The organism is Streptomyces hydrogenans (genome assembly GCF_014656075.1).
Classification (GTDB): domain Bacteria; phylum Actinomycetota; class Actinomycetes; order Streptomycetales; family Streptomycetaceae; genus Streptomyces; species Streptomyces hydrogenans.
In genome coordinates this window covers 1-43,604 of record NZ_BNBS01000069.1, presented here as the reverse complement: position 1 = coordinate 43,604, position 43,604 = coordinate 1, and the positions used below count along the sequence as shown (strand labels likewise).

The following is a 43,604-nucleotide window of genomic DNA, read 5'->3' as shown; positions in this document are numbered from 1 at the left end:
GCGCCGCCGCCGGCCCGGGCCTTGGCGGCGACCCCGTTGTAGACCTTCTCGAAGATGCGGGGGACGGCCGCCATGTAGGTCGGCTGGACCACCGGCAGGTTCTCGATGATCTTGTCGACCCGGCCGTCGACGGCGGTGACGTGGCCGACCTCGATCTGGCCGGAGGTGAGGACCTTGCCGAAGACGTGGGCGAGCGGCAGCCAGAGGTACTGCACGTCCTCCTGGGTGACGAGGCCGGTGGCGGCGATCGCCTTGGCCATGTACGACCAGTTGTCGTGCGGCAGGCGGACGCCCTTGGGGCGGCCGGTGGTGCCGGAGGTGTAGATGAGGGTGGCGAGCTGCTCGGCGGTGATCGCGGAGACCCGCTCCTTGACCGCCTCGGGGTGCTTCTCCAGGTACGCGGCTCCGCGCGCCTCCAGCTCGGCGAGGGTGAGGACCCACTCGTCGGAGGTGTCGGCGCCCTCGGGGTCGACGACCACGACGTGGTGGAGGTGGGGCAGCTCGGCGCGGCGCTCGACGGCCTTGGCCAGCTGGGCGGCGTCCTCGGCGATGAGCACCCGCGACTCGGAGTCCGAGAGGATGAAGGAGGACTCGTCGGCGTTGGTCTGCGGGTAGACCGTGGTGGTGGCGGCGCCGGCGCACATCACGCCGAGGTCGGCGAGGATCCACTCGACCCGGGTGGAGGAGGCGAGGGCGACCCGCTCCTCCGACTGCACCCCGAGGTCGATCAGACCGGCGGCGATGGCGTAGACCCGCTGCGCGGCCTGGCCCCAGCTGAGCGACTTCCAGTCGTCGGCCCCCGTGCCGGAGGCGGCGGGCACCGGGTAGCGGTACGCCTCCGCGTCGGGAGTCGCGTCGACCCGTTCGAGGAAGAGTGCCGCGACGGAGGGCGGCCGGTTGTCGATCTGGGTCTGGTTGTCGCTCACGTCGTCCTCCGGGCGGCGGCGGTGCCTGTTGGGGTGCAACTACGGGTGCGGAAAGGTGCGGAACTCACTCACGTGCGGATACGTAACTAACTCACGAGTAACCTACGGGGGGCTCTCAGATTAGAGCGCCGACGTCCGGTGCGTAAGGGCCTGTGGATAACGAACGGGTCCGCGCGCCGGAGGCACGCGGACCCGTTCGTTCACGACGAGCTGACTACTTCTTGGACTTGCCGCCGGATTCGTCGCTCGACAGGACGGCGATGAAGGCCTCCTGGGGGACCTCCACCGAGCCGACCATCTTCATGCGCTTCTTGCCTTCCTTCTGCTTCTCCAGCAGCTTCCGCTTGCGGGAGATGTCACCGCCGTAGCACTTGGCGAGGACGTCCTTCCGGATGGCGCGGATGGTCTCGCGGGCGATCACCCGGGAGCCGATGGCCGCCTGGATCGGCACCTCGAACGCCTGCCGCGGGATGAGCTCGCGCAGCTTGGCGACGAGCCGCACGCCGTACGCGTAGGCGGCGTCCTTGTGGGTGACGGCCGAGAAGGCGTCGACCTTGTCGCCGTGCAGCAGGATGTCGACCTTGACCAGGCTGGACGCCTGCTCGCCGGTGGGCTCGTAGTCGAGGGAGGCGTAGCCGCGCGTCTTGGACTTCAGCTGGTCGAAGAAGTCGAAGACGATCTCGGCGAGGGGCAGGGTGTAGCGGATCTCGACCCGGTCCTCGGAGAGGTAGTCCATGCCGATCAGGGTGCCGCGACGGGTCTGGCACAGCTCCATGATCGCGCCGATGAACTCGCTGGGGGCCAGGATCGTGGCGCGCACGACGGGCTCGTACACGTCGTCGATCTTGCCCTCGGGGAACTCGCTCGGGTTGGTGACGGTGTGCTCGCTGCCGTCCTCCATCACGACCCGGTAGACCACGTTCGGCGCGGTGGCGATCAGGTCGAGCCCGAACTCGCGCTCCAGCCGCTCGCGGATGACGTCGAGGTGCAGCAGACCCAGGAAGCCGACGCGGAAGCCGAAGCCCAGCGCGGCCGAGGTCTCCGGCTCGTAGACCAGCGCGGCGTCGTTGAGCTGGAGCTTGTCGAGGGCCTCGCGGAGGTCCGGGTACTCGGAGCCGTCCAGCGGGTAGAGGCCCGAGAAGACCATCGGCTTCGGGTCCTTGTAGCCGCCGAGGGCCTCGGTGGCACCGTGGTGCAGGGAGGTGATCGTGTCACCGACCTTGGACTGGCGGACGTCCTTCACACCGGTGATGAGGTAGCCCACCTCACCGACGCCGAGACCGTCGGACGGCGTCATCTCCGGGGAGGAGACGCCGATCTCCAGGAGCTCGTGGGTGGCGCCGGTCGACATCATCTTGATGCGCTCGCGCTTGTTGAGCTGCCCGTCGACGACACGCACGTACGTCACGACGCCCCGGTACGAGTCGTACACGGAGTCGAAGATCATCGCGCGGGCGGGGGCGTCGGCCACGCCGACCGGCGCCGGCACGTCCTTGATGACCCGGTCCAGCAGCGCCTCGACGCCCATGCCGGTCTTCGCGGAGACCTTCAGCACGTCCTCCGGCTGGCAGCCGATGAGGTTGGCCAGCTCCTCGGAGAACTTCTCCGGCTGCGCGGCCGGCAGGTCGATCTTGTTGAGCACGGGAACGATGGTGAGGTCGTTCTCCATCGCCAGGTAGAGGTTGGCGAGGGTCTGCGCCTCGATGCCCTGGGCCGCGTCGACCAGCAGGATCGTGCCCTCACAGGCGGCCAGCGACCGCGAGACCTCGTACGTGAAGTCGACGTGCCCGGGGGTGTCGATCATGTTGAGGATGTGCGTCCGCCCCTGCTCCGGCCCCTCCGTGGGGGCCCAGGGCAGCCGGACCGCCTGGGACTTGATCGTGATGCCGCGCTCACGCTCGATGTCCATCCGGTCGAGGTACTGGGCGCGCATCTGCCGCTGGTCGACCACACCGGTCAGCTGGAGCATCCGGTCGGCGAGCGTGGACTTGCCGTGGTCGATGTGCGCGATGATGCAGAAGTTGCGGATCAGAGCCGGGTCGGTACGGCTCGGCTCGGGCACGTTGGTAGGAGTCGCGGGCACGCAGGGTTCTCGTCTCGGGGCGGTGTTCGGCACGGATACGTAGCCCCCATCGTCCCATGCCCACGGCCGGGCGTCCGGTTCGGGCGTTCCGCGCCCCTTCCCGGCCCTCGTTTGGGCGGCCGGGAGGGCGCCTGATACCGTGGACAGCTGTGTCTCGTGTGCCCTCTCAGCTGCGTGGCACATCCTGAAGAAACATCGAACCTGTAAAGGCTCTTTCAGTGGCGAACATCAAGTCCCAGATCAAGCGGAACAAGACCAACGAGAAGGCGCGCCTGCGCAACAAGGCCGTCAAGTCGTCGCTCAAGACCGCGATCCGCAAGGCCCGTGAGGCTGTCGCCGCCGGCGACCTCGAGAAGGCCACCGTGGCCGCCCGTGCCGCCTCGCGTCAGCTCGACAAGGCTGTCTCGAAGGGTGTCATCCACAAGAACGCCGCCGCCAACAAGAAGTCGGCGCTGGCGGTCAAGGTCGCCTCCCTCCAGGGCTGAGACCGGATCTCCTGATCTCAAGCACCACCCGGCCGCAAGGGACCCAGCGGACCCTCTCTACCGCTCCCACCCCGGCCACCCGTCCCGTACGCGACACGCGTTCGCCACGCGTGTACGGGACCCCAGAGCAGTGACCCAGAGGCCCCATCCACTCCTTCCCCAGGAGTCGGGTGGGGCCTTTGGCGTGTGGGGGCGCAGCCCCGAGGGGGCCCGGGGCGCAGCCCCGAGGGGGCCCGGGGCGCAGCCCCGAGGGGGCCGCGCCCCCGGTGTGGTCGGTTCGGCTCCCGGCAGGGTTTCGGGGAGGGGCGCGGAGGGGGCTCCAGGCGGTGCCCCCAGGGGCCGCACCGGCGCGGAGCGCGGCGCCCCGGTACCGCCCCGCCGCACGGCGGACGCACGCCTCGCGCCGCCCCGCAGGGGGGCAGACGCGGCGGCTGCGTCAGGACAGGCGTCTGGAGCGTGCGGCGCGGGCCACCGCGACGACCGCCTTCTCCAGGGCGTACTCGGGGTCGTCGCCCCCGCCCTTCACCCCCGCGTCCGCCTCCGCGACGGCCCGCAGGGCCTGGGAGACTCCGTCGGGGGTCCAGCCCCGCATCTGCTGCCGCACCCGGTCGATCTTCCACGGCGGCATGCCGAGCTCGCGCGCGAGATCGGCGGGCCGCCCGCCGCGCGCGGAGGACAGCTTGCCGATCGCCCGCACGCCCTGCGCGAGCGCGCTCGTGATGAGCACGGGCGCGACCCCGGTCGACAGCGACCAGCGGAGCGCCTCCAGCGCCTCCGCCGCCCGTCCCTCCACGGCCCGGTCGGCCACGTTGAAGGACGACGCCTCGGCCCGCCCGGTGTAGTAGCGCCCGACGACCGCCTCGTCGATCGTCCCGTCGACGTCCGCCGTCAGCTGCGTCACCGCCGAGGCCAGCTCCCGCAGGTCGCTGCCGATGGAGTCGACGAGCGCCTGGCACGCCTCGGGCGTGGCGGACCGCCCGAGGGCCCGGAACTCCTGCCGCACGAAGGTCAGCCGCTCCGCGGGCTTCGTGGTCTTGGGGCAGGCCACCTCCCGCGCCCCCGCCTTGCGCGCCGCGTCGAGGAGCCCCTTGCCCTTGGCGCCGCCGGCGTGGAGCAGGACGAGCGTGATGTCCTCGACGGGCGCGTCGAGGTACCCCTTCACGTCCTTGACGCTGTCCGCCGAGAGGTCCTGCGCGTTGCGCACGATCAGCACCTTGCGCTCGGCGAAGAGCGAGGGGCTCGTGAGCTCGGCGAGGGAACCGGGCTGGAGCTGGTCGGAGGTGAGGTCCCGTACGTCCGTGTCGGCGTCGGCGGCCCGCGCGGCCGCCACCACCTCCCGGACGGCACGGTCGAGGAGCAGGTCCTCCTGGCCCACGGCGAGCGTGACGGGGCCGAGGAGATCGTCGCTGGAAGTCTTTCTGGTGGCCATCGCGATCCAGCATCCCACGGCCCACCGACAACGGGCCGCGCGCGAGAATGGCCGGGTGAGTGAACGACACGTACTGGTGCTCCCCGACCGCGACGCCGCCGAGGAACTGTCCGAAGAGCTGTCCGCCCGCTTCGGGGTGGCCGAGGAACCCCAGCTGGTCCGGGACGCGCTGGCCGGCGAGGACGACGCCGAGGACGCGCAGTGGCTGGTGGTGGTCGAGGACCCGGACGGCCGCCTCGACCCGGCGGCCCTGGACGACTTCGCCGCCGAGTACGAGGGCTGGCTGGAGGCCCCCTGACCCCACGCGGCCCGGACCGTCACGGCTCAGCCCACCCGCCCGGCCCGGCCCGGACCGACCCGGGCGCTCAGGCTCCGCCCGGCCCCGCGCCCTTCCGGACGATCTGGATGTCCAGGTCGATCGCGATGCTGGAGCCGACGGCCGCGATGCCCCGCGCGAGGAGCGTCTGCCAGGTGAGGGTGAAGTCCTCGCGGTGGAGCTCGGTGGTGGCCCGGCAGGCACCGCGGGTATCGCCCTCCAGACCGGTGCCGAGGCCGAGGTACTGGGTGTCCAGCGCGACGGTACGGCTCACGCCGTGGAGGCTGAGCGCGCCGGTGACGCTCCAGCGGGTCCCGCCGCGGTGCGTGAAGCGTTCGCTGAAGAACTCGATGGTCGGGTGGACGCCGACGTCGAGGAAGTCCGAGGAGCGCAGGTGGTCGTCCCGCATCTGCACCCCGGTGTCGATGGACGCCGCGTCGATGACGACGTGCATCGCGGAGTGCTCCATCCGCTCGGCGATCCGCACCGCCCCGGCGAAGCTGTTGAACCGCCCGTGGATCCGCGCCAGCCCGATGTGCCGGGCGGTGAAGCCGATCTGGGAGTGCGCGGGGTCGATCTCCCAGTCGCCGGGCTCGGGCAGCGGCGGCTGCGGGGCGACCTGGAGCAGGACGTCCCCGAGGTCCGCGTGGACGCCCTGGTCGACGACGGCGGTGGCATGGTGCGGCGTGTACCCGTCGGAGGTGACCGCGATCCGGTACTCGCCCGCCGGGACGGTCGCGAGCAGGGTGCCGTACGGGTCGGTCTCCCCGCCCAGCACCTTGCGTCCGGCCGTGTCGGTGAGCGCGAACTCGGCCTGCCGCAGCGGCTCGTGCACGGGGTCGAGGACCCGGCAGCTCAGCACACCCGCCGATGCCGGCAGGGCGAACCCGGCCAGGGCACCGCCCCGGCCGCCGCCACCGCTCCCCCGCTTACCGAAGAGACCACCGAACATTTCCACGCACCCCCGTGCGACTCGTTCACTATGCAACGAGTTCGCATTCGATCACCCCTGAGGCGTTCGAGGCAAACGCGGCCTTATTACCGACGAGTCCGAATTACGGATTCCGCTTGGTTTCCTCCCTCGTGGGCGCGGGCGGCGACACGGGCAGCTCGTCGAGCTCGATGCCGAACAGCTCCCGGTACGCCGCGCGCAGCTCCTCGTCCGTGCCGAGCTCCCGCTCGGTGCGCTCGCCCGCCACGGTCCGGTACAGCTTCCGGCCGCCGATGCTGACCCGGCCGTCCTCGGTGAGCAGCGAGCAGATCACCCCGCGGGTGAAGTGGGACTCGGGCGAGGTCCGGTGGTACCAGGCACCGGCCGCGAAGTCCGCGAGGACCCTCGGCCGCGGCTCGAACCGGTACTGCGGCTTGCCGTTCCGCACCACGTCGAGGTCCCCCGCACCCCCCGGGACCTCCCGGATCACGAAGGTCCCCGACGGATCGGCCTGTTCACCGCGCTCGTCGAGGGCGAGCGGGTGATGGCTGTGGTCGCCGAAGCCCACGTCGGCCAGCCACCGCCCGCCGTCCGCGTCCTCCACGAGCAGCGCCATGTGGTCATAAGGGATGCCCACCCGTCCGTCCGGGCCGAGGACCCGGGCCTGGAGCAGCTCGACCCGGTAGCCGAGCGCCCGGAGCAGCGCGGCGAACGCGGTGTTCAGCTCGTAACAGAACCCGCCCCGTCGGGCCTCGACCACCTTGTCGACCAGCGCCTTCTCGTCGAGGACGATGTCCTGCCCGAGGTGGATGGACAGGTTCTCGAAGGGCACCGTCAGCAGGTGCCGCAGGTGCAGTTCCCGCAGCGCCCCGGCGTCCGCCCGCTCCGGCCGTACGGCTCCGACGCGCTCCAGGTACCGCTCCACCGACGCGTCCGTCAGACCCTCGGACTTCTCATGATCATTCATGGCGGCAGTCTGCCGGTCCGGCCCGCCTCATGGGGCGACCCCGACCGATTCGCCCTCTCGGGTGGGCAGTTCGCGCATGCGCGGGAGGGGCGAGGGCAGCAGCCACAGGACCGCGAAGACGGCGCCCACGGTGGCGATCCACAGGGTGGGGCGGAGCCCGATCGCGGTGCCGAGCACACCGCCGGCGAGGGCGCCGAGGGGCCGGAAGCCGTGGTTGAGGGTACGGAAGGCGCCCATGACCCGGGCGCGCACGGCGTCGGGTATGAGGGCCATCTGGAAGGACCCGGCGGCCACGTCGACGATCATCACGCCGGCGCAGGACAGGAATTCGGCGGCGAACAGCACAGCCACGACGAGCGGCAGCGGTCCGTCCGCGGCGGGTATGAGGACCAGCGGCAGGGTGAAGCCGAGGAAGCCGGCGACGAGGGAGCCGCCGATGCCGATCCGGCGGACGACCGCCCCGCTGCACACCGCCCCGAGCAGTCCGCCGACGGCTCCGGTGCCCAGCACCAGGCCGAGCAGGCCCGCGCCGAGCCCGAGTTCCGTGGTCACGTAGAGCACGAACAGGGTGTGGAACATGTAGTTGAAGAACTGGACGGTGCCGGAGGCGGCGAAGAGGGCCCGCATCGACCGCTCCCGCAGCACCCACCGCATCCCCTCCGTGAAGTGGCCCTTGACCACGGGCGCCGGCGCGGGCTCGACCGGCCGTATCTTCGCGAGGTATCCCGCCGACGCCAGGTAGGTGAGGGCGTCCGCGAGCAGCGCCACGGGCGCGGTGAGCACCTGCACGAGGATGCCGCCGATGCTGGGTCCGGCCAGCCAGGCCATCGAACGACTGCCGTTCACCAGCGAGTTGGCCTGCACATAGCGCTCGGTCGGGACGAGGGCCACGAAGAGTGTGACGTTGCAGACCTCGAAGAGCACCGACAGCGCGCCCACCCCGAAGGCGACGACGTAGAGCTGGCCGAGCGTCAGCAGGTCGAGGGCGTAGGCGACGGGCAGGGTGAGCAGCAGGGCGGCCCGCCCCAGATCCGTGGCGATCATGATCCGGCGGCGGTTCGCCCGCCGGTCGGCCCAGGCACCGAAGGGCAGGTTGAGCAGCAGGGCCGGGAGGAGTTCGAGGGTCTTGAGCCAGCCCATCTGGGCCGCGTCGGCGCCGAGCACCAGCACGGCGGCGAGGGGAAGGGCCATGAGGGAGATCTGGTCTCCGACGAGCGAGACCGTCTGTCCCGACCAGTAGCGGCGGAAGGTCCGCTCGCGCAGCAGTTCCGGAACCCGTGCGGTGAGGGCCATCCCTGTCACTCCTCGTCCTCGTCGTGGTCCGGGTCCAGATAGGCGATCTTGAGGAAGCTGACGGGCCGCGCGTCCGGGGGGCGGGCCGCCGGATTCTCCTCGCGGTCGAGGTAGGCCCGGAGCATGTCGTCGATCCGCTCCCCGAGGGAGGCGAGCTCCCCGGGGGTGAGGTAGACCAGGGCGTCACCGAACAGCTCGGCCTCCCGCCACTCCTTCGAGACCCCCTCCCTGCTCTCCAGGACCTGGGCGAACCGCCCGAAGTAGCGCTCGGCGACGGCCACGTTGAGCTCGTCGGTCGCCTGGGCGACCGACGGGTCGTCGCTGTATCCCCACTCGGTGTACCGGGCGGTGGCCTGCCAGGGCTTCTCCCGGCCCCGTCCGCCCGGCGCCTCCTCCACCAGCCCGTACTTGGCGAGTATCCGCAGGTGGTACGAGCAGCTGGCCACCGATTCGCCGGTCAGTTCGGCGGCCCGGGTGGCCGTGAACGGCCCGTGCCGGCGCAGCAGGCCGACCAGGGTCATCCGCAGGGGGTGGGCGTAGGCCCGCAGGGCCCGGGGGTCGGTCAGCCTGACGCTGTGGGGCGTCGCGCCCTCGGGGTGCGGCGCACTGTTCTCCGGCATGATCTAAAGCTACCTATAGAAAGACTTCTTTACAAGCATTTCTTTAGAAGCGGGGTCCTCTCCGGCGAAGGCCGCCCCGCTCCGGTCACCACCCCCGCGCCACCGCCACCAGCCCCCTCCCCGCGCCCGCCACCGCCACGGCCCCGTCCCGGTCGGTCCGCAGCACCCGCGCACCGCCCGCCCGCAACGCCTCCAGCGTCCGGGGCGACGGATGCCCGTACTCGTTGTCCCGGCCGGCAGAGACCAGCGCCAGCCTCGGCCGCACGGTGGCGGTGAGCCCCGGGTCCTGGTGAGCCGACCCGTGATGGGCCACCTTCAGCACGTCCACCGCCCCCAGCTCCGGATGCTCCCGCCGCAGCGCCCGCTGCGCCGGCGGCTCCAGATCGCCGAGCAGCAGCACGCTCACCCCGCCCGGCCCCCGGACCAGCAGCGTGACGCTGGCGTCGTTCGGACCGCCGCCCGGCGGCCCCGGCCCCGCCGGCGGCCACAGCACCCGCCACTCCAGCGCCCCCACCCGCCGCCGCTCCCCCGGCTCCGCCCGCACCACCGGCACCCCCGCCGCACCCGCCACGCGCCGGACGAACTCCGCCTGCCCGGGCGGCTCGTCGAGCCCCGTGACCTGGATCGCCCCCACGGCCCGCCCCCTCAACACCCCCGGCAGACCGGCCACATGATCGGCATGGAAGTGGGTCAGCACCACCAACGGCACCCGCCGCACCCCCAGTTCACGCAGACACCGGTCCACCGCCACCGGGTCCGGCCCGACGTCCACCACCACCCCCGCACCCCCGCCCGCCGCCAACACCGTGGCGTCCCCCTGACCGACCTGGCACATCGCGAACACCCACCCCGGCGGCGGCCAGCCCGAGATCCAGCGCACCAACGGCACCGGCCGCGTCACCACGAGCACCAGCAGCACCACCATCCCGACCACCGGCCAGGTCCGATGCCGAAGCCGCCGCACACCGGCCACCACCACGACCGTGAGCAGCGCCAACGCCGCCCCGCCCCACCATCCTCCGGGCCACGCCAGCTCCGCCCCAGGCAGCTCCGCCCCCGCCCGGGCCACCCCGGCGATCCAGCCGGCCGGCCGGCCCGCCACCCACGCCAGGCCCTCCGCACCCGCCGCCCACACCGGCGCCACCGCGAGCGCGGCGAAGCCGAACACCGTCGCGGGCGCCACCGCCAGCTCCGCGAAGAGGTTCGCCGGGATCGCCACCAGACTCATCCGGGCCGCGAAGACCACCACGACCGGCGCGGTCACCGCCTGCGCCGCCAACGCGGCCGCCAACGCCTCCGCCGCCCGGCCCGGCACGCCCCACCGCCGCAGCGCCCCGCTCCACCCCGGCGCCACCAGCAGCAGCGCCCCGGTCGCCAGCACCGAGAGCAGGAACCCGTAACTCCGCGCCAGCCAGGGGTCGTACAGCACCAGGAGGAGGACCACCGCGGCCAGTGCCGGAAGCAGCGACCTCCTCCGGCCGGTGGCGATCGCCAGCAGCGCGACCAGCCCGCACGCCGCCGCCCGCAGCACGCTCGGCTCCGGCCGGCACACGACCACGAACGCGAGCGTCAGCCCCGCCCCCGCCAGCGCGGTGCCCCGCAGCGACAGCCCGATCCGGGGCGCGAGCCCGCCCCGCTCCACCCTCCGCGCTCGCCCCGGACGCCCGACGAGCAACAGCAGCACGATCGAGAGGTTGCTTCCGGAGACGGCCAGCAGGTGCGTGAGGTCAGTGGCCTCGAAGGCGTCCCGCAGGTCGGTGCCGATCCGCGAGGTGTCCCCGACGACCAGTCCGGGCAGCAGCGCCCGCGCGTCCGGGGCGAGCCCGTCGGTCGCCGCGCGCAGCCCGGCCCGCAGCCCGCCGGCCGTCCGCTGGAGCGCGCTCGGCGGCCCCACGATCCGCGGCGGCCCGGTCCCGGCCTTGAGCACGGCCGCATACGGATCCCCGGGTTCCCGGGGCGGCGCGAAGCGGGCACCGACCCGGAGCCGGGTGGACGGCAGCAGACTCAGCCAGGCGTCCCGCCCCTCCCCCGGCGGCACGAGCAACAGCACCGGCGCCCGGGTCCGCACGGCCGGTCCCCCCGCCCGCTCCACCCGGACCACCTCGGCGTCCATCACCACCGACTCCGGCACCATCGCCCGCCCGCTCACCCGGGGCCGGGTGAGCCGGGGGTCCGAGGTCACCGTCACCTCCGCCCAGGCCCGCCCGTACTCCCGCGCCAGCACGGGCACCGGCCCCCGCCGCAGGTCGGCGGCGTGCAGCCCCGCCGAGGCGGCGCCCGCCGCGGCACACAGCAGCACCCCGACCCACGCGGTGGCCCGCAGCCGCCACCCCGGCGACCCACCCCCGCCGCCTCCGCCGCCCCCCGAAGCGGGTTCCCGACCCCCGGCCGGCCGGCGCGAGCCCGCCCGGGTCAGCGACGCCGCCGCTCCGGCCAGACAGAGCCCCACACCCGCGACGACCCACCAGCCAGCCACCCCCAGCGCCACGGCGGCGGCCGCCCAGGCCGCCAGCGCGGGCGGAACGAGCCGCAGATCGACCGGCTCCTCCTTCCACGGCTCCTCCGCGACCGCAGCCTCCCCGGCCGCATCCCGGCCCACGGCCGCATCCCGGCCCACGGCCGCGTCCCGGCTCACGGCCGCACCAACGGCTGGAGGTCCGCGAAGCGACGTTCGCCGATCCCGTCGACCTCCCGCAGCTCCTCCACGGCGCGGAACCCACCGTGCTCCGTCCTGTGGTCCACGATCCGCCGCGCGAGCACCGGTCCCACGCCCGGCAGCCCGTCGAACTCCTCGGCCGTCGCCGTGTTGAGGCTCACCGGCGCACCGCTCCCGCCCGCGCCCCCGCCCAGCCCCGGCGCGGGCCCCCCACCGGCCGGGGCTCCGGGCACCCCGACGAGCACCTGTTCCCCGTCGAAGAGGACCCGGGCCCGGTTGAGCCCCGTCAGATCCGCCCCGGCCCGCACGCCTCCGGCGGCCCGCAGCGCGTCCGCGACCCGCGACCCGGCCGGCAGGGTCAGCACCCCCGGCCTGCGGACCTTCCCGCCCACGTCGACGACGACCTCCGGGGAAGCGCCCTCCCGAGGACCGGCACCGGACGCCGCCGCGGACGCGGGCGAAGCCGCCACCGGTGCGACCCGGACCAGCTCCGGCGCCCGCACCGGCTCCGGCCGCCCCGCCCAGAAGAAGCCGCCCGCCGCGCAGGCCGCCACGCCCAGCACCACGGCGAGCGCCGCCAGCGACCTCGGCTCCAGCCCGCACCGAGTCTGCACCCACACCGGCAGCCGCTCCCGCACCGCGGCCCGCCACCGCCCCTCGACGGCCGCCGGCGCGTCGACCACCCCACCACCGACCACCCCACCATCAGCCGCCCCACCACCGGTCGCCGCTCCCCTGATCACCGGATCCAAGACCACCGGCTCCGAGGCCACCTGCTCCGCAGCCACCCGCTCCGGGACCGACGGCGGAAACAGCGCGTCACCCCGCTCCCGTACGGCCCCCGTCTCTCCTCCGCCCGGGCCCGGCGGCGCCAGCACCCGCCGCACCCGGGCACGCCGCCGCGCCCTCCCGGGTGGCGCACCCCGACTGGGCCCCGCGGACCCGGGCCCGCCCCGGGCGCGGAACGAGGAACCAGAGGACACCGAAGCCCCCGAAGAAGCCGACACCGCCGAAGACGCCGAAGCCGAAGCCGTCGAGGAAGCCGAGAGAGCCGAATGAACCGAAGCAGGCGAGACAGCCGAAGAAACCGTACGAAGATCCATGTCTGCGACGGTAGGTCCGGCCGCAGCCCCGTGCCGTCGCCCTCCGACTTCCGTGGAGGGCGACGCACCTGTGGACAACTCGCTCACCCTCCAGGGTGAACGGACCGCTCTCAGCGCGGTGAGACGACCACCGCGAGCAGCCCCGGCCCGGTGTGCGCGCCGATGACCGCGCCGACCTCGCTGACGTGCAGCTCCGCGATGCCGGGCACCCGCTCCCGCAGACGTTCGGCCAGCGCCTCGGCCCGCTCCGGCGCGGAGAGGTGGTGGACGGCGATGTCGACCGGGCCCGAGCCGGCCTGCTCGACCGCCAGCTCCTCCAGCCGTGCGATCGCCTTCGACGCGGTCCGCACCTTCTCCCGCAGTTCGATGCGGCCGCCGTCGAGTTCGAGGAGCGGCTTCACCGCCAGCGCGGACCCGAGGAGCGCCTGCGCCGTACCGATCCGCCCGCCCCGGCGCAGGTAGTCCAGGGTGTCGACGTAGAAGTAGGCGGAGGTGTCCCCGACGCGCTTCTCCGCGGCGGCGACCGCGTCCTCCAGAGAGCCGCCGGCCTCCACGACCTCCGCCGCCGCGAGGGCGCAGAAGCCGAGGGCCATGCCGATCATGCGGGTGTCCACGACCCGTACGGGAACGGGCGCGTCCTTCGCCGCGAGCACGGCGGCGTCGTAGGTTCCGGAGACCTCGGCGGAGAGGTGGAGGGAGACGATCCCGCGCGCGCCCGCCTCCGCGGCCTCGCGGTAGGCGGCGGCGAAGACCTCGGGGCTGGGCCGGGAGGTGGTGACGGACCGCCGCTTCTGCAACGCCTCGGCGAGCGATCTGGCCGAGATCTCGGTGCCCTCCAGGAGGGCGCGGTCGCCGATGACGACGGTCAGCGGGACCGCGGTGATGGCGTGCCGCTCCATCGTCTGGGGTGGCAGGTAGGCCGTTGAATCGGTGACGATCGCGACATGCCGGGACATGAGCGGGAGGTTACCCGCAGCGACCGCCGCTCGGCAGCCCGACCCCGGTCGGAGCCCGACCCACCGTCCCTCAGGAGGCCCGCTCGACTCCCCCGCCGGCGCTCGGGAGGTCCGCTCGGCCCCTCGCCGGTCCTGGGCCGGCGGTCAGCCGGCGGACTCCGGACGGGCCGTCTTCTCCCACGGGTACGGGGTCGCCCGGGGGTCGGGCGCGGTGATGGCCTGCGGCGTCTCCCCGGCCCGCGGCTGCGCCTGCGGCGCGGGAGCCGACTCGTACCAGGCCGGCTGCGTGGCCTCCGGCCCGGCGGCCGCTTCCCGGCCGTCGGTGGTGGTCCAGTGGCGCAGCGCGCCCGTCTCGACGTCGATCTGGGCGCTCAGCGTCTCCAGGTCGTCCTCGGCGAAGCGCCGGGCCCGGTCGCGGGCGGCCTGCCGCAGCGCGTCGGCCGAGCCCGTGATCCGCTCGGTCCGCTCGGTGAGCGCAGGCAGCTGCCCGGCCACGTACGCCTTGTCGGGCTCCCGCTCCAGGCGCTTGAGGTCCTCGTCCAGCTCGCGTCCATGGGCGCTGAGCCGGGCGAAGAGGTCGAGGGACTCCCGCAGCGAGGCGTCCTCGACGGCCCCCGCCTGGAGGGCGTCCTGGGTGGCGCGCATCGAGCCGCGCAGCGAGAGCCGCAGCTTGGCCAGCTCGGCGGCGACGCCGGCCTGGCCGAAGCTCTTGGCCCGCAGCGTGGTGTCCTCGACGGTGCGGCGCGCCTGGTCGAGGGTGCGGTCGACGCCGCGCTTGGCCGCCTTGGCCACCTTCACCGTGGCGTAGACCCCGAGCGCCACGAACGAGAGGAAGAGCAGCGCCAGGATCGTGACAATCGTGGCTTCCATGTGCGTAGCTCCTCAGGCTGCGTCGGCTTCCCACGGCTGTGGTTCTTCCACGGTAAACGGAACGGGCAGGCTGGAGGTTCCATCGGAACCCCCAACCTGCCCGTAGGGGAAACCCCTAGGCCCGCCGTGGCACTCAGGCCACGATGTTCACCAGCTTCGGCGCGCGCACGATCACCTTGCGGATCTCGGCGCCGCCGAGGGCCGCGACGACGTGCGGGTCGGCCAGGGCCAGCGCCTCCAGGTCGGCGTCGGTGATCGACGGGGAGACCTCCAGACGGGCCTTGACCTTGCCCTTGATCTGCACGACGCAGGTCACGGACTCGTCGACGACGTACGCCGGGTCGGCGACCGGGAAGTCCTGGTGGACGACCGAGTCGGTGTGGCCCAGGCGGCGCCACAGCTCCTCCGCGATGTGCGGGGCGAGCGGGGCGACCAGCAGCACCAGCTGCTCGGCGACCGGGCGGGAGATCGCGCCGCCCGTCTTGGTCAGGTGGTTGTTCAGCTCGGTGATCTTGGCGATCGCCGTGTTGAAGCGCATCCCGGCCATGTCCTGGGCGACGCCGTCGATCGCCTTGTGCAGGGCGCGCAGCGTGTCGTCGTCGGGCGTGGTGTCGACGACGGTGGCCTCGCCGGTCGCCTCGTCGACGATGTTGCGCCACAGCCGCTGGAGCAGCCGGTACTGGCCGACGACGGCGCGGGTGTCCCAGGGACGGGAGACGTCCAGGGGGCCCATCGCCATCTCGTACAGGCGCAGGGTGTCGGCGCCGTACTCGACGCAGATCTCGTCCGGCGTGACGGCGTTCTTCAGGGACTTGCCCATCTTGCCGAGGACGCGGCTGACCTTCTCGCCCTCGTACCAGTAGGCGCCGTCGCGCTCCTCGACCTCGGCGGCCGGCACGGCGATGCCCCGGGCGTCGCGGTAGACGAAGGCCTGGATCATGCCCTGGTTGTAGAGCTTGTGGAAGGGCTCGGCCGAGGAGACGTGACCCAGGTCGAAGAGGATCTTGGACCAGAAGCGGGCGTACAGCAGGTGGAGCACGGCGTGCTCGGCGCCGCCGACGTACAGGTCGACGCCGCCGGTGGGCATGCCCTCGCGCGGGCCCATCCAGTACTGCTCGACGGCCGGGTCGACCAGCTTCTGGTCGTTGTGCGGGTCGAGGTAGCGCAGCTCGTACCAGCAGGAACCCGCCCAGTTGGGCATGGTGTTGGTCTCGCGGCGGTACTTCTTCGGCCCGTCGCCGAGGTCCAGGGTGACGTTGACCCAGTCCTCGTTGCGGGAGAGCGGGGTCTCCGGCCGGGTGTCGGCGTCCTCCGGGTCGAAGGTCCGCGGCGAGTAGTCCTCGACCTCGGGCAGCTCCAGCGGGAGCATCGACTCGGGCAGCGCGTGCGCGACGCCGTCCTCGTCGTAGACGATCGGGAAGGGCTCGCCCCAGTACCGCTGCCGGCTGAACAGCCAGTCGCGGAGGCGGAAGTTGACGGTGCCCTCGCCGATGCCGCGGTCGGCCAGCCAGGCGGTGATCTTCGCCTTGGCGTCGACGACGCCCAGGCCGTCCAGGGAGATCTCGTCGTTGGCGGAGTTGACCAGCTTCGCCTCGTACGAGGCGAAGGCGTCGTCCCAGGTCGCCGGGTCGGTGCCGCGGTCGTCGCTCGGCTCGACGACGCAGCGCATCGGCAGCTCGAAGGCGCGGGCGAAGGCGAAGTCACGGGAGTCGTGGGCGGGGACGGCCATGATGGCGCCGGTGCCGTAGCCCATGAGGACGTAGTCGGCGATGAAGACGGGGACCCGCTCGCCGCTGACCGGGTTGGTCGCGTACGCGCCGGTGAAGACGCCGGTCTTCTCCTTGGCGTCGGCCTGCCGCTCGACGTCGGACTTGGAGGCGGCCTGCTTGCGGTAGGCGTCGACGGCCTCGGCGGGCGTGGCGTGTCCACCGGTCCACACGTCGTGGGTGCCCTCGGGCCAGGCGGCCGGGACGATCTTCTCGATCAGGTCGTGCTCGGGGGCCAGCACCATGTAGGTGGCGCCGAAGAGGGTGTCCTGGCGGGTGGTGAAGACGGTGATGGCACCGGTGTCGCCGACCTGGAAGTCGACGCGGGCACCCTCGGAGCGGCCGATCCAGTTGCGCTGCTGCAGCTTGATGGCCTCGGGCCAGTCCAGGCCGTCGAGGTCGTCCAGCAGGCGGTCCGCGTAGGCGGTGATGCGCATGTTCCACTGGCGCAGCTTGGACTTGAAGACGGGGAAGTTGCCGCGCTCGGAGCGTCCGTCGGCGGTGACCTCCTCGTTGGCGAGGACGGTGCCCAGGCCGGGACACCAGTTGACCGGCGCCTCGGAGGCGTACGCCAGGCGGTACTCGCCCAGGACCTCGGTGCGCTCGGCGGCGGACAGCTCGGACCACGCGCGCGTGGTGCCGGGGATCTCACGGGTGCCGTTCTCGAACTGCTCGATCAGCTCGGCGATCGGGCGGGCCTTGGCGGCGTCGGTGTCGTACCAGGAGTTGTAGATCTGGACGAAGATCCACTGGGTCCACTTGTAGTACTCCGGGTCGATCGTGGCGAACGACCGGCGCTTGTCGTGGCCCAGACCCAGCCGGCGCAGCTGGACCTTCATGTTCTCCATGTTGGCCTCGGTGGACACGCGCGGGTGCGTGCCGGTCTGCACCGCGTACTGCTCGGCGGGCAGGCCGAAGGCGTCGAAGCCGAGGGTGTGGAGGACGTTGTGGCCGGTCATGCGCGCGTGGCGGGCGAAGACGTCCGTGGCGATGTAGCCGAGCGGGTGGCCGACGTGCAGGCCCGCACCGGAGGGGTACGGGAACATGTCCATGATGAACTTCTTGGGCCGGGCGGCGACCTCGGGGTCGCCCGCCAGGTCGCCGGAGGGGTTCGGCGCCTCGTAGGTGCCCTCGGCGTCCCAGACGTCCTGCCAGCGTGCCTCGATGTCGGCGGCCATGGCCGCCGTGTAGCGATGCGGGGCCGCCGTCTCGGCGGCCGTGTTGATCTCGGTCATGGTCCTAGAAGCTCCATCGATCGTCTCTGCCCACTGCCACGAACTGCCACGAAATGAAAAATCCCCTCGCACAGGAGGGGACGCCGCGCCGACTCCGACGGGGTTTCTTCCGCCCGTCGGGAATGGTCAGCGCGGCTCGATAAGCAGGAGGCGTACGGCACGCATGGCGCCAGGGTACCGCAGCGCTCACAGGGGCCGCAGCGGCGTCCACGGGGCGGCGGCCCGCCGTGGAGCCCGCGCACACGGTCCCGGTCGCGGCCCGGGCCGCGACCGGAGCGACGGCCGGACCGACATCGGCGCGCGGCCGGAGAACGAAGAAGCGGGCCATCCGATCCGGATGAACCGCTTCTCTTCTGTGGAGCTAAGGAGAATTGAACTCCTGACCTCCTGCATGCCATGCAGGCGCTCTACCAACTGAGCTATAGCCCCTCGTGATCGTCTCCGTCCGGCTCCCTCTCGGGCTTCCTCGCGGCGACGGACAGAACATTAACCGGCCGCCGGGCAGATCTCCAAATCCGTTTCTCCGGTGCTGTCGGAGGCTCCGGGTAGGGTCGCCCCCTGTGTCCCCCTCCGCACCTTCCCCCTCCCCGTCCCGCGCCCGGCCGTGGCCCCTGGTCGCCGCCGCGGTGGTCTGTCTGGTCTCGTTCGCGGCGTTCTGGGTGGCGCAGCGCGTCGCCCACGTGAACATGCTCGACGTGATGGTCTACCGGGCCGAGGCCGAGACCCTGCGGGCCGGCGACGACCTGTACGCGATGCGCGCCACCTCGGCGAACCTGGCGATGACCTATCCGCCGTTCGCCGCCGTGCTGTTCCTGCCGCTGACCCTGGTGGGCGTCCCGCTGATGCGGACGCTCTCCACCGCGGGGAACCTGCTGCTGGTGCTGGCCCTGGTGCGGCTCTCGCTCCAGCTGGTCAGACCGGCGCTCGCCTCGCCCGCGCGGCGCGCGGACCTGTGGCGTACGACCCTGTGGGTCGCGGCGGCCGTGGTCTGGTGCGAGCCGGTGTGGACGACCCTGCGGTACGGCCAGATCAACCTGCTGGTCGCGGTGGCGGTGCTGTGGGACTTCACGCGCCGCGAGGGCAGCCGCTGGGCCGGCCTCGGCATCGGTCTGGCGACCGCGGTGAAACTCACACCGGGCCTCTTCGTGGTGCTGCTCCTCGCCGCCGGTCTGCTGCTGTGGCGGCGGGACCGGGGGATGAACCAGTGGCTGCGCACCGCGCTGACGGCCACCGGGGTCTTCCTGGTCACGACGCTGGCCATGGTGGTGGCACTGCCCGCGGACTCGAAGACCTTCTGGACGCGGACGCTGTTCGAGACGGGCCGTGTCGGCCACGCCGAGGAGACCGCCAACCAGTCCCTGAGCGGCGTCCTCGCCCGCTTGATGCACACGGACGCGCCCGGCCTGTGGTGGCTGGCGGCGGCGGTGCTGCTGGGCGGCGCGGCGATGGCGCTCGCGATACGGGCGGCGGTGCGCGGCGACAGGGCGGTGGCCGTGGTCGTCACCGCGTTCACGGCGCTGATGGTCTCGCCGATCTCCTGGTCCCACCACTGGGTCTGGTGCGTGCCGCTGCTGATCCTGCTGTACGACCGCGCCACGCGCGCGTGGGCGGTGACGGGCGCGGTGGCGCTCGCCTTCGCGTCGTTCGCGCTGTGGTACGTGCCGCACGACCCGGGGCGCCCCGAACTCGACCAGAACGCGGGCCAGATGCTGCTGTCGGCGGTCTACCCGCTCACGGCGACGGCGGTCTTCGCCGGGTACGCGCTGGTAGTGCGGCGGACCCGCCGGACGGGGGCCGGGAATGCTCCGGAGGCTCCCCGGGAGGCCGTCGTCCGGGAGCCCCGGGCGGTCGCGCCTCAGGCCGTGGCGAAGGAGTAGAACCGCTTGAGGGTGCAGTGCTCGTCGAGGAGCCGGCCGTAGATCGGCTCCCCCTCGAGTTCGCGGTACGTCTCGATCGGGTCGCCTTTTATGATCAGCGCCCGCGCGCACTCCTCGCACCAGTACTGGTAGTCGGGGTTGACGGGGTCCATGTCCCGCACGATGGGCGTGCCGCTGCCGCACCAGTCGCACTTCCGCCTGTGCGCACCCAAAGGCCACCCTCCCGTACGGACCTGGTCCCCCTCCGGCCGTCCGATTCTGCCATGGCCGGGCGGCGGCCCAGAAGTGACAAAACGACAGATCCCGCCCCCCTGATGGGGGACGGGATCCGGTGACTGTGGAGCTAAGGAGAATTGAACTCCTGACCTCCTGCATGCCATGCAGGCGCTCTACCAACTGAGCTATAGCCCCTCGCGTTCTTCGCGCTCAGCGCTGTGAACAAGAAGAACTTTAGCCTGTGACCTGCCGGAAAGTGAAATCCGGGCCCTGGGGCCCGGTCCGGGGCGTCAGGTGTCGTCGCCGAGGACCGGCTCGGGCAGCGAGCCGGCGTTGTGCTCCAGGAGGCGCCAGCCGCGCGCGCCCTCGCCGAGGACGGACCAGGAGCAGTTGGAGAGACCGCCCAGCCCCTCCCAGTGGTGGGGCTCCAGGCCGAGGAGCCGCCCGATGGCGGTCCGGATGGTGCCGCCGTGGCTGACCACCACCAGGGTGCCGTCCTGCGGCAGCTTGTCGGCGTGCTCCAGGATCACCGGGGCGGCCCGGTCGGCCACCTCGGTCTCCAGCTCGCCGCCGCCCCGGCGCACCGGCTCGCCGCGCTTCCACGCGGCGTACTGCTCGCCGAACCGCGCGACGATCTCGTCGTGCGTGAGCCCCTGCCACTCCCCCGCGTACGTCTCGCGCAGCGCGGCGTCGTGGGCGACGGCCAGACCGGTGAGGGCGGCCAGCTCGGCGGCGGTGGCCGCCGTCCGCTTCAGGTCGGAGGCGACGATCGCGTCGGGACGCAGGGCGGCGAGCAGCCGGGCGGCCCGCCGGGCCTGGTGGACGCCTGCCTCCGTGAGCTCGATGTCGGTCGAGCCCTGGAAGCGGCGCTCCAGGTTCCAGGCGGTCTGGCCGTGGCGCCACAGGACGATCCGGCGGCCGGCGCCGGTCTTGGCGGCGCTCAGCTCAGCTCACCGTCCGCCCTGTCGAGGTCCGCGCCGGTCAGGGCGGCGTGCTCGGCGGCCTTGCCGCGGGTCTTGAGGGCGTCCTCGGGCAGGGGCAGCTCGGGGCAGTCCTTCCACAGCCGCTCCAGGGCGTAGAAGACCCGCTCCTCGCTGTGCTGCACGTGGACGACGATGTCGACGTAGTCGAGGAGGATCCAGCGGGCGTCGCGGTCGCCCTCTCGGCGCACCGGCTTGGCGCCGAGCTCCTTCTGGAGGCGCTCCTCGATCTCCTCGGCGATCGACTTGACCTGGCGGTCGTTGGGCGCGGAGGCGAGCAGGAAGGCGTCGGTGATCGACAGCACGTCGCTGACGTCGTACGCGATGATGTCGTGAGCGAGCCGGTCGGCCGCCGCCTGGGCGGCGGCGTTGACGAGCTCGATGGAGCGATCCGTGGCGGTCACAAGCAGGCTTTCGTCGGCGGTCCAGTACCCCTCCAGGGTCTCACGGACCGCCGACGACCCCGTCAACGATTACGAGGCGCCCGGAATCTCGTAGTCCCGGCCGAGGACGACGGTGACGGCGGCGGTGCCCGCGGGCTTGCCCTTGGTGACGGATCCGGCCGGCAGACCGAGGGTCTTGGCGACCTCGGCGGCGGTGGCCTTCTGGGCGTCGTCGCCGTAGACGACCTCGGACTTCGCCCTGCTCTCGGTCTTGCTGCCGCCGACGAAGGCGTAGCCGCCGTTGATCAGGACGACCTTGGCCGCCTCGACGGCGTCCTCGCCGGTTCCGTCCTTGATCGAGACGCGCGGCACGCCACTGGCGTCGAGGGCGGTGGCCTTGCCGCCGAGGATGTCCTTGACCACGCTGTCGCCGGCGCCCTCGGCGAGCGCGCCGTCCTGGCCGACCGGGAGCAGCGCCGTCTTGTAGGCGCCGGTCTTGGCGCGCTCGGCGAGCTTGGCGAGGGAGGCGCCGAGGTCCTTCTCGGGGAGGGAGGGGTCGGCGATCTGCTGGAGGTACTCGACGGCGCCGGTGGCGTTCGTGGCGTCGCTGGGCATCTTGCGGAGCACGCCGTTGACGACCTGGCCGAAGCGCTGGAGCTGCTTGGCCTCGGCCTCGCCGGAGGCCCGGAAGGTGGCGTAGGCGACGGCGGCGCGGCCGGTGAGGGTCTGCTGCTCGCCCTGGACGACGAGCGGGTCGGCGCCCTTCTTGCCCTGGGGGTCCGGGACGGTGGTGTCGGTGTCGACCTCGATGCCGCCGAGGTACTCGACGAGGTTCTCCAGGTACGGGGTGTCCAGGCGCCAGGTTCCGGCGATCTTGGCGCCGAGGAGGGTGTCGAGGGCCTCGCGGGTGCCGCTGGAGCCGTCCTCCTCGACGGACTTGCCGAGGGTGGTGGCGGCGCCCTCGCTGTCGGCGACGGCGAGCGCGTTGGGCAGCAGGACGGTGGTGCCCTGCTTGGTGGTGGAGTTGTCCACGAGGAGGGCGGTGGAGGTGCTGCCGCCCTGGGTGTCGTGGAGGTGGAGGACGATCGTGTCGCGCCGCTGCGGGCCGGCGCCGGCGGCCTGGCCCTGCTGCTCGGAGTCGCCGGTGCCGGGGAGCAGGCCGGCGGACCAGAGGTAGCCGACGCCGCCGACGACGGCGAGGACCAGGACGACGACGAGGGCGATCACCCGGTTGCGGCCGCGGCGGCGGGCCTCCTCGCGGCGCTCCGAGCGGCTCTCGGTGAACTTGAGCCAGTCGATGACGTCCTCGGAGTCCTCGTCGGGCTCCTCGATGAAGGAGAACTGCTCGGTGCGGTAGTCCCGGTCGTCGTCGGCCTCCGCCCGGCGGGGCGCGGCGGGCCGCGTGGGCGGCGGCGCGGGCGGCTCGGGGGCGGGCCGCTGGCCGGGTACGCCCGCCGGGGCGGCCGTGACGGGCGCCGCGGGCACGGCGGCGTGGCAGTGCTGCCCGCCGCCGTAGCTCTCGTACGGGTCGTAGGACGGCTGCGGGGCGTAGCCCTGGCCCTGTCGGTCGCCGTAGCCGTCGTACGACGGCTGCTGGGGCGCCTGGGGCTGCTGAGGGGCCTGGGGCTGGGCGTAGGGGTCGTAGCCGTACGCCGTCTGCTGCTGGCCCGCGTACGGGTCGTACGCGGGCTGCTGGGGGGCCTGGGCCGGCTGCTGCTGGTACACCGGCTGCCCGTACGCGTCGTAGCCGATGATCTGCGGCTGCGGATAGTACGGGTCGTACGGGTTCTGCTGGTCGTTCACCGGTGCCCCTCCCCGGGACTCACTCGCCGCGGTACAGCTGGCGCTTGTCGATGTAGCGGACCACGCCGTCCGGGACGAGATACCAGACGGGGTCGCCCTTCGCGACCCGTGCGCGGCAGTCGGTGGACGAGATGGCGAGGGCGGGGATCTCGACGAGGGAGACTCCGCCCTTGGGCAGTCCGTCGTCGGTGAGGTCGTGGCCCGGCCGGGTGACGCCGATGAAGTGGGCGAGGGAGAAGAACTCCTCCGCGTCGCGCCAGGTGAGGATCTGCGAGAGCGCGTCGGCGCCGGTGATGAAGAAGAGGTCGGCGTCGCTGTTGAGGGAGTGCAGTTCGCGCAGGGTGTCGATGGTGTACGTCGCACCGCCGCGGTCGATGTCGATGCGGCTGACCGAGAACTGCGGGTTGGAGGCCGTGGCGATGACCGTCATCAGATAACGGTCCTCGGCGGGCGACACGGCCTTGTGGCTCTTCTGCCACGGTTCGCCGGTCGGTACGAAGACCACCTCGTCCAGGTGGAACAGGGCGGCGACCTCGCTGGCCGCCACCAGGTGTCCGTGGTGGATCGGGTCGAACGTCCCGCCCATCACGCCGAGGCGGCGCTTGCCGCTGCCGCCAGTAGGCACTTCCTGCTCTCCCATGCGTGCAGAGCCTACTGGCACCGCGGTGGACGCCGGCTCAGCGGCCTCCCGGTCCGCGTCCGGTTCAGCGGTCGCGGTTGAAGCGGGTGGTGATCCAGAGCAGCAGCATCAGCGCGAGGAAGGCGCCACCGCCCGTGAGGTACGGGTTGAGGCTGTCGTGGTTGCCACCGTGCTCGGCGCCCTCGGAGGCAAGCGTGACGAGGTTGGCGGCGGTGCTGTGGAGGCTCATCTTCGGCAGGACCTATCCGATCGGGGGTGGGAGCGGAGACTTCGCGCACATCGTATGCGGGCGGTCCCGGCTGTCTCACGCCGACTCAGGCGTTGGCGTCCTCGGCGTCCCCGGACGCCCCTCGGGCGGGGGTGTCGGCGGGCTGGTCGTCGCTCTCGCCGCCGCGGTATCCGCGGAGCAGGAACCAGGCGAGGAGGGCGCCGCCGACCATGGAGACCAGCAGGACGATGCGGAGGGTGTCGCCCGGGCCCTCCTGCGCCGCTGCGGCGATCCCGGTGAGGGCGGCGGTGGCTGCGGCGGTGTCCGGCATGCGGGTCGTGCTCCCTCGTTGTCCACAGGGCCCGAGTTGTCCACAGGCTCTCCGCCCACGGTAGCGCCCTCGCCTAGGGTGGGTCGTGTCAGGGGGACGAGTACCGACTCGTACGGATGGGCAGGGGGCGTTCATGACCGAGAACCATGACGGGAAGCAGCAGGGGGGCGTGCCGGGCAGGCAGCGCAAGCGGTTCCCCGGCATCTCCTCGCGGGCCTACGAGCACCCGGCGGACCGTTCGGCGCTGGTGGCGCTGCGGAAGCTGACCGGTTTCGACACGGTGTTCAAGGCGCTGAGCGGGCTGCTGCCCGAGCGCAGTCTCAGACTCCTCTACCTCTCCGACTCCGTCCGGGTGAGCGACGCGCAGTTCTCCCACCTCAACGACATGCTGCGGGACGCCTGTTACATCCTGGACCTGGACCGCGTCCCGCCGATGTACGTGACGCAGAACCCGGTGCCGAACGCGATGTGCGTGGGCCTGGACGAGCCGGTGATCGTGCTGACGACCGGGCTGGTCGAGCTGCTCGACGAGGAGGAGATGCGGGCGGTGATCGGCCACGAGGTCGGTCACGCCCTGTCGGGCCACGCGGTCTACCGGACGGTGCTGCTCTTCCTGACGAACGTGGCGCTGAAGGTGGCCTGGATCCCGCTGGGGAACGTGGCGGTGATGGCGATCGTGACCGCCCTGCGCGAGTGGTTCCGCAAGTCGGAGCTGTCGGCCGACCGGGCGGGGCTGCTGGTGGGGCAGGACCTCCGGGCCTCGATGCGGGGGCTGATGAAGCTCGCCGGCGGCAATCACCTGCACGAGATGAACGTGGACGCCTTCCTCGCCCAGGCGGACGAGTACGAGAAGGCCGGTGACCTGCGGGATTCGGTGCTGAAGATCCTCAACGTGCTGCCGCGTTCGCATCCGTTCACCACCGTGCGGGCGGCCGAGCTGAAGAGGTGGTCGGAGAGCCGTGACCACCAGCGGCTGATGGACGGCCACTACCCGAAGCGTTCGGAGGACAAGGACGCCTCGGTCTCGGACTCCTTCCGGGAGTCGGCCGGGCACTACGCGCAGACGGTGCGGGACAGCAGGGATCCGCTGTTCAAGCTCGTCGGGGACATAGCCGGCGGCGCCGGTGACCTCGCGGGCGACCTCGGCGGACGGCTGCGGACCGTGTTCGGCGGCGGCGCTCCGAAGGAGCCCGGCAAGGACACGGGCGGGAACACGGGGAGCGGCTCGGAGAAGGACGCGGACGGGAAGCCGGGCGGGGGTTCCGAGGCGTAGCCGGCGGGCGGCGTCAGGGCCTGGGCTGGGCCGCCGGGGCGAGGGCTCCGCAGAGGGCGGGGCCCCCGGAGCGGTCGGTGGCGTAGGGGTCGGTGAGGGCCGGGCCGGTCTTCGCCGGGGCCTCGGCGCCGGCCAGGAGCGGCCTGAGCCCGCCGTCGGTGTCGGTGCCGCACGCCTGCGGTCCGGCCTCGACGGTACTGGTCAGCAGCTCGGCCCGGTGCATGCGCAGGTCCTCGCGGTCGAAGCGGAAGTGCAGGGTGCGGTGGACCGTGAAGAGGGAGGCCGCGGGGGGCTCGCCGGAGCCCTGGGCGGCCGGGCGCAGCGCGTAGGTGAAGGTGTGGTCGGCGGTGACGTCCAGCGTGTCGGGGGTGACCTCGGCGAAGCGGAGGGTGCCCTGGACGCGGGGCCCGGGCTCGGCGACGGAGACCTGGCGGGGGTCGAAGCGGACGACCCAGGCGGCGAGCGCGTGCCGGCCGTCGTCGGCGGGTGACTCGACGCTGCGGTCGAACTGGGCGAGCTGATCGGGGTCGAGCAGCAGGCGGGCCGGACGGACGGTCTGGCCGGCGAGGACGTCGGGCTCCAGGGAGGAGGCGACGAGATAGTCCTTGGCGATGCTGAGGGCGGTGACGACCTGGCCCTCGGAGAAGTGGGTGGTGCGGGCGGCGACCGGGAGGTTGATGCCGGCGGCGCCGGTGCGGTACTCGGCGGCCGGGCTGCGGGCGAGGAGCCGGGCCGGGTCCCCGCCGGGGACGGGGCCCTGCGGGGCGAGCGGGACGACGGTGGTCCGCAGCGGCTCGGCCCGCTGGTCGAGCGGCGGCTGGTAGGGGTTGCGCAGGCCGAGGTACACGGCCGTGCCGAAGGCGAGGAGGATCAGCAGGACCAGGAGGAGGGCCTGGCCCGAGCCGGCGCGGCGGCCCCCCGGGCCGGGGCGGTTGCGGACGGCGAGGGCGTGCTCGCCCATCCGCTCCTGTGCCGAGAACTCCTGGAGGTGGGCAGCGCGGACGAACGCCTCGTCGAAGACGACGGCTCGGTACTCGTCCTCACCGCCGGGGAGTCCCTCGGGAGTCCCCTCAGGCGGGTCGCCACGCCCTGCCATACCTTCAGGGTAGGTCGGCGGGGGCTTCGGTAAACGCCCAGGTACACGACAAGTTCGGAAGTTTTCCGCCGTCGGGGTGACGGTCCCCGCGGGCGGCGCGGCCGTCCGGGTGGTGTCAGGGGGTGCGGGGCGCGAAGGAGGCCGGCGGGGGCGTCCGGTCGCCGGTCGACGGGCGTCCGTCGGCCGACGGCACGGCGGCGGTGGCCGGGGTGCCGGTGAGGACGGGCACCGGGGGGCCCGCGACGGGTGAGGCGACGGGCGGGCCCGGGTTGGGCTGGTCGACGCCGGTGGAGGCCGGGGGGACCTGGTCCTGACGGTTGGCGGCGGCGCCGCGGTAGACGGCGGTGAAGGCCAGGGCCACCATGCCGATGCCCATGAGGAGGGCGAGGAGCCAGGCGATGGGCCGGTGCCAGCGGGCGCTGCCCCGGTAGGGGCGCAGGGCGCCGCCGTGGCGGCCGTAGGGGCTGGCGTCGTCCCCGATGTCGTCGGGCTCGTAGGTGAGCCCGACGGGGTCCCGGCCGTCGTCGTAGAGGTCGTCGTCCCCGACGCCCCGCAGTGCGCGGGCACGGGCGGATTCGGCTTCGGCGCGGGCCTGGGCGGCGGCGAGGAGTCGCTCGACGGCCGTCGGCTCGTGGATGGCGGCGGCTTTGACGAACTCCTCGTCGAAGACCACGTCCCAGCGGCCCTCGTCGGCGCCTCCGCGCTCGTCGTCGGGCTCCCAGCCGTTCGGGGACGGCCTGCCCCCCACGTCGTCCGGCACGGATTCAGAGTAGACCGGGCGCGTGGATTTGGGCAGGGAGAGTGCGAAGTCTCCCCGCCCGTACCGAAAGGAGGTGTGCGGGGTGGTGTTACCGGATGTGACCGTCGCCGGTCACGATGTACTTGGTGGAGGTGAGCTCCGGAAGGCCCATGGGGCCCCGGGCGTGGAGCTTCTGGGTGGAGATGCCGATCTCCGCGCCGAAGCCGAACTGTCCGCCGTCCGTGAAGCGGGTGGAGGCGTTCACGGCGACCGTGGTGGAGTCGACCAGCTGGGTGAAGCGGCGGGCGGCGGCCTGCGAGGTGGTGACGATGGCCTCGGTGTGGCCGGAGGTCCACATGCGGATGTGCTCGACGGCCTTGTCCAGGGAGTCGACCACGGCGGCGGCGATGTCGTAGGAGAGGTACTCGGTCTCCCAGTCCTCGGCGGTGGCCGGGACGACGGTGGCCTTGGTGCCCTCGGCCCGGGCCAGGACCCGCTCGTCGGCGTGGACGGTGACGCCGGCCTCGGCCAGCGCGTCGAGGGCGCGGGGCAGGAAGGCGTCGGCGATCGCCCGGTGGACCAGGAGGGTCTCGGCGCTGTTGCAGACGCTGACCCGCTGGGCCTTGGAGTTGATCAGGATGTCGACGGCCATGTCGAGGTCGGCGTCGGCGTCGACGTAGACGTGGCAGTTGCCGGTGCCGGTCTCGATGACCGGGACGGTGGACTCCTCGACGACGGTGCGGATGAGGGAGGCGCCGCCGCGCGGGATGAGGACGTCGACCAGGCCGCGGGCGCGCATCAGCTCGCGGACGGAGTCGCGGGACTCGCCGGGGACGAGCTGGATCGCGTCGGCGGGCAGGCCCGCGCCGCCGATGGCGTCGCGGAGGACCGTGACGAGGGCGGCGTTGGAGGCGTAGGCGGAGGACGAGCCGCGGAGCAGGACGGCGTTGCCGGCCTTGAGGCAGAGGGCGGCGGCGTCGACGGTGACGTTGGGGCGGGCCTCGTAGATGATGCCGACGACGCCGAGCGGGACGCGGACCTGGCGGAGGTCGAGTCCGTTGGGCAGCGTGGAGCCGCGGACGACCTCGCCGACCGGGTCGGGCAGGGCGGCGACGTGACGGACGTCGGCGGCGATGGCGCGGACCCGCTCGGGGGTGAGGGTGAGCCGGTCGATGATCGACTCGCTGGTGCCGGCCTCGCGGGCCTTGGCGATGTCCTCGGCGTTGGCCTCGACGATCTCGGCAGTGCGGACTTCGAGCGCGTCCGCGATGGCGAGGAGGGCGTCGTCCTTGGCCGAGCGCGGCAGTGGCGCGATCTGTGCGGCGGCGCCACGGGCCTGGTAGGCGGCCCGGGTGACCGGGGTCAGGTTGTCGAGGGGCGTGAGCGAGGTCATGCCCGCAGGGTACTGGCACGGGCGGGGCGGCCCCGCACGTACGACGGGCGCGTCCCGCAGTGCGAGACGCGCCCGTGCCACCGTACGGACCGCGGGGGCCCGGCCCGTCAGGACCCGGGCCCCCGGCCGGTCAGTAGGGGTGGACTCCGACCGGGGCGGCCGGCGGCGGGCCGTAGCCCTCCGCGATCCGCTGGTGGTAGGTCTCCCGGTCGATGACCTCAAGGCCGACGATCTCCCAGGGCGGGAGCTTCGCGGTCTGCCGGTGCTCGCCCCAGAGCCGGAGGGCGACGGCGGCCGCGTCGTGCAGGTCGCGGGCCTCCTCCCAGTACCGGATCTCGGCGTGGTCGTTGGCGTAGCGGCTGGTCAGCAGGAAGGGGTGGTCGTGGGCGAGCTGTTCGAGCCCGCGCCGTACCTCCTTCAGCGGTGACTCGACGCCGGACACGCTGAGGGTGACGTGCCACAGCTTGGACAGGGGGCGCTCCCCCGCGCCGCCGTCCCCGGTTCCGGTCTCGGCTGCTGTGCTCCTGCCTTCCGTGGCCCTGTCCCGTGCGGCGTCGAAGTCGGCTCCGGCCTCGACACTCGTCAGGGCGCGTTCGGCCGTCCCGCGGGGCAGTGCCCCTGGGCGCGCTCGTCTCACCGGCGGCCTCCTGTGTGATGCGTGTGGTGCTGTACCCCGCGTTGGCTCGTTACCCCCGAGACAAAGTTGACCAGCCCGAGCCGCCGCATGGGGCGGTTTTGGTAAAGGTCCCTTCCGGATGGCAGGAGTTTCAGCCGTTTCGGCGGCGGTTTCGCAAGGGCTTCCGTACGGGTTTCCGCCGTGGTTTCCGTTCGGCGACCGCCCCTGACCCCAGGGATTCAGCCGAGGACGACGAGGTCGTCGCGGTGGACGACCTCGCGCTCGTACTCGGGGCCGAGCTCCCTGGCGAGTTCGGGGGTGGAGCGGCCCAGCATCCGGGGGAGTTCCTTGGCGTCGAAGTTGACGAGGCCGCGGGCGACGGGGCGGCCGGCGGAGTCGCGGAGCTCGACGGGGTCGCCGGCGACGAAGTCGCCCTCGACGGCGGCGATGCCGGCGGCGAGCAGCGACTTCTTGCCCTCGACGACGGCCCGGACGGCCCCCTCGTCGAGCCCGAGGGAGCCCTGCGGGGTGGAGGCGTGGGCGAGCCAGAGGAGCCGGTCGGCGGAGCGGCGGCCGGTCCGCTGGAAGTAGGTGCCGGTGTCCCGGCCGGCGAGGGCGTCGGCGGCACGGCTGGCGGAGGTGAGGACGACGGGGATGCCGGCGGCGGCGGCGATCCGGGCGGCCTCGACCTTGGTGACCATGCCGCCGGTGCCGACGCCGGCCTTGCCGGCCGAGCCGATCTCGACGTGGGCGATGTCCCGCGGGCCGCCGACCTCGGCGATCCGGGAGGTGCCGGGCTTGGCGGGGTCGCCGTCGTAGAGGCCGTCGACGTCGGAGAGGAGGACCAGGAGGTCGGCGCGGACGAGGTGGGCGACGAGGGCGGCGAGCCGGTCGTTGTCGCCGAAGCGGATCTCGTCGGTGGCGACGGTGTCGTTCTCGTTGACGACCGGCAGCGCGCCCATGGCGAGGAGCTGGTCGAGGGTGCGGTAGGCGTTGCGGTAGTGGGCCCTGCGGCTGGTGTCGTCGGTGGTGAGCAGCACCTGGCCGACGCGGACGCCGTAGCGGGCGAAGGAGGCGGTGTAGCGGGCGACGAGCAGCCCCTGGCCGACGCTGGCGGCGGCCTGCTGGCGGGCCAGGTCCTTGGGGCGCCGGGTGAGGCCGAGCGGGGCGAGGCCGGCGGCGATGGCGCCGGAGGAGACCAGGACGATCTCCTTCTCGCCGCCGCTGCGGACCTTGGCCAGCACGTCGACGAGGGCGTCGACCCGGTCGGCGTCGAGGCCGCCGGCGGCGGTGGTGAGGGAGGAGGAGCCGACCTTGACGACGATCCGGCGCGCCTCGGTGACGAAGGGGCGGGTCACGGACGGCGCGGTCGCGGTCGGCGGGGTGGCGGTCGGGGCGGTCGCGTCCTGTCGGTTCATGTCCTGCTGCACCGTCGCCATCTCCGTCGCCACCTGCGCCGTCCTCATTCGCTGTTCTGGCGCCGTGCGCTCCCGGCACGGTCGCGAGGGGCAATCTACGCGAGCCGGGACGGCTGCCGCTCGCCCATTCCGCTCTCCGGACCGCCGGGCCCGGGGCCCCGGCCGGCGAGGATCCGGCGGGAGATCACGTACGTGAAGGGGATGGCGACGACGGCGGCCACGAGTGGCGCGATCCGGTCGTCCGTTCCGGCCCAGGTGACGAGCGCGTACAGGCCGGCGCTCTGCACCACGTAGTTGGTGACGTTGGTGAGGGGGAAGAGGGCGAACTTCTTCCAGGTGGGGCGGGTGCGGTAGGTGAAGTAGGTGTTGAGGAAGAAGGAGCCGACCATGCTGAGCAGGAAGGCGAGGGTGTACGCGGCGAAGTACGGCATCCAGGGGTGGAGCAGCAGGTAGCAGCCGAAGAAGGTGCCGGTGTTGATCCCGCCCACCACGCCGAAGCGGATGATCTGGCCGAGCTGGTCTCGCATGGGCCCATCAGATCGCCGAGAGGTGAACGGGGCGTGCCGCGGGGGCGACGCCCGCACGGCGAACGGCCCCCGCGCGGGAGGGCCGCTCCTCGGGGGCCGGTGGCCTCAGACGGCCGCGCCGCGGCGGGCGGTCCACCCCCGCCAGGCCGAGCCGATCATGTCGCGGACGTCGTGCCGGGCCTTCCAGCCCAGCTCGGCGGCGATGCGGTCGGCGGAGGCGACGACACGGGCCGGGTCGCCGGGGCGGCGCGGGGTGACGACGGGCTCGGTGGTGTGCCCGGTGATCTCGTTGATCAGGGCGACCATCTCGGTGACGGAGACGCCCTCGCCGCGGCCGATGTTCACGGTGAGGTCGCGCGGCTCACCCGCCCCGGCCCACGCGGCGAGCTTGCGGGCGGCGACGAGGTGGGCGTCCGCGAGGTCCTCGACGTGGATGTAGTCGCGGACGCAGGTGCCGTCCGGGGTGGCGTAGTCGTCGCCGAAGATCCGGGGGGCCTCACCGGCGTCGAGCCGCTCGAAGACCATCGGCACCAGGTTGAAGACACCGGTGTCGGAGAGTTCGGGGGTGGCCGCGCCCGCCACGTTGAAGTACCGCAGGCAGGCGGTGGCGATGCCGTGCGCCCGGCCGGTCGCGCGGACCAGCCACTCGCCCGCGAGCTTGGTCTCGCCGTACGGGCTGAGCGGGACGCAGGGGGTCTCCTCGGTGACGAGGTCGACGTCCGGCATGCCGTACACGGAGGCGGAGGAGGAGAAGAGGAAGGTGCGCACGCCGGCCGCGGCGACCGCCTCCAGGAGGACGGTGAGGCCGCCGATGTTCTCGCGGTAGTAGTGCAGCGGCAGCTCGACGGACTCGCCGACCTGCTTCTTCCCGGCGAGGTGGACGACGCCGGTGACGCCGTGCCCGGCGAGCGCCCGGTCGACCAGCTCGCGGTCGAGGGTGGAGCCGACGACCAGCGGGACGCCCTCCGGGAGCCGGTGCGCGTAGCCCGTGGAGAGGTCGTCCAGGACCACGACCCGCTCGCCCGCCGCCGTCATGGCCCGGACCACGTGCGCGCCGATGTAACCGGCGCCTCCGGTGATCAGAAAGGTCATGCTGAACCACACCCCTAGGTCGGCCGCGCGGTGCCCGTGCACCGGCACTCCACCGTACCGACTGGCCCGCGCGGCCGGGGGCCACCGCTCCGAACGGGCCGGTGGCCACGCGTCATACTGGACGGGTTCATCCTTCCGTCCGGCCATGTTCAAGGAGTCGACCCCCGTGCGAAATCCCGAGGCACCCAGGCTGCTTGGGGTCTACCGCCGAGCCGTTCCCGAGCGCGTGCGGCGGGCCATCGTCGCGCAGGTCGACGCCGATATGCGCCGCAAGGTGAAGATGCGCATCGCCAGCGGCACCGCGGCCGCCGAGCGGCTGCGCGGCGGCCGGCTCGCCAAGCGGTACGGCACCTACACCGCCGGTGACGACCGCGCCGTGATCAACGTCGGCCGGGAGCCGAAGGTGGCCCTCGTCACCGAGGGCATCACCCCGCTCCGGGCCCGCCGGGCCAACCTGGACGCCGTCCTGGAGGCGCTCGCCGCGGCGGGCGTCGAGCACTTCTGCGTCCGCGGCCAGTCCGAGACCGCCGCGGCCGTGGCCGTGCGCGAGGAGGACCGCGACGCCGTGCTGACCGCCCTGGCCGAGGCGTGCCGGCGGCTGCCCGGGTACGTGACGCCGGTGAGCGGCAACAACCCCGTCACCCGCGCGTCCGAGCCCGGTTTCGAGCAGGCGAGCTGGCAGCGGGTGCGCACCTCCTCCGTGGTGCGCCTGACCTGGTACCACACGGACCCGACGCACCAGCTGGCGCTCGGGGACACGTACGGCTGCGACGTCGAGTTCTGGACGCTGGAGGAGGGGCAGCTGACCGCCCCGCGCGCCGGCCGGATCGCCACGGCGCTGGCGCCGGGCGGCGGGATCGTCCCCGTCCCGGAGCCGTACTTCACGAGTCTGGCGCCCCGCGGCACGGAGGGCGCCCCGCTCGTGCCCGCCCGCGCGGAGACCGCCGTGGTCCCCACCGACGAGGTCACCTTCCCGATCGACGTCGTCTACACCTGGGTGGACGGCTCGGACCCGGCCTGGCTGCGGCGGCGCGCCGAGTTCTCCGGCGAGGGCTACCACGCGGAGGCGGCGAACGCCGCCCGCTACCTCAGCCGCGACGAGCTCCGCTACTCGCTGCGCTCGCTCCACATGTACGCCCCCTGGGTCCGGAACATCTACCTGGTGACCGACGACCAGACCCCCGACTGGCTGGACACCGACCGGCCGGGCCTCAAGGTCGTCTCGCACAAGGACGTCTTCCGCTCCCCCGAGCTGCTGCCGACCTTCAACTCGCACGCGATCGAGTCGCAGCTGCACCACATCGAGGGGCTCTCCGAGCACTTCCTCTACTTCAACGACGACGTGATGCTCGGGAACGAGGTGACGCCCGGGGACTTCTTCCACGCCAACGGCATCACCAAGTTCTTCCCGTCGCCGGCGCTGGTGCCGCTCGGCGAACGGACCGTCGACGACCCGCCGGTGGCCGCCGCCGGCAAGAACAACCGCCGCCTGATCCAGGAGCGGTACGGCGCCGTCCTCGTCCAGAAGATGAAGCACATGCCGCATCCGCTGAGCCGCGCCGTGCTGACCGAGATCGAGACGGAGTTCGAGGCCGAGTACCGGCACACGGAGGCGAGCAGGTTCCGCAGCATCGACGACATCTCGATCTCGTCCTCGCTGCACCACTACTACGCCTTCCACACCGGCCGCGCGGTCCCGTCCCAGCTGCCGTACTCCTATCTGGACCTGACGCACCCGTGGACCGAGACCCGGCTCGGCCGGCTCCTCGCCGCGCGGGACAAGAGCGTCTTCTGCGTCAACGACACGGTCTCCACGGAGCAGGAGGTCGGCGAGCAGAAGGACCTCATCACCCCCTTCCTGGAGGCGTACTTCCCGGTCCCGAGCCCGTACGAGAAGTAGCGGCGCGACGCGCGAAGGGGCGCCCGGACCGAGGAGGTCCGGGCGCCCCTTCCGTCATGCTCGGGGTGCGTCAGTCGCGCTCGTACGGGGAGCGGACCGGGAAGTACGCCTCCAGGAACGCCCGCAGCACCCGGTCCCGCTCGTCCAGCGGGACCTCCGCCTCGGCCGACTCGCCGATGCAGATGACGTCGCGGTGCCGCGCGGCGAGCAGCCGGCTGAGCGCCACGTGGTGCTTGTAGTCGCCGATGTTGACGTAGGCGGCGGAGATGCTGCCCGGCGCGCCCATGGCCGTCAGGTAGGCGAAGTGGTGGTGGAGCGACGAGGTGATCGACAGGTCGGTCCGGCCGCGGAACGGCGTGGCCGCCGTGAGGGCGGTCTGCTCGGGCCAGCGCTCGGCGATCGCCTCCAGGACGCTCCGGCGCAGCGGGTGCGGCGTGTGGAGGAAGCCGTGGGTGGCGACCCGGCCGAACTCCTCCTCCAGGAGCGCCTGGTTGTTCTTGGCCGCGACGAAGTAGCCCTCGGTCTCCTCGGTGACCTCGCCCGGCGGGACGGCCGTCGGCGAGCGGAAGAAGAGCGAGTTGCCGTTCGACTGGAAGAACTTGCTCGGCGCCAGCGGGCGCGCGAAGAAGACGTCGTCGTTGACGTAGAGGAAGTGCTCGGAGAGCCCCTCGATGCGGTGCAGCTGCGACTCGATCGCGTGCGAGTTGAACGTCGGCAGCCAGGACGGGTCGCCGAAGATCTCGCGGTGGCTGACCACCTGGATGTCCGGGTGCTCGGTGTTCAGCCACTCCGGCACCTGGTCGTCCGTCACCAGGAAGATCTTGCGGATCCAGGGGGCGTGCGTGGAGAGCGAGCGGAGCGAGTAGCGGAGCTCGTCGCGGTTGCGGAAGCGGACGTCGCCGGACTGGGCGTCGTCGGTGGCGAGGCCGGCCTCCAGGCGGGCCGCGTCGCGCTTCGCGCGCCAGGCCGGGTCGGTGTCGTCCACCCAGGTGTAGACGGCGTCGATCGGGAAGTCGACGTCCCACATGAGGCGCTTGGTCAGCACGTCGATCGTCGGGTACTCACGGCCGCCGACGGTGATCCGGGCGGTGCCGTCGAGCGAGGGCAGCCGCGGGCCGACCAGGGTGGTGCCGCGGGGGGCGGTGAACCAGCGCGGCTCGTCCTCCTCCTGGGGCCAGAACTCGATGCTGCAGCCGTAGACCGGGCCGTACCGGAGGATGCGGCTGTCGCTGACGACCGGCTTGAAGACCCGGACGGCCTTGACCTCGGGCGCGGCGGTCAGCGTCTCCGCGAGGCGCGCGCCGGGCGCGGCGGTCTTCGGGGCGACCAGCTCGGCGTAGACGGGCTTGCCGTGCAGCTCGGTGCCGAGGGCCCGCAGCGCGCGCTCGCGGTCGGTGTCCTTGACGGCGAGGCGGTGGCTGACGGTCGACGGGTCGTGCAGCAGGACGAAGGGCACGTCGTGCCGTTCGAGGGCCTCGGCGCTGATCTCCAGGTTGATCTGCCCTATGCGCCAGGCGGGGATGTCGTCGCGCACCTCGGCGAGCCGGCCGGCGGAGCGCACCAGGGACTTGCGGTCCTGGGCCTGGAGGATGACCTCGCGGGCCTTCTGCTCGTCGGCGGTGGGCGCGAGCTTGCTGATCGGGGCGGAGACGGCGAAGCTCCTGCTGCCGCCGGCGGCGATGCGGCGGGCCGTCCGGTCGGCGCGGGCGGCGGCGCGGGCCGCCTCCGGCTCGGCACGGAGCGTGGTGAAGAGCTCGTCCCACCGCGCGGTGATGACCTCGGGGGCGAAGCGCTCCCGGGCCCCGGCGCGGGCGGCGGCGCCGTAGGTGGCGCGCAGTTCGTCGTCGCCCATCAGGCGGGCCATGGCCGCGCCGAGCGAGGCGACGTCGTCGGCGGGCACCAGGAGGCCGTCCACCTCGTGGCGGACGATCTGGGAGGGGCCGGTCAGCGCGTCGTACGCGACGACCGGGACGCCGGCGGTGAACGCCTCCAGCATGACGAGGCCGAAGGACTCGACGCGGGACGGCATCAGGCAGATCGCCGCCTTCGCCCACTCCTCGGCCATCTGCTGGCTGCGGCCGACGAGTTCGATGCGGTCGTGCACGCCGAGGCTCTCGACGAGACGGCGCAGGTTGACCAGCTGGGGGCCGTCGCCGAAGAGCCGCAGCCGCCAGTCCGGGTACTCGTCCGCGAGCTCGGCGAACGCCTGGACCGCGTGGTCGAGCTGCTTCTCCGGCACCATGCGGCCGGCCACGACGATGGTCTTGGAGCCGAGGTCGGAGCGCGGCCGGTAGCCGTCGGGCATCGCGTTCGGGATGGTGGCCAGCAGGGGCGCGGAGGCGCCGAGGGACTCGGCGAACCAGTCGGTGGTCAGCTCGGTGAGCGAGACCAGCGCGTCGAGCTGCGGGGCGTGGGTGAGCAGCGGCTCGCCGGTCGCGCCGCGCAGCTGGGAGACGCGGTGCTCCTGGTGGACGGTGGCCACCGAGGAGGGGACGAGCTTGACGGCCGCGGCCATGAGGGCCGGCGTGGTCGTCACGAGGACGTCGGTGTCGAGGCCGGAGAGGGCGGCCGTCATCTCGATGTCGGAGAGCCGGTCGAAGGTGGGCTCCCAGGACGCCTCGATGAGCTCGCTGGGCAGCTTGGCGAGGGCCGCGCACTCCTCCGGGGTGAGGGAGGTCTCGCGGACCGGGCGCGGGGCGCGGCCGGTGCGGTCCACCAGGTAGCGCACGGACAGGCTCTTCGCCTCCGGCAGGAAGGGCTCCTCCGCGGTCTTGAAGACGCTGAGGATCTCGACCTCGTGGCGCGGCATCAGCTGGGCCGCCTGGGTGTAGGCGGCCATCTCGGTGCCGCCCATCGCATCGCCCCAGGTGAGCAGGATGGTGATCTTCATGCGACTTCCTCTGCGCCGGCGGGGGCGCCTTCGAACGCGACGCAGGAAACGGCGAGCGCTCCGGCCGACGTGATGTAGGCATGCGCTCGGAGGAGCGTGCCGTCTTCCAGGGCGATGATCCTGAACGTGGTGCGGATCACCTGATGGCGCCGCCTCACGTCCGTGAGCCTCCGGCCGATCTTGAGGCCGGTGCGCCCGTGCTGGAGCTGCATGTCCCAGCGGTAGGAGCGCCCGCCGGCCACCATCTCGGCCAGGGGTACGTCGAAGGTGAACGCATCGCCCTCCCATTCCAGGGGGGCGGCCTGGACCACCGTGCCGCCGCCGCGGCGGACGGCCTGGGCGGTGTAGGCGGAGGTCGGTCCCTGGCGGGCGATGAGCCGGCCGTGGACGACGATGCGGTCCCAGCGGAGGTCGAAGCGGTCGAGTTCGGCCTGGTGCACGGGGGCGCGCACCTTCAGGACGGCGAAGCCGTCGACCGAGCGCATGATCCGGAAGTGGGCGCCGCTGTCGGGCGAGGGCGAGACCGGGGCCGTCGGGCCGTCGGTGGCGGGGAGGGTCACGGCGCCGACCCCGGCGCGCACCTCGCGCCCGTCGGCGCCGGTGAGCACCACGCCGATGCGCCAGAGGCCGCCCGAGAGGGCCACGCCGGCGCGGCCGGGGCCGTGGTCGCCGGGGCTGTCGGGGAGGTCGGAGCGGTCCGTGTACCGCAGGGCCGTGGTGGCGGTGAGGAGGCGGGTGCCGTCGCCCTGGGGCTCCACGTCGAGGTCGAGCCGGTGGTGGCGGCCGCCGCGGACGAACTCCACGCGGGCGGCGGTGACGTCGACGGCCGCGGGGGCGAGGAGGGCGACGTTCAGCGTCCGTCCGCCGAGGACGGAGAGGTGGACGGCCTTGAGGGCGGGGCGGGGGCGGATCCCGCTGGCGAAGGCGGGGGCCGTGTGGAGGCGCTCGACCCGGCGGCGCATCCGGACGGCGACCCGGCGGGCTCGGTTGGCGGCACCCACCGCATAGGGCAGCAGTGAGTCACTCACGACGAATCCCGCGCTTCCACTCTGGACTGACAGTCAGCGCCACATAGTGTCAAGGGGGCAGAACCATTGGCAAGTCACGCCTCGGCGATCACCGCGTGACCGCAATCACGTCCCCAAGTGAACCCCTCATGGCTTTTTCACCCTCTTCCTCAAGGGATCCTTGCCATGGACCACACAGGAAGCAACGGGGAGAAATGGGACGCTGGAGCTCGTTCGCCGACGTCACGCTGTCACGACGCACACTGCTGGCCTCGACCGCCGCCGCCACGGTGGCCGGAGTCGTCAGCGGCTGCGGGAGCACGACACCGTCGGCCCCGCACATCCCGGCCCAGGCGACCGGTGACGCCGGGGGCCGCACGCCGGTCCGCCGGCTCGCCACCGCCGAGACCCGGGAGGGCTTCGCGGCGGCCGGCGCGCCCGCGGTCGTGCAGATCGTGGCGCACCCGGACGACGACCTGTTCTTCATGAACCCCGACGTCGTGCAGAACCTCTCCGCGGGCATCCCCGTGACCTCCGTGTACGTGACGGACGGCGGCTCCTTCGGGGTGAACGGCATACCGGGCCGACCGACGCCGGAACCGGACATACCGGCCTACATATCCTCCCGCCAGCAGGGCCTTCGCCAGGCGTACGCCCTCATGCTGGGAGCCCGGCTCTTCACCCCGTGGGAACGCTCCGTGCTTCCCCTGCCGGGCGGCCGGACCGCCGAGGTCAACCGGCTCGAATACGGCGGCCGGACCGCCGAGCTGATCTTCCTCAACCTGCGGATGCACGCCAAGAACGGCGCCCGGACCGTCAATCTGACGCGACTGTGGAGCACCCCCGGCGTGACGCTCCCCACCCAGCCGGCGCCCGAGTCCACGGTGCAGCAGAAGTACACGTACACCCGCAAGGACCTCATCGAGACGCTCGTCTTCCTGCTGTCCCGGCGCAAGCCCACCCTGGTCCGCACCCTCGACCCGGACCCGGACACCCAGCTGCACGACGAGCGCCATCCGCGCGGCAGCGACCAGCACGGCTTCTCCGACCACCCGGACCACACCGCGGCGGGGCTCTTCGCCTGGCGCGCGCTCGCCGAGTGGGGCGGCCGGACCGGACGGGGCACCCAGGCGCCCGCCTTCCAGACGGAGTCCTTCCGCGGCTACTACAACCAGCGCTGGCCCAAGAACCTGCCGCCGGCGACCGTCGCGCTGAAGGCGCTGTACCTCAACGCCTACGGCGGCGACCCCTCGTGGGAGTGCGGCAACACGTCCGGCTGCGGCGACTACGCCTTCGGCCAGGACGCGGTCCTGAGGTCCATGAAGGGGTGGGCGCGCTCCACCCACCGGCGCTACCCCAACTCCGGCCCCAAGGCGGTCGCCGGGGCCGGCGGCGCGCTGACCGTGTACGGCGTCCTCGGCACCCGGCTGGCGCGCTGGACCGGTGACCTCTCCGGCCGGCAGAGCCCGCCCGAGGACCTCGCCGGCGGCCCGCTCGCCCCCTCCATATCCGTGGTGCGGACGAAGGACGGCAGGGACCTGGTCTTCGCCCTGCGCTTCTCCGCCCTGGAGGGCACCGCCGGGGCGAACCGGCGCGAGATCGTGATGCTGCGTCAGCGGAGCGCGGGGGGAGCCTTCGAGAGCTCCTGGGTCAGCCTCGGCTCCCCCGAGAGCAGGCCGTGGCGGACCCGGCTGACGGGCCCGCCGACGGCGGTCCTCGGCTCCGACGGGCGGGTGCACGTCTTCGCGCGCAACGGCGCCAAGAGCGTCAGCAGCCGGATCCTCGGGACCGACGGCGAGTGGTCCCCCTGGGTGACCCTGCCGGCCGGGCGCATACAGGAGGGGCTGTCGGCGACGGTCGACGGACGCGGCCTCATCCACCTCTTCGGCACCTCCGCCAACTGGGTCGAGCACTGGAGCCAGCGCACCCCGACCGGGGAGCTGCGCAAGGGCACCCGCCGCTTCGCCCACCAGCCCGGCGACGTCCCGGACGCGATCACCGCGCCGGACGGCTCGGTGCTCCTCGGCTACCGGAGCGTCGCCAGCGACGAGGTCATCATCGAGCGGCTGGCCGCCGGCCGCGCCAAGCGGTGGACCACCGTCGCGAAGCCGCAGATGGCCGGGTACGGCCGGGTGAGCCTGGTCGACGGCCGTACCGCCTCCTCGGGCAACGGCGTCATGGCCGTCCCCGCCGGCATCAGGGAGGACCTGGCGTACGAGATCTCCGGCGGCCACACCTCCGCGGTGGGCACCCGCACCCCGATGCTCACGGTCGGCACGGCGGCGGCCCTCACGGTCGGCACCGACACCCCGGTCTCCGTGACGATGGGCCTGGACGGCGCCCCCCGCATCACCCGGCTCCGCGACATCCGCACCAGCTGACGCCCCTCCCCCGCACAGCGAGGAACCCCCGCCCGGCCTGGCCGAGCGGGGGTTCCCGTCGTTCGTAGGACTCCCGGCGGAACGGGCTCCGCGCCCGCTCCGCCCGGAGCCCCGCCCGCTAGAACGGGTTGAACTCGTCGTACTCGCGCTCCGCGTCGTCGCGCTCCGCGTCGCGGTCGCGGCGGCGCTGGGCGGCGGGGCGGGGGGCCTCCAGGCGGTGGTCCTCGCCACGGCGGCCGAGCATCTCGGCGCCGGCCGTGAGGGTGGGCTCCCAGTCGAAGACGACCGCGTTCTCCTCGGAGCCGATGGCGACGCCGTCACCGGCGCGGGCGCCGGCCTTGAGGAGGGCGTCCTCGACGCCGAGGCGGTTGAGGCGGTCCGCGAGGTAGCCGACGGCCTCGTCGTTGTTGAAGTCGGTCTGGCGCACCCAGCGCTCCGGCTTGTCGCCGCGCACCCGGTACACCTCCTCCTGCTCGTCGAAGGTGACGGTGAAGCCGGCGTCGTCGACGGCCTTCGGGCGGATGACGATGCGGGTCGCCTCCTCCTTCGGCTTCGCGGCGCGGGCCTTCCCGACGATGTCGGCGAGGGCGAAGGAGAGCTCCTTCAGGCCGGTGCGGGCGACCGCGGAGACCTCGAGGACGCGGTAGCCGCGCTCCTCCAGGTCCGGGCGGATCATGTCCGCGAGGTCCTGGCCGTCCGGGATGTCGATCTTGTTGAGGACGACGACGCGCGGACGGTCGTCGAGGCCGCCGTACTGCTTCAGCTCCTCCTCGATGACGTCGAGGTCGCTGAGCGGGTCGCGGTCGGACTCCAGCGTCGCCGTGTCGAGGACGTGGACGAGGACCGAGCAGCGCTCGACGTGGCGCAGGAACTCCAGGCCGAGGCCGCGGCCCTGGCTGGCGCCGGGGATGAGGCCGGGGACGTCGGCGATGGTGTAGACGGTCGAACCGGCCGTCACCACGCCGAGGTTCGGGACCAGGGTCGTGAAGGGGTAGTCCGCGATCTTCGGCTTGGCGGCCGAGAGGACGGAGATCAGCGAGGACTTGCCGGCGCTGGGGTAGCCGACGAGCGCCACGTCCGCGACGGTCTTCAGCTCCAGGACGATGTCCCGCGCCTCACCCGGCTCGCCGAGCAGCGCGAAGCCGGGGGCCTTGCGGCGCGCGGAGGACAGCGCCGCGTTGCCGAGGCCGCCGCGGCCGCCCTGGCCCGCCACGAAGGTGGTGCCCTGGCCGACGAGGTCGGCGAGGACCTCGCCGTCCTTGTCGAGGACGACGGTGCCGTCGGGCACGTACAGGACGAGGTCCTGGCCGTCCTTGCCGGAGCGGTTGTCGCCGGCGCCGGGCTGGCCGTTGGTCGCCTTGCGGTGCGGCGAGTGGTGGTACTCGAGCAGGGTGGTGATCGACTGGTCGACGACCAGGGTCACGTCGCCGCCACGGCCGCCGTTGCCGCCGTCGGGACCGCCGAGCGGCTTGAACTTCTCCCGATGGACGGAGGCGCAGCCGTGGCCCCCGTTACCCGCGGCGACGTGCAGCTCGACGCGGTCCACGAAGGTGGTCATGGTTCTGTGCCTCCAGAAAAGCTATGTACGGGATTGTCTATCTAGTAACACGCGAAAGGCGGACCCGCTTCCCTGCCGGGAAGTGAGGTCCGCCTCCGCAAAGCGTCCGATCAGGCGACCGGAACGATGTTCACGACCTTGCGGCCACGGAAGGTGCCGAACTGCACCGAACCGGCCTGCAGGGCGAACAGCGTGTCGTCGCCACCGCGACCGACACCCGAGCCCGGGTGGAAGTGGGTGCCGCGCTGGCGGACCAGGATCTCACCCGCGTTGACGACCTGACCGCCGAAGCGCTTCACGCCGAGCCGCTGGGCGTTGGAATCGCGACCGTTCCGGGTGGACGATGCGCCCTTCTTGTGTGCCATTGCTCAGTCCCTCTTTACTTCGCGGCCGTCGGGATGGACGTGACCTTGATCGCCGTGTACTGCTGACGGTGACCCTGGCGACGGCGGTAGCCGGTCTTGTTCTTGTAGCGCAGGATGTCGATCTTGGCGCCCTTGGTGTGGTCCACGACCTCGGCCTGCACCTTGATGCCCGCCAGGACCCACGGGTCGCTGGTCACGGCGTCGCCGTCGACGACGAGCAGGGTCGAGAGCTCGACCGTGTCGCCGGGCTTGGCGGTGGAAATCTTGTCAACCTCAACGATGTCGCCGACAGCAACCTTGTGCTGGCGACCACCGCTGCGCACGATGGCGTACACGCGGATCTCTCTCTCACTCGGTAATGGGGACCTCTGACGCCAGCCGCCCACGCGCGGGCCCGGGGGCCCACGGCGAACCGGATCGGACGAGCGGCCTCTCCCGCCGGGCGGGAGGGGGGTGCTCAGAGGCGCGGCGCGTCAGAGACACGCCGACGGTCTAGGTTACGGGCGCCTGCCACAGAGGGTCAAATTCGCCCGTGCGGGTGCGGACCGCCCCGGTGGCACCCCCCGGAAGGGGCGCCACCGGGGCGGGACCGGCTCAGTCCTGGGCCGGGGCCGCGGTCTTCTCGGCCGCCTTCTTGGCCGGGGCCTTCTTGGCGGTCGTCTTCTTCGCCACCGTCTTCTTGGCCGCCGTCTTCTTGGTGGCGGCCTTCTTGGCGGTGGCCTTCTTCGCGGTCTTCCGGGCGGCCTTCTTGGCCGCCGGGGCGGCCTCGGACTCCTCGGCGACCTGCTCCGCGACCGGCTCGGCGTCCGCGACGGGCTCCTCGACCGGGGCGGCCGCGGCCACCACGATCTCGGTGGCCTCGGCGCCGGCGGGGGCACCGGCCGGGGCCGTGGCCTTGCGGACCACCCGGCGGCGGGCACGCGGCGCGGCGGCCACGGGGGCCTCCTCGACGACGGGCTCGACGACCGGCTCGGGCGCGGCCTCGACGACCGGCTCCGGCGCCGGTACGGCCTCCGGCTCCGGGGTCGCGACGACGACCTCGGCCTCGGCGGCCTGCTCGCCGGTCGCGACGACCGGGGAGGTGGCGCGACGGGTGGCGCGACGACGGGCCCGCGGGGCGGGGGCCGCCTCGACGGTCTCCTCGACGACCTCGACGACCGGCTCGGGCGCGGCCTCGACGACCGGCTCCGGCTCCGCGGACGCGGACGGGGCCGGGGCCGGGGCCGGCGCGGCGGCCGGGGTCACCGGCGCGGTCGCCCTGCGGGTGGCGCGGCG

37 protein-coding genes, 2 tRNA genes and 1 pseudogene are annotated in these 43,604 nt (G+C 72.9%); 6 read left to right on the top strand and 34 right to left on the bottom strand.

What is annotated here, in order from left to right:
* On the bottom strand, nt 1–926 hold a 926-nt coding region (locus IE321_RS25950), incomplete at its 3' end, for an AMP-binding protein (RefSeq protein WP_190224714.1).
* A gap of 214 nt (nt 927–1,140) precedes the next feature.
* Nucleotides 1,141–3,009 (bottom strand): translation elongation factor 4, encoded by a 1,869-nt coding sequence (lepA, locus tag IE321_RS25945; RefSeq protein ID WP_043221496.1) that lies wholly within the window; start codon nt 3,007–3,009, stop codon nt 1,141–1,143.
* A gap of 218 nt (nt 3,010–3,227) precedes the next feature.
* On the opposite strand from lepA, the gene rpsT reads away from it, so the two are divergent.
* Nucleotides 3,228–3,494, top strand: a complete 267-nt coding sequence (gene rpsT, locus IE321_RS25940) for a 30S ribosomal protein S20 (RefSeq protein WP_043221497.1) — start codon at nt 3,228–3,230, stop codon at nt 3,492–3,494.
* A 436-nt stretch (nt 3,495–3,930) separates the two neighbouring features.
* Here the strand turns inward: rpsT and holA are convergent, their stop codons facing one another.
* Nucleotides 3,931–4,923: a DNA polymerase III subunit delta gene (gene holA, locus IE321_RS25935; RefSeq protein WP_190224713.1), complete on the bottom strand. Its 993-nt coding sequence runs from the start codon at nt 4,921–4,923 to the stop codon at nt 3,931–3,933.
* Between the two features lie 55 nt (nt 4,924–4,978).
* Between holA and IE321_RS25930 the strand changes: the two genes are divergently transcribed.
* A complete protein-coding gene (locus IE321_RS25930) occupies nt 4,979–5,221 on the top strand; it encodes a hypothetical protein (RefSeq protein WP_043221500.1) in 243 nt (80 codons plus the stop codon).
* A gap of 67 nt (nt 5,222–5,288) precedes the next feature.
* Here the strand turns inward: IE321_RS25930 and IE321_RS25925 are convergent, their stop codons facing one another.
* The 10 genes from IE321_RS25925 to IE321_RS25880 all read right to left on the bottom strand — a co-directional run bounded on the left by IE321_RS25925 (nt 5,289) and on the right by IE321_RS25880 (nt 18,065).
* Nucleotides 5,289–6,191: a YceI family protein gene (locus tag IE321_RS25925; RefSeq protein ID WP_043221501.1), complete on the bottom strand. Its 903-nt coding sequence runs from the start codon at nt 6,189–6,191 to the stop codon at nt 5,289–5,291.
* A gap of 103 nt (nt 6,192–6,294) precedes the next feature.
* Nucleotides 6,295–7,137, bottom strand: a complete 843-nt coding sequence (locus IE321_RS25920; protein WP_190224712.1) for an arylamine N-acetyltransferase family protein — start codon at nt 7,135–7,137, stop codon at nt 6,295–6,297.
* A 27-nt stretch (nt 7,138–7,164) separates the two neighbouring features.
* Entirely contained in the window at nt 7,165–8,430 is a 1,266-nt protein-coding gene (locus IE321_RS25915) for an MFS transporter (RefSeq protein WP_372470221.1), read from the bottom strand.
* A 5-nt stretch (nt 8,431–8,435) separates the two neighbouring features.
* Nucleotides 8,436–9,050, bottom strand: coding sequence for a winged helix-turn-helix domain-containing protein (locus IE321_RS25910; protein ID WP_190224710.1), 615 nt, complete (start codon nt 9,048–9,050; stop codon nt 8,436–8,438).
* Between the two features lie 85 nt (nt 9,051–9,135).
* Entirely contained in the window at nt 9,136–11,649 is a 2,514-nt protein-coding gene (locus IE321_RS25905) for a ComEC/Rec2 family competence protein (RefSeq protein ID WP_229916540.1), read from the bottom strand.
* Between the two features lie 32 nt (nt 11,650–11,681).
* Nucleotides 11,682–12,389 carry a ComEA family DNA-binding protein gene (locus IE321_RS25900; protein WP_372470219.1) on the bottom strand — a complete coding sequence of 236 codons (708 nt, stop codon included), beginning with the start codon at nt 12,387–12,389 and terminating at the stop codon, nt 11,682–11,684.
* Nucleotides 12,390–12,919: 530 nt separating this feature from the next.
* Nucleotides 12,920–13,765 (bottom strand): DegV family protein, encoded by an 846-nt coding sequence (locus IE321_RS25895; RefSeq protein WP_190224708.1) that lies wholly within the window; start codon nt 13,763–13,765, stop codon nt 12,920–12,922.
* 144 nt (nt 13,766–13,909) lie between these two features.
* Nucleotides 13,910–14,635 carry a hypothetical protein gene (locus IE321_RS25890; RefSeq protein ID WP_043221505.1) on the bottom strand — a complete coding sequence of 242 codons (726 nt, stop codon included), beginning with the start codon at nt 14,633–14,635 and terminating at the stop codon, nt 13,910–13,912.
* Nucleotides 14,636–14,768: 133 nt separating this feature from the next.
* A complete protein-coding gene (leuS, locus tag IE321_RS25885) occupies nt 14,769–17,636 on the bottom strand; it encodes a leucine--tRNA ligase (protein WP_190224707.1) in 2,868 nt (955 codons plus the stop codon).
* A 356-nt stretch (nt 17,637–17,992) separates the two neighbouring features.
* Nucleotides 17,993–18,065, bottom strand: a tRNA-Ala gene (locus IE321_RS25880).
* Between the two features lie 131 nt (nt 18,066–18,196).
* Here IE321_RS25880 and IE321_RS25875 point away from each other — a divergent pair.
* Nucleotides 18,197–19,513, top strand: coding sequence for a glycosyltransferase 87 family protein (locus IE321_RS25875; protein ID WP_190224706.1), 1,317 nt, complete (start codon nt 18,197–18,199; stop codon nt 19,511–19,513).
* Here the strand turns inward: IE321_RS25875 and IE321_RS25870 are convergent.
* The 8 genes from IE321_RS25870 to IE321_RS25835 all read right to left on the bottom strand — a co-directional run bounded on the left by IE321_RS25870 (nt 19,492) and on the right by IE321_RS25835 (nt 24,074).
* Nucleotides 19,492–19,725, bottom strand: coding sequence for a hypothetical protein (locus tag IE321_RS25870; protein ID WP_030494108.1), 234 nt, complete (start codon nt 19,723–19,725; stop codon nt 19,492–19,494). The genes IE321_RS25875 and IE321_RS25870 overlap by 22 nt on opposite strands.
* Before the next feature lie 126 nt (nt 19,726–19,851).
* Nucleotides 19,852–19,924, bottom strand: a tRNA-Ala gene (locus tag IE321_RS25865).
* Between the two features lie 95 nt (nt 19,925–20,019).
* On the bottom strand, nt 20,020–20,673 hold the full coding sequence (locus IE321_RS25860) for a histidine phosphatase family protein (RefSeq protein WP_190224716.1): 654 nt from the start codon (nt 20,671–20,673) through the stop codon (nt 20,020–20,022).
* Nucleotides 20,670–21,113 (bottom strand): ribosome silencing factor, encoded by a 444-nt coding sequence (rsfS, locus tag IE321_RS25855; protein WP_043221510.1) that lies wholly within the window; start codon nt 21,111–21,113, stop codon nt 20,670–20,672. Before rsfS ends, IE321_RS25860 begins: the two co-directional genes overlap by 4 nt.
* A gap of 69 nt (nt 21,114–21,182) precedes the next feature.
* Nucleotides 21,183–22,895 carry an LCP family protein gene (locus tag IE321_RS25850; RefSeq protein WP_190224705.1) on the bottom strand — a complete coding sequence of 571 codons (1,713 nt, stop codon included), beginning with the start codon at nt 22,893–22,895 and terminating at the stop codon, nt 21,183–21,185.
* 19 nt (nt 22,896–22,914) lie between these two features.
* The gene (gene nadD, locus IE321_RS25845) at nt 22,915–23,535 is read right to left on the bottom strand and encodes a nicotinate-nucleotide adenylyltransferase (RefSeq protein ID WP_043221513.1); all 621 of its coding nucleotides are present in this window, start codon (nt 23,533–23,535) and stop codon (nt 22,915–22,917) included.
* Between the two features lie 64 nt (nt 23,536–23,599).
* Nucleotides 23,600–23,764, bottom strand: coding sequence for a hypothetical protein (locus tag IE321_RS25840; protein ID WP_043221514.1), 165 nt, complete (start codon nt 23,762–23,764; stop codon nt 23,600–23,602).
* Nucleotides 23,765–23,849: 85 nt separating this feature from the next.
* Nucleotides 23,850–24,074 (bottom strand): hypothetical protein, encoded by a 225-nt coding sequence (locus IE321_RS25835; protein ID WP_190224704.1) that lies wholly within the window; start codon nt 24,072–24,074, stop codon nt 23,850–23,852.
* A gap of 133 nt (nt 24,075–24,207) precedes the next feature.
* Between IE321_RS25835 and IE321_RS25830 the strand changes: the two genes are divergently transcribed.
* Nucleotides 24,208–25,347 carry a M48 family metallopeptidase gene (locus IE321_RS25830; protein WP_190224703.1) on the top strand — a complete coding sequence of 380 codons (1,140 nt, stop codon included), beginning with the start codon at nt 24,208–24,210 and terminating at the stop codon, nt 25,345–25,347.
* A gap of 13 nt (nt 25,348–25,360) precedes the next feature.
* On the opposite strand, the gene IE321_RS25825 is transcribed toward IE321_RS25830, so the two are convergent.
* The 7 genes from IE321_RS25825 to galE form a co-directional block, all read right to left on the bottom strand.
* Complete coding sequence (locus tag IE321_RS25825) at nt 25,361–26,443, bottom strand: SCO2583 family membrane protein (protein ID WP_190224702.1); 1,083 nt, start codon at nt 26,441–26,443, stop codon at nt 25,361–25,363.
* A gap of 115 nt (nt 26,444–26,558) precedes the next feature.
* Nucleotides 26,559–27,203 (bottom strand): SCO2584 family spore wall biosynthesis protein, encoded by a 645-nt coding sequence (locus IE321_RS25820; protein WP_079021870.1) that lies wholly within the window; start codon nt 27,201–27,203, stop codon nt 26,559–26,561.
* An 88-nt stretch (nt 27,204–27,291) separates the two neighbouring features.
* The gene (locus tag IE321_RS25815) at nt 27,292–28,575 is read right to left on the bottom strand and encodes a glutamate-5-semialdehyde dehydrogenase (RefSeq protein WP_043221522.1); all 1,284 of its coding nucleotides are present in this window, start codon (nt 28,573–28,575) and stop codon (nt 27,292–27,294) included.
* Between the two features lie 130 nt (nt 28,576–28,705).
* Complete coding sequence (locus tag IE321_RS25810; RefSeq protein WP_043221525.1) at nt 28,706–29,212, bottom strand: DUF8830 family protein; 507 nt, start codon at nt 29,210–29,212, stop codon at nt 28,706–28,708.
* A 218-nt stretch (nt 29,213–29,430) separates the two neighbouring features.
* On the bottom strand, nt 29,431–30,657 hold the full coding sequence (gene proB, locus IE321_RS25805) for a glutamate 5-kinase (RefSeq protein WP_226651629.1): 1,227 nt from the start codon (nt 30,655–30,657) through the stop codon (nt 29,431–29,433).
* Nucleotides 30,658–30,704: 47 nt separating this feature from the next.
* Nucleotides 30,705–31,136, bottom strand: coding sequence for a GtrA family protein (locus IE321_RS25800; RefSeq protein WP_043221527.1), 432 nt, complete (start codon nt 31,134–31,136; stop codon nt 30,705–30,707).
* 105 nt (nt 31,137–31,241) lie between these two features.
* A complete protein-coding gene (gene galE, locus IE321_RS25795) occupies nt 31,242–32,228 on the bottom strand; it encodes a UDP-glucose 4-epimerase GalE (protein WP_190224701.1) in 987 nt (328 codons plus the stop codon).
* 166 nt (nt 32,229–32,394) lie between these two features.
* Here galE and IE321_RS25790 point away from each other — a divergent pair, with 166 nt between their 5' ends.
* A complete protein-coding gene (locus tag IE321_RS25790) occupies nt 32,395–34,128 on the top strand; it encodes a stealth family protein (RefSeq protein ID WP_190224700.1) in 1,734 nt (577 codons plus the stop codon).
* Between the two features lie 70 nt (nt 34,129–34,198).
* Here IE321_RS25790 and IE321_RS25785 read toward each other — a convergent pair whose 3' ends face one another.
* Entirely contained in the window at nt 34,199–37,018 is a 2,820-nt protein-coding gene (locus IE321_RS25785) for a stealth family protein (protein ID WP_190224699.1), read from the bottom strand.
* Complete coding sequence (locus IE321_RS25780; protein ID WP_226651628.1) at nt 37,015–38,046, bottom strand: hypothetical protein; 1,032 nt, start codon at nt 38,044–38,046, stop codon at nt 37,015–37,017. The genes IE321_RS25785 and IE321_RS25780 overlap by 4 nt, the downstream gene beginning before the upstream one ends.
* 194 nt (nt 38,047–38,240) lie before the next feature.
* Here IE321_RS25780 and IE321_RS25775 point away from each other — a divergent pair, with 194 nt between their 5' ends.
* Nucleotides 38,241–40,406 (top strand): PIG-L family deacetylase, encoded by a 2,166-nt coding sequence (locus IE321_RS25775; RefSeq protein ID WP_190224698.1) that lies wholly within the window; start codon nt 38,241–38,243, stop codon nt 40,404–40,406.
* A gap of 118 nt (nt 40,407–40,524) precedes the next feature.
* On the opposite strand, the gene obgE is transcribed toward IE321_RS25775, so the two are convergent.
* From obgE to IE321_RS25755, 4 genes and pseudogenes are all read right to left on the bottom strand, one after another.
* The gene (obgE, locus tag IE321_RS25770) at nt 40,525–41,964 is read right to left on the bottom strand and encodes a GTPase ObgE (protein WP_043221531.1); all 1,440 of its coding nucleotides are present in this window, start codon (nt 41,962–41,964) and stop codon (nt 40,525–40,527) included.
* Nucleotides 41,965–42,074: 110 nt separating this feature from the next.
* The gene (rpmA, locus tag IE321_RS25765; RefSeq protein WP_030494090.1) at nt 42,075–42,329 is read right to left on the bottom strand and encodes a 50S ribosomal protein L27; all 255 of its coding nucleotides are present in this window, start codon (nt 42,327–42,329) and stop codon (nt 42,075–42,077) included.
* Between the two features lie 14 nt (nt 42,330–42,343).
* The gene (gene rplU / locus IE321_RS25760) at nt 42,344–42,664 is read right to left on the bottom strand and encodes a 50S ribosomal protein L21 (protein ID WP_030494089.1); all 321 of its coding nucleotides are present in this window, start codon (nt 42,662–42,664) and stop codon (nt 42,344–42,346) included.
* A 259-nt stretch (nt 42,665–42,923) separates the two neighbouring features.
* A pseudogene (locus tag IE321_RS25755) lies at nt 42,924–43,604 on the bottom strand (ribonuclease E/G); the annotation flags it as partial.

Bases quoted from the DNA above. Each gene is read 5' to 3' on its own strand.
- IE321_RS25825 (WP_190224702.1), bottom strand. From the start codon at position 26,443: ATGGCAGGGCGTGGCGACCCGCCTGAGGGGACTCCCGAGGGACTCCCC.
- IE321_RS25890 (WP_043221505.1), bottom strand. From the start codon at position 14,635: ATGGAAGCCACGATTGTCACGATCCTGGCGCTGCTCTTCCTCTCGTTC.
- IE321_RS25830 (WP_190224703.1), top strand. From the start codon at position 24,208: ATGACCGAGAACCATGACGGGAAGCAGCAGGGGGGCGTGCCGGGCAGG.
- holA (WP_190224713.1), bottom strand. From the start codon at position 4,923: ATGGCCACCAGAAAGACTTCCAGCGACGATCTCCTCGGCCCCGTCACG.
- IE321_RS25895 (WP_190224708.1), bottom strand. From the start codon at position 13,765: ATGTCCCGGCATGTCGCGATCGTCACCGATTCAACGGCCTACCTGCCA.
- proB (WP_226651629.1), bottom strand. From the start codon at position 30,657: ATGAGGACGGCGCAGGTGGCGACGGAGATGGCGACGGTGCAGCAGGAC.
- IE321_RS25920 (WP_190224712.1), bottom strand. From the start codon at position 7,137: ATGAATGATCATGAGAAGTCCGAGGGTCTGACGGACGCGTCGGTGGAG.
- galE (WP_190224701.1), bottom strand. From the start codon at position 32,228: ATGACCTTTCTGATCACCGGAGGCGCCGGTTACATCGGCGCGCACGTG.
- IE321_RS25910 (WP_190224710.1), bottom strand. From the start codon at position 9,050: ATGCCGGAGAACAGTGCGCCGCACCCCGAGGGCGCGACGCCCCACAGC.
- IE321_RS25800 (WP_043221527.1), bottom strand. From the start codon at position 31,136: ATGCGAGACCAGCTCGGCCAGATCATCCGCTTCGGCGTGGTGGGCGGG.
- IE321_RS25925 (WP_043221501.1), bottom strand. From the start codon at position 6,191: ATGTTCGGTGGTCTCTTCGGTAAGCGGGGGAGCGGTGGCGGCGGCCGG.
- IE321_RS25815 (WP_043221522.1), bottom strand. From the start codon at position 28,575: ATGACCTCGCTCACGCCCCTCGACAACCTGACCCCGGTCACCCGGGCC.
- IE321_RS25840 (WP_043221514.1), bottom strand. From the start codon at position 23,764: ATGAGCCTCCACAGCACCGCCGCCAACCTCGTCACGCTTGCCTCCGAG.
- leuS (WP_190224707.1), bottom strand. From the start codon at position 17,636: ATGACCGAGATCAACACGGCCGCCGAGACGGCGGCCCCGCATCGCTAC.
- IE321_RS25785 (WP_190224699.1), bottom strand. From the start codon at position 37,018: ATGAAGATCACCATCCTGCTCACCTGGGGCGATGCGATGGGCGGCACC.
- IE321_RS25775 (WP_190224698.1), top strand. From the start codon at position 38,241: ATGGGACGCTGGAGCTCGTTCGCCGACGTCACGCTGTCACGACGCACA.
- obgE (WP_043221531.1), bottom strand. From the start codon at position 41,964: ATGACCACCTTCGTGGACCGCGTCGAGCTGCACGTCGCCGCGGGTAAC.
- nadD (WP_043221513.1), bottom strand. From the start codon at position 23,535: ATGGGAGAGCAGGAAGTGCCTACTGGCGGCAGCGGCAAGCGCCGCCTC.
- IE321_RS25915 (WP_372470221.1), bottom strand. From the start codon at position 8,430: ATGGCCCTCACCGCACGGGTTCCGGAACTGCTGCGCGAGCGGACCTTC.
- IE321_RS25835 (WP_190224704.1), bottom strand. From the start codon at position 24,074: ATGCCGGACACCGCCGCAGCCACCGCCGCCCTCACCGGGATCGCCGCA.
- rpmA (WP_030494090.1), bottom strand. From the start codon at position 42,329: ATGGCACACAAGAAGGGCGCATCGTCCACCCGGAACGGTCGCGATTCC.